The organism is Streptomyces sp. NPDC000229 (assembly GCF_040300825.1).
Classification (GTDB): domain Bacteria; phylum Actinomycetota; class Actinomycetes; order Streptomycetales; family Streptomycetaceae; genus Streptomyces.
Genome location: NZ_JBEPEL010000054.1, coordinates 1 through 49,326, shown reverse-complemented (window position 1 = coordinate 49,326; position 49,326 = coordinate 1). Strand labels below are relative to the sequence as shown.

Annotated in this window: 49 protein-coding genes, 3 pseudogenes and 1 riboswitch; of the genes and pseudogenes, 22 read left to right on the top strand and 30 right to left on the bottom strand. The window is 72.9% G+C overall.

Features of this window, described 5'->3' with window-relative positions; translation table 11 throughout:
* The 4 genes from ABT360_RS23960 to ABT360_RS23945 form a co-directional block, all read left to right on the top strand.
* On the top strand, window positions 1-578 hold a 578-nt coding region (locus ABT360_RS23960; protein ID WP_351820060.1), incomplete at its 5' end, for an Hsp70 family protein.
* Window positions 575-1,261: a nucleotide exchange factor GrpE gene (gene grpE, locus ABT360_RS23955; protein ID WP_351820057.1), complete on the top strand. Its 687-nt coding sequence runs from the start codon at window positions 575-577 to the stop codon at window positions 1,259-1,261. The genes ABT360_RS23960 and grpE, both read left to right, overlap by 4 nt.
* 119 nt (window positions 1,262-1,380) lie before the next feature.
* Window positions 1,381-2,547: an exonuclease SbcCD subunit D gene (locus ABT360_RS23950; protein ID WP_351820054.1), complete on the top strand. Its 1,167-nt coding sequence runs from the start codon at window positions 1,381-1,383 to the stop codon at window positions 2,545-2,547.
* The gene (locus tag ABT360_RS23945) at window positions 2,544-5,801 is read left to right on the top strand and encodes an SMC family ATPase (RefSeq protein WP_351820051.1); all 3,258 of its coding nucleotides are present in this window, start codon (window positions 2,544-2,546) and stop codon (window positions 5,799-5,801) included. Before ABT360_RS23950 ends, ABT360_RS23945 begins: the two co-directional genes overlap by 4 nt.
* Here the strand turns inward: ABT360_RS23945 and ABT360_RS23940 are convergent.
* The gene (locus ABT360_RS23940) at window positions 5,791-6,237 is read right to left on the bottom strand and encodes an Lrp/AsnC family transcriptional regulator (protein ID WP_351820048.1); all 447 of its coding nucleotides are present in this window, start codon (window positions 6,235-6,237) and stop codon (window positions 5,791-5,793) included. The genes ABT360_RS23945 and ABT360_RS23940 overlap by 11 nt on opposite strands.
* Window positions 6,238-6,331: 94 nt before the next feature.
* Between ABT360_RS23940 and ABT360_RS23935 the strand changes: the two genes are divergently transcribed.
* Window positions 6,332-6,826: a rhodanese-like domain-containing protein gene (locus tag ABT360_RS23935; RefSeq protein WP_351820045.1), complete on the top strand. Its 495-nt coding sequence runs from the start codon at window positions 6,332-6,334 to the stop codon at window positions 6,824-6,826.
* A gap of 89 nt (window positions 6,827-6,915) precedes the next feature.
* On the opposite strand, the gene ABT360_RS23930 is transcribed toward ABT360_RS23935, so the two are convergent.
* Window positions 6,916-8,607, bottom strand: coding sequence for a DUF885 domain-containing protein (locus ABT360_RS23930; protein ID WP_351820042.1), 1,692 nt, complete (start codon window positions 8,605-8,607; stop codon window positions 6,916-6,918).
* Between the two features lie 38 nt (window positions 8,608-8,645).
* On the bottom strand, window positions 8,646-9,152 hold the full coding sequence (locus ABT360_RS23925) for an Lrp/AsnC family transcriptional regulator (protein WP_351820039.1): 507 nt from the start codon (window positions 9,150-9,152) through the stop codon (window positions 8,646-8,648).
* Window positions 9,153-9,212: 60 nt separating this feature from the next.
* Between ABT360_RS23925 and ABT360_RS23920 the strand changes: the two genes are divergently transcribed.
* Window positions 9,213-10,427, top strand: a complete 1,215-nt coding sequence (locus ABT360_RS23920) for a trans-sulfuration enzyme family protein (protein WP_351820036.1) — start codon at window positions 9,213-9,215, stop codon at window positions 10,425-10,427.
* On the opposite strand, the gene ABT360_RS23915 is transcribed toward ABT360_RS23920, so the two are convergent.
* The 3 genes from ABT360_RS23915 to ABT360_RS23905 form a co-directional block, all read right to left on the bottom strand.
* The gene (locus ABT360_RS23915; RefSeq protein ID WP_351820033.1) at window positions 10,360-11,760 is read right to left on the bottom strand and encodes a GNAT family N-acetyltransferase; all 1,401 of its coding nucleotides are present in this window, start codon (window positions 11,758-11,760) and stop codon (window positions 10,360-10,362) included. The two genes, ABT360_RS23920 and ABT360_RS23915, sit on opposite strands and share 68 nt — an antisense overlap.
* 117 nt (window positions 11,761-11,877) lie before the next feature.
* Complete coding sequence (locus ABT360_RS23910; protein ID WP_351820030.1) at window positions 11,878-13,434, bottom strand: alkaline phosphatase D family protein; 1,557 nt, start codon at window positions 13,432-13,434, stop codon at window positions 11,878-11,880.
* Between the two features lie 614 nt (window positions 13,435-14,048).
* On the bottom strand, window positions 14,049-14,879 hold the full coding sequence (locus ABT360_RS23905; RefSeq protein WP_351820027.1) for an alpha/beta fold hydrolase: 831 nt from the start codon (window positions 14,877-14,879) through the stop codon (window positions 14,049-14,051).
* A 144-nt stretch (window positions 14,880-15,023) separates the two neighbouring features.
* On the opposite strand from ABT360_RS23905, the gene ABT360_RS23900 reads away from it, so the two are divergent.
* The gene (locus ABT360_RS23900) at window positions 15,024-15,935 is read left to right on the top strand and encodes an RNA polymerase sigma-70 factor (RefSeq protein WP_351820024.1); all 912 of its coding nucleotides are present in this window, start codon (window positions 15,024-15,026) and stop codon (window positions 15,933-15,935) included.
* A gap of 273 nt (window positions 15,936-16,208) precedes the next feature.
* Entirely contained in the window at window positions 16,209-16,955 is a 747-nt protein-coding gene (locus tag ABT360_RS23895) for a GntR family transcriptional regulator (RefSeq protein WP_351820021.1), read from the top strand.
* A 28-nt stretch (window positions 16,956-16,983) separates the two neighbouring features.
* Here the strand turns inward: ABT360_RS23895 and ABT360_RS23890 are convergent, their stop codons facing one another.
* The gene (locus ABT360_RS23890) at window positions 16,984-18,141 is read right to left on the bottom strand and encodes an ROK family transcriptional regulator (protein ID WP_351820018.1); all 1,158 of its coding nucleotides are present in this window, start codon (window positions 18,139-18,141) and stop codon (window positions 16,984-16,986) included.
* A 177-nt stretch (window positions 18,142-18,318) separates the two neighbouring features.
* A pseudogene (locus tag ABT360_RS23885) lies at window positions 18,319-18,630 on the bottom strand (response regulator transcription factor); the annotation flags it as partial.
* 176 nt (window positions 18,631-18,806) lie between these two features.
* Between ABT360_RS23885 and ABT360_RS23880 the strand changes: the two are divergent.
* Both ABT360_RS23880 and ABT360_RS23875 read left to right on the top strand, forming a co-directional pair.
* Entirely contained in the window at window positions 18,807-19,541 is a 735-nt protein-coding gene (locus ABT360_RS23880) for an ABC transporter permease (RefSeq protein ID WP_351820015.1), read from the top strand.
* Window positions 19,542-19,612: 71 nt separating this feature from the next.
* Window positions 19,613-20,050 carry a hypothetical protein gene (locus ABT360_RS23875; RefSeq protein ID WP_351820012.1) on the top strand — a complete coding sequence of 146 codons (438 nt, stop codon included), beginning with the start codon at window positions 19,613-19,615 and terminating at the stop codon, window positions 20,048-20,050.
* On the opposite strand, the gene mug is transcribed toward ABT360_RS23875, so the two are convergent.
* The 3 genes from mug to ABT360_RS23860 all read right to left on the bottom strand — a co-directional run bounded on the left by mug (window position 20,047) and on the right by ABT360_RS23860 (window position 22,721).
* Window positions 20,047-20,598, bottom strand: coding sequence for a G/U mismatch-specific DNA glycosylase (gene mug / locus ABT360_RS23870; RefSeq protein WP_351820009.1), 552 nt, complete (start codon window positions 20,596-20,598; stop codon window positions 20,047-20,049). The two genes, ABT360_RS23875 and mug, sit on opposite strands and share 4 nt — an antisense overlap.
* A gap of 20 nt (window positions 20,599-20,618) precedes the next feature.
* Window positions 20,619-22,052 (bottom strand): adenylosuccinate lyase, encoded by a 1,434-nt coding sequence (gene purB, locus ABT360_RS23865; protein WP_351820006.1) that lies wholly within the window; start codon window positions 22,050-22,052, stop codon window positions 20,619-20,621.
* A gap of 240 nt (window positions 22,053-22,292) precedes the next feature.
* Window positions 22,293-22,721 carry a VOC family protein gene (locus tag ABT360_RS23860; RefSeq protein WP_351820003.1) on the bottom strand — a complete coding sequence of 143 codons (429 nt, stop codon included), beginning with the start codon at window positions 22,719-22,721 and terminating at the stop codon, window positions 22,293-22,295.
* 606 nt (window positions 22,722-23,327) lie between these two features.
* Between ABT360_RS23860 and ABT360_RS23855 the strand changes: the two genes are divergently transcribed.
* Window positions 23,328-24,419, top strand: a complete 1,092-nt coding sequence (locus tag ABT360_RS23855; RefSeq protein WP_351820000.1) for a PP2C family protein-serine/threonine phosphatase — start codon at window positions 23,328-23,330, stop codon at window positions 24,417-24,419.
* Between the two features lie 75 nt (window positions 24,420-24,494).
* On the opposite strand, the pseudogene ABT360_RS23850 reads toward ABT360_RS23855, so the two are convergent.
* From ABT360_RS23850 to ABT360_RS23830, 5 genes and pseudogenes are all read right to left on the bottom strand, one after another.
* Window positions 24,495-25,285: pseudogene (locus ABT360_RS23850) on the bottom strand (SGNH/GDSL hydrolase family protein).
* 37 nt (window positions 25,286-25,322) lie between these two features.
* The gene (locus tag ABT360_RS23845; protein ID WP_351819995.1) at window positions 25,323-26,339 is read right to left on the bottom strand and encodes a hemolysin family protein; all 1,017 of its coding nucleotides are present in this window, start codon (window positions 26,337-26,339) and stop codon (window positions 25,323-25,325) included.
* Window positions 26,336-27,715, bottom strand: a complete 1,380-nt coding sequence (locus ABT360_RS23840; protein ID WP_351819993.1) for a hemolysin family protein — start codon at window positions 27,713-27,715, stop codon at window positions 26,336-26,338. Before ABT360_RS23840 ends, ABT360_RS23845 begins: the two co-directional genes overlap by 4 nt.
* A 150-nt stretch (window positions 27,716-27,865) precedes the next feature.
* Window positions 27,866-28,291 (bottom strand): GNAT family N-acetyltransferase, encoded by a 426-nt coding sequence (locus tag ABT360_RS23835; protein WP_351819990.1) that lies wholly within the window; start codon window positions 28,289-28,291, stop codon window positions 27,866-27,868.
* 328 nt (window positions 28,292-28,619) lie between these two features.
* On the bottom strand, window positions 28,620-29,162 hold the full coding sequence (locus tag ABT360_RS23830) for a GNAT family N-acetyltransferase (RefSeq protein ID WP_351819987.1): 543 nt from the start codon (window positions 29,160-29,162) through the stop codon (window positions 28,620-28,622).
* A gap of 243 nt (window positions 29,163-29,405) precedes the next feature.
* On the opposite strand from ABT360_RS23830, the gene ABT360_RS23825 reads away from it, so the two are divergent.
* Window positions 29,406-29,642, top strand: a complete 237-nt coding sequence (locus ABT360_RS23825; protein ID WP_351819984.1) for a toxin-antitoxin system HicB family antitoxin — start codon at window positions 29,406-29,408, stop codon at window positions 29,640-29,642.
* Between the two features lie 46 nt (window positions 29,643-29,688).
* Entirely contained in the window at window positions 29,689-30,060 is a 372-nt protein-coding gene (locus ABT360_RS23820) for a fic family toxin-antitoxin system, toxin component (protein ID WP_351819982.1), read from the top strand.
* Window positions 30,061-30,354: 294 nt separating this feature from the next.
* On the opposite strand, the gene ABT360_RS23815 is transcribed toward ABT360_RS23820, so the two are convergent.
* The 6 genes from ABT360_RS23815 to bioB are packed head-to-tail and all read right to left on the bottom strand — an operon-like array spanning window position 30,355 to window position 35,395.
* The gene (locus ABT360_RS23815; RefSeq protein ID WP_351819979.1) at window positions 30,355-31,134 is read right to left on the bottom strand and encodes an SDR family NAD(P)-dependent oxidoreductase; all 780 of its coding nucleotides are present in this window, start codon (window positions 31,132-31,134) and stop codon (window positions 30,355-30,357) included.
* A 50-nt stretch (window positions 31,135-31,184) separates the two neighbouring features.
* The gene (locus tag ABT360_RS23810; RefSeq protein ID WP_351819976.1) at window positions 31,185-31,829 is read right to left on the bottom strand and encodes a class I SAM-dependent methyltransferase; all 645 of its coding nucleotides are present in this window, start codon (window positions 31,827-31,829) and stop codon (window positions 31,185-31,187) included.
* A 52-nt stretch (window positions 31,830-31,881) separates the two neighbouring features.
* The gene (locus tag ABT360_RS23805; RefSeq protein WP_351819973.1) at window positions 31,882-32,226 is read right to left on the bottom strand and encodes a VOC family protein; all 345 of its coding nucleotides are present in this window, start codon (window positions 32,224-32,226) and stop codon (window positions 31,882-31,884) included.
* A 2-nt stretch (window positions 32,227-32,228) separates the two neighbouring features.
* Window positions 32,229-32,948 (bottom strand): dethiobiotin synthase, encoded by a 720-nt coding sequence (gene bioD, locus ABT360_RS23800; protein ID WP_351819970.1) that lies wholly within the window; start codon window positions 32,946-32,948, stop codon window positions 32,229-32,231.
* A 1-nt stretch (window position 32,949) separates the two neighbouring features.
* Entirely contained in the window at window positions 32,950-34,239 is a 1,290-nt protein-coding gene (locus ABT360_RS23795; protein ID WP_351819967.1) for an adenosylmethionine--8-amino-7-oxononanoate transaminase, read from the bottom strand.
* Window positions 34,232-35,395 (bottom strand): biotin synthase BioB, encoded by a 1,164-nt coding sequence (bioB, locus tag ABT360_RS23790; RefSeq protein ID WP_351819964.1) that lies wholly within the window; start codon window positions 35,393-35,395, stop codon window positions 34,232-34,234. Before bioB ends, ABT360_RS23795 begins: the two co-directional genes overlap by 8 nt.
* Window positions 35,396-35,538: 143 nt before the next feature.
* On the opposite strand from bioB, the gene ABT360_RS23785 reads away from it, so the two are divergent.
* Window positions 35,539-36,738, top strand: a complete 1,200-nt coding sequence (locus ABT360_RS23785) for an 8-amino-7-oxononanoate synthase (RefSeq protein ID WP_351819961.1) — start codon at window positions 35,539-35,541, stop codon at window positions 36,736-36,738.
* A gap of 22 nt (window positions 36,739-36,760) precedes the next feature.
* On the opposite strand, the gene ABT360_RS23780 is transcribed toward ABT360_RS23785, so the two are convergent.
* The gene (locus tag ABT360_RS23780) at window positions 36,761-36,958 is read right to left on the bottom strand and encodes a DUF397 domain-containing protein (protein ID WP_351819959.1); all 198 of its coding nucleotides are present in this window, start codon (window positions 36,956-36,958) and stop codon (window positions 36,761-36,763) included.
* Window positions 36,959-36,973: 15 nt separating this feature from the next.
* Window positions 36,974-37,843 (bottom strand): helix-turn-helix domain-containing protein, encoded by an 870-nt coding sequence (locus tag ABT360_RS23775; protein ID WP_351819956.1) that lies wholly within the window; start codon window positions 37,841-37,843, stop codon window positions 36,974-36,976.
* A 229-nt stretch (window positions 37,844-38,072) separates the two neighbouring features.
* On the opposite strand from ABT360_RS23775, the gene ABT360_RS23770 reads away from it, so the two are divergent.
* Window positions 38,073-38,504, top strand: coding sequence for an ATP-binding protein (locus ABT360_RS23770; RefSeq protein ID WP_351819953.1), 432 nt, complete (start codon window positions 38,073-38,075; stop codon window positions 38,502-38,504).
* 432 nt (window positions 38,505-38,936) lie between these two features.
* On the opposite strand, the gene ABT360_RS23760 is transcribed toward ABT360_RS23770, so the two are convergent.
* From ABT360_RS23760 to ABT360_RS23745, 4 genes and pseudogenes are all read right to left on the bottom strand, one after another.
* Window positions 38,937-39,473 carry a DUF6328 family protein gene (locus tag ABT360_RS23760; RefSeq protein WP_351819951.1) on the bottom strand — a complete coding sequence of 179 codons (537 nt, stop codon included), beginning with the start codon at window positions 39,471-39,473 and terminating at the stop codon, window positions 38,937-38,939.
* A 52-nt stretch (window positions 39,474-39,525) separates the two neighbouring features.
* The gene (locus ABT360_RS23755) at window positions 39,526-40,002 is read right to left on the bottom strand and encodes a C40 family peptidase (RefSeq protein ID WP_351819948.1); all 477 of its coding nucleotides are present in this window, start codon (window positions 40,000-40,002) and stop codon (window positions 39,526-39,528) included.
* A 4-nt stretch (window positions 40,003-40,006) separates the two neighbouring features.
* A riboswitch (cyclic di-AMP (ydaO/yuaA leader) is annotated at window positions 40,007-40,179 on the bottom strand.
* Window positions 40,180-40,508: 329 nt separating this feature from the next.
* Window positions 40,509-40,856 (bottom strand): annotated as a pseudogene (locus ABT360_RS23750) (hypothetical protein).
* 3 nt (window positions 40,857-40,859) lie between these two features.
* Window positions 40,860-41,468: a ClpP family protease gene (locus ABT360_RS23745; protein WP_351819945.1), complete on the bottom strand. Its 609-nt coding sequence runs from the start codon at window positions 41,466-41,468 to the stop codon at window positions 40,860-40,862.
* Between the two features lie 62 nt (window positions 41,469-41,530).
* On the opposite strand from ABT360_RS23745, the gene ABT360_RS23740 reads away from it, so the two are divergent.
* Complete coding sequence (locus tag ABT360_RS23740) at window positions 41,531-41,821, top strand: type II toxin-antitoxin system Phd/YefM family antitoxin (RefSeq protein ID WP_351819942.1); 291 nt, start codon at window positions 41,531-41,533, stop codon at window positions 41,819-41,821.
* Between the two features lie 61 nt (window positions 41,822-41,882).
* On the opposite strand, the gene ABT360_RS23735 is transcribed toward ABT360_RS23740, so the two are convergent.
* A complete protein-coding gene (locus tag ABT360_RS23735) occupies window positions 41,883-44,051 on the bottom strand; it encodes a VCBS repeat-containing protein (RefSeq protein ID WP_351819939.1) in 2,169 nt (722 codons plus the stop codon).
* Window positions 44,052-44,333: 282 nt separating this feature from the next.
* On the opposite strand from ABT360_RS23735, the gene ABT360_RS23730 reads away from it, so the two are divergent.
* From ABT360_RS23730 to ABT360_RS23705, 6 genes are read left to right on the top strand one after another with little or no spacing between them, the layout of a single operon-like run.
* On the top strand, window positions 44,334-44,636 hold the full coding sequence (locus ABT360_RS23730; protein ID WP_351819936.1) for an urease subunit gamma: 303 nt from the start codon (window positions 44,334-44,336) through the stop codon (window positions 44,634-44,636).
* Between the two features lie 19 nt (window positions 44,637-44,655).
* A complete protein-coding gene (locus ABT360_RS23725) occupies window positions 44,656-44,967 on the top strand; it encodes an urease subunit beta (protein ID WP_351819933.1) in 312 nt (103 codons plus the stop codon).
* Window positions 44,960-46,696: an urease subunit alpha gene (locus ABT360_RS23720; RefSeq protein WP_351819930.1), complete on the top strand. Its 1,737-nt coding sequence runs from the start codon at window positions 44,960-44,962 to the stop codon at window positions 46,694-46,696. The genes ABT360_RS23725 and ABT360_RS23720 overlap by 8 nt, the downstream gene beginning before the upstream one ends.
* 12 nt (window positions 46,697-46,708) lie before the next feature.
* Complete coding sequence (locus ABT360_RS23715; RefSeq protein WP_351819927.1) at window positions 46,709-47,371, top strand: urease accessory protein UreF; 663 nt, start codon at window positions 46,709-46,711, stop codon at window positions 47,369-47,371.
* Window positions 47,372-47,389: 18 nt separating this feature from the next.
* A complete protein-coding gene (gene ureG, locus ABT360_RS23710; RefSeq protein ID WP_351819924.1) occupies window positions 47,390-48,073 on the top strand; it encodes an urease accessory protein UreG in 684 nt (227 codons plus the stop codon).
* A complete protein-coding gene (locus tag ABT360_RS23705; RefSeq protein ID WP_351820063.1) occupies window positions 48,070-48,810 on the top strand; it encodes an urease accessory protein UreD in 741 nt (246 codons plus the stop codon). The genes ureG and ABT360_RS23705 overlap by 4 nt, the downstream gene beginning before the upstream one ends.
* Window positions 48,811-48,819: 9 nt before the next feature.
* Here ABT360_RS23705 and ABT360_RS23700 read toward each other — a convergent pair whose 3' ends face one another.
* Window positions 48,820-49,110, bottom strand: a complete 291-nt coding sequence (locus ABT360_RS23700; RefSeq protein WP_351819921.1) for a DUF4190 domain-containing protein — start codon at window positions 49,108-49,110, stop codon at window positions 48,820-48,822.
* Window positions 49,111-49,326 lie beyond the last annotated feature (216 nt).

Below are 49,326 nucleotides of genomic sequence, written 5' to 3'. Positions count from 1 at the left end.
CCCCGGCCCCGCGCGGCGTCCCGCAGATCGAGGTCTCCTTCGACATCGACGCCAACGGCATCATGCACGTGACCGCGAAGGACCTCGGCACGGGCCGGGAGCAGAAGATGACCGTCACCGGTGGCTCCGCCCTGCCGAAGGACGACATCGACCAGATGGTCCGGGACGCCGAACGCCACGCCGAGGAGGACCGGCGCCGCCGGGAGGCCGCCGAGACGCGCAACCAGGGCGAGCAGCTCGTCTACCAGACGGAGAGGTTCCTCAGGGACAACGAGGACAAGGTCCCGGGTGAGGTGAAGAGCGAGGTCGAGGGCGCCCTCGCCGAGCTGAGGGAGAAGCTGAAGGGCGAGGACACCGCCGAGATCCGCACCGCCACGGAGAAGGCCGCGGCCGTCTCGCAGAAGCTCGGCCAGGCCATGTACGCGGACGCGTCACAGGGCGCCGGCGGTGCGGGTTCCGGCGCCGGGTCCGGCCCCGGTTCCGGTTCCGGGGAGGGCTCGAAGGGCGGCGCCGACGACGAGGTGGTGGACGCCGAGATCGTCGACGACGACCGGCAGCAGCAGGGAGGCGGAGGATGAGGCAGGGTACGCGCAGGCTGACCACGGTGACCGGCCGCACCGGCCCGCCACCGATGATCGCCCCGGCCGCGCCCGGCCCGTCCGCCACCCCCGCCACCCGCCGGGACCCGGACGGCCCGGGGCCCACCCCACCGCGCCCGGACGAACCGGCCCGCCCGGACGGCTCCGGCCACCCCGGCTCTGCCGGCCGTGCACGGCGGGACCAGCGGGAGACGGGAGAAGCGCGCGCACGGCAGTCGCCGCCCCCGGGCGCCGCCGCGCTCGCCGTGGCACTGGAGGAGCGGACGGCCGACCTCCAGCGGCTGAAGGCCGAGTACGACAACTACCGAAGCCGAGTGCACCGCGACCGTCTCGCGGTGCGCGAGGCGGCCGTGGCCAACGTACTGCGCGGGTTCCTGCCCGTGCTGGACGCCGTCGAGGAGGCGGCCGGGCAGGGCGAGCTCACCGGCGGCTTCCAGCGCGTCGCCCTGGCCCTGGACACCGAACTCCGCGCCCTGGGCCTCGCAGCCTTCGGCGCGGTCGGCGACCCGTTCGACCCGCGCGTCCACCAGGCCGTCGCCTACCTCCGCTCCGCACTGGTCGACCGGCCCGTGTGCAGCGAGATCGTCCGCCCCGGATACCGGGTCGGCGACCACCTCCTGCGCCCCGCCGAGGTCACCGTCACCGGTCCCGCCCACCGGTGAAAAAAGAGGTCCGTGACGTGGCAGGTGCCCGGCACCGTTAGCGTGTACGGGGTTCACAACGGTGCCCGTGCGGGTCCTGGGGGCGGAGGAGCGGTACACATGCAGGTCGGAGCGGCATCGTGAGAATGCTGCACACATCGGACTGGCACCTGGGGCGGTCCTTCCACCGGGTGAGCCTGCTCGAGGCACAGTCCGCGTTCCTCGACCACCTCGTGGCGACGGTCCGTGAGCACGACGTCGACGTGGTGCTGGTGGCCGGGGACATCTACGACCGCGCCGTGCCGCCGCTGCCCGCCGTGGAGCTGTTCGACACCGCGCTGCACCGGCTGGCCGAGGCGGGCGTACCCACGGTGATGATCTCCGGCAACCACGACTCGGGCCGCAGGCTCGGCGTCGCGGCCGGGCTCATCGAGCGCGCCGGGATCCACCTGCGGACCGACCCGGCCGGGGTCGGCACCCCGGTCCTGCTCGCCGACGCACACGGCGACGTGGCGTTCTACGGACTGCCCTACCTCGAACCGGCTCTCGTCCGCGACCGGTTGGGCGCCGAGAAGGCCGGGCACGAGGCCGTCCTCACCGCCGCCATGGAACGGGTCCGCACCGACCTCGCCGGCCGCGCGCCCGGCACCCGCTCCGTCGTCCTCGCCCACGCCTTCGTCGCGGGCGGCGCCCCGAGCGACAGCGAACGCGACATCACCGTCGGCGGCGTGGCCGCCGTCCCGGCCGGGGTGTTCGACGGAGTCGACTACGTCGCACTCGGACACCTCCACGGCAGCCAGGCCCTCACCGAGCGGGTCCGCTACTCCGGCTCGCCGCTCGCGTACTCCTTCTCCGAGACCGACCACCGCAAGACCATGTGGCTCGTCGACCTCGAGGGGGACGGGGCGATCCGCGCCGAACGCATCGACTGCCCGGTGCCGCGCCCCCTCGCCCGCGTCCGGGGACGGCTCGACGACCTCCTCGCCGACCCCGCCCTCGCCCGGCACGAGGACTCCTGGGTCGAGGCCACCCTCACCGACCCGGTCCGCCCCGCCGAGCCCATGGCCCGCCTCACCGAGCGCTTCCCCCACACGCTCAGCCTCCTCTTCGCCCCCGAGCGCCCCGGCGACGAGCCCGACGCCTCGTACGCGCAGCGCCTGCGCGACCGCGACGACCAGCAGATCGCCGAGGACTTCGTCGCCCACGTACGCGGCGGGGCGGGCCCCGACGAGCAGGAGCGCGCGGCGCTCCTGGCCGCCTTCGACGACGTACGGGTGGACATGGCACAGCGCGAGGTGGCCGGGTGAGGCTCCACCGGCTCGACATCACCGGCTTCGGCCCGTTCGGCACCACCCAGACCGTCGACTTCGACACCCTGTCCCAGGCCGGTCTCTTCCTGCTGCACGGCCCCACGGGCGCCGGCAAGACCTCCGTCCTCGACGCCGTCTGCTTCGCCCTGTACGGGGCGGTTCCCGGCGCCCGGCAGAGCCCCGGGACCTCGCTGCGCAGCGACCACGCGCCGGTGGGCACGTACACCGAGGTCGTGCTCGACCTGACCGTGGCCGGCCGGCGGCTGGAGATCACCCGGCGGCCCGCCCAGCCGCGCCCCAAGAAGCGGGGCGGCGGCTTCACCACCGAGAAGGCCCAGTCGTGGCTGCGGGAGTACGACGCGCAGAGCGGCACCTGGAAGGGGCTCAGCCGCTCCCACCAGGAGATCGGCGAGGAGGTCACCCAACTGCTCGGCATGAGCCGTGACCAGTTCTGCCAGGTGGTGCTCCTGCCGCAGGGCGACTTCGCACGGTTCCTGCGCGCCGACGCCGAGGCGCGCGGCAAGCTCCTCGGCCGGCTCTTCGACACCCGGCGCTTCGCCGCCGTCGAGGAGCGCCTGGCCGAGCTGCGGCGCACCGCCGAGCAGCAGGTCAAGGACGGCGACGAACGGCTCCTCGCCCTCGCGCACCGAATGGTCCAGGCAGCGGGCGACGCCGCCGGAGGGTGGCCCGCGCCGGAGGGCAAGCCCGGCGACCCGGGGCTCGCCGGCGCCGTCCTCGGCTGGGCGGCCGTGGCCCGGTCGGGTGCCCGCGAAGCGAAGGACGTCGCCGAATCGGCGCTGGCCGCCGCCGAGAGCCGGCGGGCCGCCGCGCGCCGCGCCCTCGACGACGAGCGGGAGCTGGCCGCGCGGCAGCAGCGGTACGAGGACGCCCGGCGGCGCGGCGCCGAGCTGGACGCCCGGCGGCACGAGCGTGACGGGTGGGAGGCCCGGCTGCAGCGGGGCCGCAAGGCCGAGCGGGTGGCCGGCCCGCTGAGCGTGCGCGACGACGCCGAGCGGGAGCACCGCACGGCGCGCCACGCGCACGAGCGGGCCGTGGCCGGCCTGCCGCCGGACCTCGCCGACGCGGGCGCCGAGCACCTGGCCGCGCTGGCGGGGAGGCTGAGGGAGGACCTCGGCGGCCTCGACACCGCCCGCCGGGCGGAGCGGCGCGCCGCTGAGCTGGCCCGCGAGCGCGACGAACTGGACCGGCAGGCCCACGCCGACGAGGTGGCCCTCCAGGACGCGGACGTGTGGCTGGCCGGCTGGGAGACCTCCCGCCGTGCCCTCCAGGACCGCGTCGAGGCCGCCCAGGAGGCCGCGACCCGCGCCGAACACCTCGCGGGCCGTCTGGAACCCGCCCGCCGCCGACTGGCCGCCGCCCGCCGCCGCGACGCGCTGGTACGGGACGTGTCGGCCGCCGCCGCTCGCCTGACGGCCGCGCGGGAGCACGCCAACGCCGCCCACGAGGCGTGGCTGGACCTGCGGGAGCGCCGGCTGCGGGGCATCGCCGCGGAACTCGCGGCCGGTCTCGCCGACGGTGAGCCCTGCGCGGTCTGCGGCTCCGCCGACCACCCGGCCCCCGCCCGCGCCGACGCCGACCACGTCGACCGTACGACGGAGGACGCGGCCTACGACGCCCACACCCGCGCCGACCAGGCCCGCTCGGCCGCCGAACGCGAACTCGCGGTCGTGGAGGAGGCGTTGGCGGCCGCCCGCGCGGAAGCAGCCGGCCTGGGCGCCCCGCGGCGCGGCGGTGCCGTTGCCGGGGCCGACTCCCCGGGCCGGGGTGGAGTGCCCGGCCGGGGTGGCGCGCCCGCGGGTGAGGCACCGGGAGGCGGCGCCGCAGCGGTCGCGGCCCATGCCGACGCGCCCGCGGGCCCCCGCCCGGTGGCGGCAGCGCCGTGCGACGGCGCCTCCGGGGGCGATGCCCTCGGCCGCGACGGAGCGCCTGGCGCGGGCGGACCGGCCGTCGGCGCCGACCAGCCTTCCGTCGCCGAACTCGCCGACGACGTCGCGCGGTTGGAACGCGCGCACGCCGAGGCGCGTGAGATGGCGGGGGGCGCGCACGCGGCGCGGGAGGCGCTCGACCGGGCCGAGGCGGAGTACCGGCGGAGGCTGGACGTGCGGCAGCAGGTCGAGCGCCGGGCCGCCGCGCGGACCTCGCAGCGCGACGCGCTCGACCGGGAGCAGGCGGCCGTGGACGCCGAGCTCGCCCGGGTGCCGGGCGGTGCCGTCGCCGAGCACGCCGCGTCCCTGGAGCACCGGATCGCCCGCCTCACCGAGGCCGCCGACGCCGTACGTACCGTCGAGGACACGGCCCGCCGTCTGAAGGAGGCCGACGACCGGCTGGCCGACGCCGCGTTCCGGGCCGGGTTCGACACCCCGGCCGCCGCGGCCGCCGCGCTGCTCGACGACGTGACCCACCGCGACCTCCAGCGCCGGCTGGACGCCTGGCAGGCGGAGGCCGCGGCGGTGGCCGACCGGCTCGCCGAGCCGGAGACACGGGCCGCGGCCGAGCGCCCGCCCGCCGACCCGGACGGCGCCCATGCCGCCCACGCCGCCGCCGACCGCGCCGCCCGCGACGCGGACTCCGCCCTGGCCGCCCACCGCGAGCGGTGCGCCGAGCTGGACCGGCTGTCCCGGCAGGCCGCCACCGAGGTGCGGCGCCTGGGGCCGCTGCGCGAGGAGTACGACCGGGTGGCCCGGCTGGCCGGGCTGACCGCCGGCACGTCCGCGGACAACGAGCGCAAGATGCGGCTGGAGTCCTACGTGCTCGCGGCCCGGCTCGAACAGGTGGCGGCCGCCGCGACGGCACGCCTGGCGCGCATGTCGGCCGGCCGGTACACGCTCGTCCACTCCGACGCCCGGTCCGGCGGCAAACGGGCGGGCCTCGGCCTGCACGTCGTCGACGCGTGGACGGGCAGCGAGCGCGACACGGCGACGCTCTCCGGCGGGGAGACGTTCTTCGCGTCGCTGGCGCTGGCGCTGGGGCTCGCCGACGTGGTCACGGACGAGGCCGGCGGCGTACGGCTCGACACGCTCTTCATCGACGAGGGGTTCGGCAGCCTCGACGACCAGACCCTCGACGAGGTGCTGGACGTCCTGGACTCGCTGCGCGAGCGGGACCGCAGCGTCGGCATCGTCAGCCACGTCGGTGACTTGCGCCGCCGCATCCCCACCCAGCTGGAGGTCGTCAAGGAGCGCGGTGGTTCCGCGGTGCGGCTGCGCGGCGGGGGAGTGGTCAGCGGCTGATCGAGCGGCGCGGCAGCGGCGACGAGTAGACGACGCTCGTCGTCACCGAGCCCAGCACGGCGACCTTTCCGGAGATCTCCTCCAAGTGCCGCATCGAACGGGCGGCGACCTTCAGCACGAAGCAGTCGTCGCCCGTGACATGGTGCGCCTCCAGGATCTCCGGCGTCGCGTCCAGCAGGTCGTGGAACGGCTTGTAGTTGCCGTTGGGGTAGCGGAGCCGTACGAAGGCGAGGATCGGCAGCCCGAGGCGTTCCTGGTCGACGACCGCGGTGTAACCCGCGATCACGCCCGCCTCCTCCAGCCTGCGGACCCGCTCGGTGACGGCGCTCGCGGACATGGAGACGGTACGGGCCAGTTCGGCGAAGGTGGCCCGGCCCTGGTCCTGGAGGGCAGCGAGGATGCGCCAGTCGGTGGCGTCCGGGGAAAATCCGGTCATGGCCGAGGGATAGCAGGGGAATCCCCGGCTGAACAAGGCAACCTCCGGGAATCGTCACTTCATCGAGATGATCAAGGGCCGTAGATTTCTGGACATGACGACAACTCGGCTCACCAGCGCCCCCGCCGCCAACCCCGTGCTCCGCGTTCCGCCGGCCTCGCCGGCCGCGGCCGCCGCCTACTTCTCGGCGAGCCTCGCCTTCCACGCGGACGTCTCCGACGTGGCCGCCGCCCTCGCCGCCGACGGTGACCCGGGTTTCGTCGTCCTGGACTCCCGGTCGACGGAGTCCTGGGACCAGGGCCACATCCCCGGCGCCGTCCACCTGCCGACGGCGCTGATCCCCGAGCAGGCGGAGCAGCTGCTGGACAAGGCGGTGCCGGTCGTCACGTACTGCTGGGGGCCGGGCTGCAACGGCGCCACGCGCGCGGCCCTCGCCCTCGCGGAACTCGGCTACCAGGTCAAGGAGATGCTCGGCGGCTTCGAGTACTGGGCCCGGGAGGGTTTCGCGTACGAGACGTGGGAGGGCGTCCGCACGCGCGACGCCGACCCGCTGACCGCCCCGATCGACGCGGACGACTGCGGCTGCTGACGGCACGGCGACCTCCGGGGCCGCGCCCCGGGGTCGTCACGGCCGGGCCGGGAGAGGCCCCGGCACCGGCCCGCGGACGCCCGGGCGCCTCACAGCCGGGCCAGTTCGTCCACCAGGTCGTCCAGGCCGAGCGAGCCCTGGGACAGCGCGGCCATGTGCCACTTCTTCGCGTCGAACGCGTCGCCGTGCGCCTGGCGGGCCTTCTCCCGGCCCAGCAGCCAGGCGCGCTCGCCGAGTTTGTAGCCGATGGCCTGCCCGGGCATCGACAGGTAGCGGGTCAGCTCGCTCTCGACGAACGCCGGCGGGCGGCTGGTGTGGCGCTGGAAGAACTCCTGCGCCAGTTCCGGCGTCCACCGCTCACCCGGGTGGAACGGCGAATCCGCCGGGATCCGCAGGCCCAGGTGCATACCGATGTCCACGATCACCCGGCAGGCCCGCATCATCTGGCAGTCCAGGTAGCCCAGGCGCCGCTCCGCGTCGGGCAGGAACCCCAGCTCGTCCATGAGCCGCTCCGCGTACAGCGCCCAGCCCTCCGCGTTGGCGCTCACCAGGCCGATGGTCGCCTGGTAGCGGGACAACTGGTCGGCGACGTGCACCCACTGCGCGATCTGGAGGTGGTGGCCCGGCACGCCCTCGTGGTACCAGGTCGACACCAGGTCGTACACCGGGAACCGCGTCTCGCCGTCGACCGGCAGCCAGGTGCGGCCGGGGCGGGAGAAGTCCTCGGACGGACCGGTGTAGTACGGGGCCGCCGCCCCGCCCGGCGGGGCGATCCGCGACTCCACCTTCCGTACCCGCTCGGCGAGTTCGAAGTGCGTGCCGTCCAGGGCCTCGATCGCCTCGTCCATCAGGCGCTGGAGCCAGGCCCGTACCTCCTCGACCCCCTCGATGTGCGTACCGTGCTGGTCGAGGTGGGCGAGCGCCTCCCAGGGCCCGGCGCCCGGCAGGATCTTCTCCGCCTCGGCCTTCATCTCGGCGAGCAGCCGGTGGTATTCGCCCCAGCCGTACGCGTACGCCTCGTCGAGGTCGCAGTCGCTGCCGTTGAAGTAGCGCGACCAGCGGGCGTACCGCTCGCGGCCCACCGTGTCGGGGGCGCCCTTCACCGCCGGGGCGTACACGTCGCGCATCCAGTCCCGCAGCGAGGCCAGGGACCGGGTCGCGCCGCCCGCCGCCGCGTCCAGCTCCGGGCGCAGCCCGGCCGGCGCGGCCGCCACGAACTCCTCGAACCAGCCGCGTCCCGCCCCGTCGTTGCCCGTCCACTCGGTGAGCTGCTCCACGAAGGTCGCCGTGGCGCGCGGCCCGCCCAGCAGGCCCCGCTCCAGGCCCAGTTCGAGGGACTCGCGGTAACCGGCGATCGCGGCCGGCACGGCCCGCAGCCGTTCGGCGACGGCCGCCCAGTCGTCGTCGGTCCCGGTGGGCATCACGGTGAACACGATGCGCACACTGTGCGCGGGCGAGCGCATGTTGCTGACCGTGCACAGCCCCTCGCCGGCGTCGTGAACGGCCAGTTCGGCGGTGAGACGCTCGCGCAGGAGCCGTCCGCAGCGCCGCTCGGCGTCGCTGCGGGCACCGGGCAGGCGCTCGGCCTCGTCGAGCCGGGCGAGCGTGTCACGGGCCAGCTGGGCGATCTCTTCCTGACCGGCGGGTGAGAAGTCCGGGAGGAGTCCGGCGCTCTTCTGGACGCCCAGGTAGGTACCGGTGATCGGGTCGAGTTCGATGAGCGCGTCGACATAGGCGTCGGCGACCATGCGGGGAAGCGCGCTGCTGGAGGTCTCTGGCATGAGGCCATCCTGGTATGCCACGGGCCTCGTCGTCACCCTCATCCGTCCTGGTCGGCTGACAAATGAGCGGGCGCGCCGGGCGGCAGCAGCGGCCCGCACTCCCACTGCTGGAAGATCAGCCGGGTCTCCACGCGGGCGACCTCCCGTTGCGAGGTGAACTCGTCCAGTACGAGTCGTTGCAGGTCGGAGGGGTCCGCCACCGCCACGTGCACCAGATAGTCATCAGGACCGGTCAGATGGAACAGGGCCCGCGACTCCGGCAGGGCGCGGATGCGCTCGACGAACGGGCCGATCAACTCGCGTCGGTGCGGGCGCACCTGCACCAGGAGCAGCGCTTCCAGGCCGCGGCCGATTTTGGCCGGATCGAGTCGCAGCCGGTTCCCGAGGATCACGCCCGTACGCCGCAGCCGTGCCACCCGATCCAGGCAGGTGGAGGGGGCGACCCCGACATCGGCGGCGAGCTCGCGGTACGTGGTCCGGGCGTCGTTCTGCAAAAGGCGAAGTATGTGCAGATCGACCGTGTCCAGAACGACAGAATCGGTCATTCGTCGAACGTAACACGGAGCTTTGCCTCTACCTCCGGGTATCTGTTCACAGTGCGGTCCATGGATGCCCTGTCTCACGACGCCTCGCCCGCCCTCCCCACCCCGAGGGCGCTGGCCACCGAAGCCGTGCACGCCGGCCGCGACGACCTCGCCGCCATGGGCCTGCACGCCGTGCCGATCGATCTGTCCACCACGTACCCGTCCCACGACGCGAGAGCCGAGGCGGAACGGATCGACGCGTTCGCCATCACCGGCGCCCGCCCGGACGGACCGCCCGTCTACGCCCGGCTGGACAACCCCACGACCGCCCGTTTCGAGACCGCGCTCGCCCGGCTGGAGGGCACCGAGAGCGCCGTCGCGTTCGCCAGCGGCATGGCCGCCCTGACCGCGGTCCTCCTCGTCCGGGCGAGCATGGGCCTCAAGCACGTGGTGGCGGTCCGCCCCCTGTACGGGTGCAGCGACCACCTCCTCACCGCCGGGCTCCTCGGCACGGAGGTGACCTGGACCGACGTGGCCGGCATCGCGGACGCCATCCGCCCCGACACCGGTCTGGTGATGGTCGAGACCCCCGCGAACCCCACGCTCGCCGAGGTCGACATCCGGGCCGTGGCCGACGCCTGCGGTTCGGTACCGCTGCTGGTCGACTCCACCTTCGCCACCCCGGTCCTCCAGCGCCCCGTGGAGCACGGGGCGCGCATCGTCCTGCACAGCGCCACCAAGTACCTCGGCGGGCACGGGGACGTCCTGGCGGGTGTGGTGGCCTGCGACGAGGAGTTCGCCGGCAAGCTGCGCCAGGTGCGGTTCGCCACCGGAGGGGTCCTGCACCCGTTGGCGGGCTACCTTCTGCTGCGCGGGCTGTCCACGCTGCCGGTGCGGATGCGGGCCGCCGCCACGACCGCCGCCGATCTGGCGTGCCGGCTGGCCGCCGATCCCCGGATCGCCCGGGTGTACTACCCGGAGATCGGCGGGGCCATGGTCGCCTTCGAGGTGTACGGGAATCCGCACGACGTGATCGCCGGAGTCCGGCTGATCACGCCGGCGGTCAGCCTCGGCAGCGTCGACACCCTGATCCAGCACCCGGCCTCCATCAGCCACCGGATCGTGGACGAGGACGACCGCCGCTCGGCGGGCGTCAGCGACCGGCTGCTGCGGATGTCAGTCGGCCTGGAGGACGTCGAGGACCTGTGGCGGGACCTGACGGAGGCGCTCAGTGCTCGGCCCGGCCGGCCTGCCGCTGAGGACGGGGTCCGGGAACGCCGTTCAGCCGTGCGGTGATCACCAGGGTGCCCTCCTCGATCTGGTAGTCCAGCGGCAGGTTCAGCCCGCGCATCGCCGCGACCATGCCCGTGTTGGACGACTGCGTCACCGCGTACACGCTCTCGCAGCCCGCTTCGAGCGCCAGCCCGACCAGGCGGTTCAGCAGCTCGGAGCCGATGCCGCGGCGCTGCCAGTCGTCCTCCACGAGCAGGGCCACCTCGGTCTCGTCGCCGTCCCACAGCAGGTGGCCGAGGGCGACGAGCCGGCCGGAGGCCGTCTCCACGGCGAGGGTGCGGCCGAACCGGGGGCTGAGGAGATGGTTGAGGTAGCTGCGGGCGTCCCCGACGGGGCCGTGGTAGCGCAGGCTCAGGGTGCGCACGGAGCAGCGGTCGTGCATGGCCCGGGCCGCCTCCAGGTCGCCCCGGTCGGCGCGGCGGACCGTGATCTCGTTGCCCTCCGGGAGCGTCAGCACGTCCTGGCTGCGGGGGATGCGCGGCCCCAGGCGGGCATCCAGCTCCACAAGGGCACGGGCGCGGGCGAACTCGGTGGGAGTGAACGGCAGGTACGGCCGCTCGATGCTGATGGCTCCGCCGCCCGGGTCGCGCAGCCGCATCACGGTGTCACCGTCCTCCAGCGCGCCTTCCACCGGGGCCGTCGCACCGGTGGGGCGGCCGGTCGGCGAGACGGCCGGCAGCGAGTGGATGGTGCACCGGCCGAGCAACTGCCGGAGGGCCAGCGGGAGTTCGGCGGCGTCGAGTGCCGTACGGGTGGCCAGGCCCAGTACCCGCGCCGGGGTGTCGACCAGGTCGTGTGCGTCGGCGCGCTCGGTCCAGGTGGCCTTGCCGCCCGCCGCGGCCACCTCCCGGGTCAGCGTCGCCGCCTGGAGGGAGGCGGGAGCCCGCAGCAGGAACTCGTCGACCGTGCCGTCGGCCAGCGGATGTGTCTGCAGGGTCAGGATGTCGACGTGGAGGTGTGCCAGTGCCGTGCACAGCGCGGCGAGACTGCCCGGCTCGTCGCGCACCGTGGTCCGCATGCGCCACAGCACCGTCTCCGTCGTCGCCTCCCGGCGGGCTGCGGCCGTCACCGGGCCGCCCCCGGTATGGCCACCGGCGGGGGTGGCGGTCGGCGGGGCATGGCTGTGGCGCCGTGCCCACCAGGTGTGGAACGCCGCCGTGGCGACCAGGACCACCGCCGACACGGCGAGGAGGTACGGGCCGTCGGGGCCGTGCACGATGGTGTTCGCGATCGCGTCCGCGACGGCCACGGCGGTGAACAGGGCGGCCAGTTCGACGAGGTCCCGCCGCCAGTGGTGGTGGCGGCGGGGGTTCTTCGCAGCGGTCACATCAGTCATGGCATCACTGTGACCCCGTGGTGTTGCGCGATCACGAACGCTTTGTGACTGATGGGTTAAGCGTGCATCTGGCCGGTTAGGTCCGGTTTTCAATAGTTTGGGATTCAGTGTCGGCCGTCACTGGCCGATCCGCCCCGGCTGGAGGGTCTTGGTGAAGAGCGTCGCCCCACCGGTCGCCCGCAGCCGTACGGTCAGTTCGCCGCTGTCGCCGTCGATGTCCACCTCGCCGAAGTACTGTGGCGACTCCATCGGCGAGACGTTCCCGCGCTCCGGCGCCCGGACGAAGACCCGGTCCGGGCCGAACGTACCGTCCAGGGCGTTCGCCGGGAAGCCGCCCGCCGCCAGCGGACCCGAGACGAACTCCCAGAACGGCGCGAAATCCGTGAACGCCGCCCGCTCCGGCGCGTAGTGCTGGGCGGAGGTGTAGTGCACGTCCGCCGTGAGCCACACGGTCCCGGTGATCCTCCGGTGCTTGACGAACCGGAGGAGTTCGGCGATCTGGAGCTCCCGGCCCAGCGGCGCGCCCGGGTCGCCCTGCGCGACCGCCTCGATGTCCGTGGCACCGTCCGGGACGACGAGCCCGAGCGGCATGTCCGCCGCGAGCACCTTCCACACCGCGCGCGAGCGGCTCAGCTCCCGCTTCAGCCAGGCGAGTTGACCGGCGCCGAGGATACCGGTGCTGTCGTCCGGCTGACGGCCCGGCGAGTTGGCGTTGCGGTACGTCCGCATGTCCAGCACGAACACGTCCAGCAGCGGCCCGTACCGCACCACCCGGTGCATCCGGCCCGTGTGGAGGGTGGACACCGGGAAGTACTCGCCGAACGCCCGCAGCGACCGGGCGGCGAGGACGTCGACGTCCTTCTCGGTGTAGCGCGGGTCGTCCAGGATCTGGCCCGGGTACCAGTTGTTGCGCACCTCGTGGTCGTCCCACTGCACGACGGAGGGCACCTGGGCGTTGAAGGCGCGGACGCCCGGGTCCAGCAGGTTGTAGCGGAAGACCCCCCGGTACTCGTCGAGCGTTTCGGCGACCTTCGCCTTCTCCTCGGTCATCACATTGCGCCAGACCCGCCCGTCCGGAAGCGGCACCCGGGCCTGGAGGGGCCCGTCGGCGTAGACGGTGTCCCCGCTACACAGGAAGAAGTCCGGGTCCAGACGGCGCATCTCCTCGTACGCGTAGAAACCGCCGATGTCCGGGTTGATGCCCCACCCCTGCCCGGCGATGTCGCCCGACCACAGGAACCGCACCCCGTCCCGGCGCCGGGCGGGCGCGGTGCGGAAGGTGCCGAGGACCGGCTCACCACCGCGCCGGGGGTCGTCCGGGTCCACGAGCGTGACGCGGTAGTGGACCTGCTCGCCCGGGGGCAGGCCGCGCAGCACCGTGGTGCCGGTGAAGTCCGTGCCGGGACCCAGCAACGGGCCGGCGTGGCGGCGGACGTGCCGGAACGATTCGGTGGCCGAGGTCTCCACGACCATCCGGGCCGGGCGGTCCGACCGTACCCACACCAGGCCGGACGACGCCGTGACGTCGCCCGTCTGCACCCCCCACGCGGCCGCCGGCCGTCCGGACCGGGCGAACGCGGGGGCGGCGGCGCCCACGGACAGTGCCACCGACGCGGCCAGCGAACCCCGCAGGACGGTACGGCGGGCGGGGGACGGGCTCGGACTCTGCGACATCGATACGCCTCCGGGGACGGGACATGGGGCCGCCCCATGCCTAACGCCCGGCGGCGGCGCGCACACGAACCCCGCGTGAACACCCTCCCTCGGGCGCCTGCCATCAGGCCTGCACCCGGGCTGCCCCGGGCGGCGTCGGATGGGCGTACGCCAGGACCATCCCCGTTGTCCGGCCGCGCCCTCCCGCCCTGGTCGGTGAGCGGAGGACGGGGGGCCGCGCCGGCCTCGGCGGCCCGCTCCCGGAACGAGGCCTCCGGCGCCCCGGGCCCCGGCGCCCCGGCGCATGACGCCCCGGACGACGGGCCCGGCGTCGGGGTGGTGCGGCGGAGCGCGTCGCGGGTCTGCCGCCAGGATCGGTCGGGGCGTTCGGCCGTGCGGACGCCGGTGCGTACACCACGGCCGTCGTCACGGGCGTCGGGTCCGTCTGCTGGTACACGGGCGTCCAGCGGACCGGCGCCGAGCGCGCCACCCGTTCTCCGGGCCCGTCCCGGGGCCGGCGGCGATGGCCGCGCCGCCGCCCGCCCCGGGCTCGTACGGGCTCGTACGGGATTGCCCGGGGCATCGGCGGCGCGCTGGTGGGCGCGGGTGTCCTCCGGCGGCGTACCGCGGGCGCCTCAGCGGCTGCCGTCCAGGAGCACGCGCGCGACGAGGGCGGGGTCGTCGCTCATCGGCACGTGTCCGCATCCGGGCAGGCGCACCAGCCGCGCCGCGGGGACGGCCCGTTTGGCGCGGACGCCCTGGCGGCGCAGCAGCAGCCGGTCGCGGGTGCCCCACGCGATGGTGACGGGCAGCCCGGGGACGTCGTCCTGGAACAGCACCTGGCGCCCGGCGGCCAGCGTCCGGCGGAAGCCGGTGGCCCCGCGCAGCGCCAGCGTCTCGGCGACCACGGCCTCCGGTGAACGCCGCCCGGGCCGCGCGTAGATCGTGCTGGTCAGCGCGGCCCGCCCGGCGGGCGACCGGGACAGCCACTCGATCATCGACAGGGGCATGGACTCCGCCCCCTGGCGCATGGCGAGGAGCGTGCCGAAGGCGTACCGGCGCTCGCTCTCCGTCCAGAAGCCGGCGGGTGAGAGCGCCGTGACCGACCGGGCGAGCTTGCCGCGGCCCATTTCCAGGGCCAGCAGTCCGCCCAGCGAGTTGCCCGCCACGTGCGGCCGGTCGAGGTCCAGCGCCTCGCACAGCGCGCCGAGCACCGGTACGACCGTGGCCAGGTCGTAGGCGAAGTCGTCGGGCAGCGCGGGCGAGGCGCCGAAGCCGGGCAGGTCGACGGCGATCACCTCGCGCTCGGCGGCCAGGATCTCCAGCACCGGCTGCCAGGCCTGCCAGTGGTGCCCTATGCCGTGGAGCAGCAGCAGCGGCTCCCCGTCGCCCATCCGCTCGGACTCCACGGACACCGTGCCGGACCCGCGCGGGGACTCGACCGAGAAGGACACCTGTGCGGCCATGCTGCTTCTCCCTGTCCCCGTCCCTGCCCTCTGCACGCCCACGTCCCTGTCTTAGACGTGGTGTCAGCAACAATTACCGTGCGGTAGTCCCGAGTTCAAGGGGCCGGGCCGTGTTCCGCGTGTCCCGTGCCGCATGATGGGTCGGTGGCAACCGACGCAGACACAGAACCCGGCACCGAAGCCGATGACGTCACCGGTGTGTTCGAGGCGTACCGGCCCGTCCTGACCGGAGTGGCCTACCGGATGCTCGGCCGCGTCGCCGACGCGGAGGACGTGGTCCAGGAGGCCTGGCTCCGCTGGTCGGCCGCCGAGCGCTCGGACGTCCGCGAGCCCCGCGCCTACCTCGTACGCGTCACGACCCGGCTCGCCATCGACCGGCTCCGCCAGGTGCAGGCGCGTCGCGAGGCGTACGTCGGCCCCTGGCTGCCCGAACCGGTCGTCACCGACTTCGGGCCGACCGTCCCCGACACGGCCGAGCGCGCCGTGCTCGTCGACTCGGTCTCGCTCGCGGTCCTGGTGGTCCTCGAATCCCTCTCGCCGCTGGAGCGGGCGGTGTTCGTGCTGCGCGAGGCCTTCGGCTTCCCGTACGCGGAGATCGCGGCCACCCTCGACCGCTCGGAGGCGGCCGTGCGGCAGCTCGCGGGACGTGCCCGCCGTCACGTCGACGAGGGCCGGCCCCGTTACGACGTCGACCCCGCCGTGCGCCGCGACCTGACGGAGCGTTTCCTCGCCGCGGCGGCCGGGGGAGACCTGGACGGGCTGCTCGCCGTGCTCGCCCCCGACGTGCGGCTCGTCGGGGACAGCGGCGGCAAGGCCAAGGCGCCGCTGCGCGTCATGCGGACCGCCGACAAGGTCGGCCGGTTCCTCTGCGCGGTCGCCAAGGATGTGGCCATGTACACCGAGTTCCGGACCGTCGAGGTCAACGGCGGGCCCGCGATGCTCGTCCTCGTCGACGGAAAGCCCGACTCGCTGTTCCAGGTGGATGTCGTCGACGACCGGATCCAGTGCGTCTATGTCGTGAGAAACCCTGAGAAGCTGGTTTCGCTGATGCCATGACCCGGCACCCTCAGGAGCCGCCAGGCCCCGTGTCCTACCCGGACGCGGGGCCTTTCGCCGTGCGCCTCGCCGGGCCAGTACGGAGGGCCGTACGGACAGGAGTGTGAGGCCGAGAACACTCAGCGGCAGGACTCCACCCCGCTGCGTAACCGGCCGACGATTGGTCTTGACCAAGGGTGGGTGCCGCCTTATGGTCGCAAGGGTTAGTGCAGGAACCTTTAATAAACAAGGCACGGAAAGCCGCCGGGAGTCCGGCGATTGCGGAGGATCAGGGTGGGGACCACGCAGCTGGAATCGGTGCCGGAGCCCAAGTACTGGCACCTCAAGACCGTGATCGGCGAAGCACTGGACACGGATTTCTCGGTGGGGGAGATCCTGCCCAACGAGCGTGAACTGGCCGCTCGTTTCGGCGTTGCCCGTGCCACGCTCCGTCAGGCGCTCGAACAGCTGGAGCTCGAGGGCCGGCTGCAGCGCCGCCGCGGCGTCGGTACCACCGTCGCCCCGCCCCGCATGGGAGTGGACGTCTCCACCACGCAGGCCCAGTGGCCCGGGGCCGGTGAGGAGGCCTGGCAGCCCGTCGACTGCGTCCTCGCCGCCCCGCCCGCCGCCGTGGCCCGCCTCCTCGACCTCGACCGGGGCGCCGACGAGCCGGTGCACACCGTACGCCGCCTCCGTGTGACGCACGGTCAGGCCGTCGCCGCGGAGCAGCTGTACGTCCCGGCCGGCTCCGTACCGGACCTCACCGCCATCGACGCCCCGTCCGGCGCGGCCCGCGCCCGCAGCGTCCTGCGTGAACTGCAGCGGCTCACCCTGGAGGGGCAGGACCGCGCCGTGGAGCTGGGCTCCGCCCGCGCGGACGACGCCAAGGAGCTCGACCGGCTGCCCGGCGCCCCGGTCCTCCTCGTCACCACCCGGTACCTGTCGGACGGCCGCACCGCCGCGGTCTCCGTCGCCACCTACCGCGCCGACACCTGCCGGCTCACCTTCGGCGACGCCGGGGACTTCGGCATCGCCTCCTGACCCCTCACCACCGTGCCCGGCCCGTCGCTCAGCGGCGGGCCGTCACCGTCCCCTCGACCGCGAACAACTGCTCCTCCACATGGTCGAGGGCCAGCCGCAGCGCACCCGTCGCCACCGCCGCCTCGCCCAGCAGCGACAGCGCCACCCGCGGCGGCCGCAGACAGAACCGCGCCAGCTCGTCCCGCAGCGGCTGGAGCACACCGTCCAGGCCGGCCGCCCAGCCGCCGACCACCACCAGCTCCGGATCGAGCGCCAGCACCAGCGCGGCCACGTCGTGCACCAGCCGCTGGACGAACCGGTCCACCGCCGCCCGGGCCCGTGCGTCGCCGTCCCGCGCCAGCGCGAAGACCTCCGCCACCGCCTGCTCGTCCAGCGGGTGCAGCGGCTCGTCCGTGGTCGACAGCAGCGTCTCCGGCGTCGCCCCCTGCCCCAGCAGGTGCAATGCGCCGATCTCCCCGGCTGCCCCACCGAACCCCCGATGCAGCCGTCCGCCGATCAGTGACCCGGCCCCGGGACTCAGCCCCGCGAGGACGAAGACGATGTCGTCCGAGTCGGTCGCCGCGCCCTTCCACTGCTCGGCCACCGCCGCCGCGTTCGCGTCGTTCTCGACCAGCACCGGGCACCGGAACGACCGCCGCAGCCGCTCGCCGAGCGCCAGCCCCGTCCAGCCGGGCAGCGCCGTGCCGAGCCGTACCGTGCCGTCCGCCTCCACGATCCCCGGCGTCCCGACCCCCACGGCCCGTAGACTGCCGCGCGCCACACCGGTGCGGCGCAGCACGTCGGCGACCACCGCCCGCACCCGTTCCAGCCGCTCGTCCGCCGACGCCGTCTCCGACACCTCCCGGGAACCGGCGCCGATGATCCGCCCGTCCAGCCCCGACATCAGCGCGGCCACCCGGCGCGGACCGATCTCGACACCCATCAGATGCCCGGCCTCGGCCCGGAACCGGAACCGCCGTGCCGGCCGCCCCTGGCGCCTGGCCTCGCCCTCCTCGGGCGCCACCTCGACCACCAGGCCGTTGACGATGAGCCCTTCGACCACGCCCTCGACGGTGGGGCGGGACAGGCCCGTGATCCGGGTCAGGTCGGTGAGCGTGCGGGCGTCGCCGCCCCGCAGCGCATGGAGTACCACCGCGGAGTTGATCCGCCGCAGCAGCGACGGATCTCCGCCGGTCAGCTGCCCCACAGTGTGTCCTCCCAGCTCGCACGCGTGTCTGCCGGATGGTACTCAATGGCCCGGCCGCGCTGTCGGCCCCCTCGCCCCTGGGCCACCGATCGCCGAGCCGGAGGTGGACGCACGGCTCAGGCGGACGACGGTTCAGGCGGACGCACGGTTCGGACGCACGGTTCGGACGGACGCGGCTCAGGCCGGCGTGACGAACCCCGACTCGTACGCCGCGATGACCGCCTGCGTACGGTCACGCGCCCCCAGCTTGGCGAGCACCGAGCTGACATGGGTCTTGACCGTCTCCGCGCCGACGACGAGCTCGGCGGCGATCTCCGCGTTCGACAGGCCGCCAGCCATCAGCCGCAGCACCACCGATTCCCGTTCCGTCAGCGCGGCCCGCGCCGTGCTGTTGCCGTACGTGGCGGCGAGCGACCGCACCGCCGCGGGGAAGAGCAGCGACTCGCCCTCGGCGACCAGCCGCACCGCGTGCACGATCTCCGACGGCCGGTGGACCGTCGACGGCGCGAGGGCCGAGGACGTCGGCGCGCTCGCCGCCCGCGAGGGCATCCCCGTACAGGAACTCTCCGACGACCGTGTCTCGCTGGAGCAGGCGTACCTCAACTGACCGGCGCGGCGACGGAGTTCACCGGAACCACCACGACCAGCGGCCGGGAGGCCCGACCATGCCCACCACCGCCGTCCTCCACTCCGAGTGGCTCAAAATCAGGACCATGCGCTCGCTCGCGGCGGCGCTGATCGCCGTGTTCGCCGCCACCGCGGGAATCACCATCCTGGTGAACGCCCTCACCGGTGCCGACGCAGCGGGACGGACCGGCGACGACCCGCTGTTCGCCGCCTTCTTCGGCCTCATCTTCGGCCAGATCGCCGCCAACGCCTTCGGCACGCCGGCCGTCTCCTCCGAGTACGCGAACGGCGCCCTGCGGATCTCGCTCGCCGCCGTCCCGGACCGGACGCGCTTCCACGCCGCCGAGGCGGCCGTCGTCGGCGCCCTGACCCTGCTGGTGGGGGTGGCCACCGGCTTCGTCACCTTCCTGGGCGGGCAGGCGTTCCTGGGGGAGCGGGCCCTGGGGCTCGGCGACCCCGGCGCGGTGCGCGCGTGTGTCGGCAGTGGCACCTACCTGGCGCTGATGGCGCTGTTCGCGGCGGGGCTGACGGCCGTGCTGCGCAGCGGCACCGCCGTACTGAGCGTGCTGGTCCCGTTCGTCCTGATCGTGTCGTTCGTGGTCGGTGACGTCGCGGCGGGCGTGGCGGAGTACCTCCCGGACCAGGCGGGGCAGTTGGTGGTACGCCAGGACTCCGGCGGCATCGGTCCCTGGACCGGGCTCGTGGTGACGGCGGCGTGGGCGGCGGCCGCCCTGCCGGCCGGCTGGTCCGCCGTACGCCGGAGGGACGCCTGAGGGGCGCCTGAGGGACGCCGACGGGGCCTGACGCAACGCCAATTGTCAGTGCCGGGGGCTTTACTGGAGCCATGACCACCGCACGGCACCTGGCGACCATCGATCAGCTGCGCTCCCTGCCCTTCCCGGCGGAGTCCGGCAGAACGGCCCTGGGCTACAGCGGCGTTGGTTACCACATCGTCGAGCTCACCACGAGCGAGGACTTCTGGGACGACGACGGCACCCGGCGCGAGATCGTCGAGGACCAGTATGAGGCGGAGCGTGACGCGCTCGCCACGCTGCTCACCGCCCGCTGGGGGGAACCGCAGGTGTTCAGCCTGTGGTCGGTGTTCGACCGGAGCATGGCCGGAGAGGAGATACCGGACCCGTGGGGCGGTCTGAGCCAGTCCGTGCCCGACGTCCACCTCTGGCGGGTGGAGGAGCACTGGATAGCCCTGGGTGTCTCGCAATGGGACAAGGAGCTGCCGTTCCAGCTGGTCGCCGCCGTCACGGAGACGGACCCGCCCTAGGACCGGGCGGAATCCTCCCGCGCGGCCTCGCGCAGCCGGGCGAATTCCTCCGCCATCGTCTCCAGCGTCCAGTGCGCGTTGAGCCCGCTGGGGTTGGGCAGCGCCCAGATCCGGGTGTCACCGATCACCCGCTCCTGCGGACCCATCCGCGCCTTGGGGTCCTGGAACGCCGTGCGGTACGCGGTGATCCCGGCCACCGCCAGCCAGCGCGGCCGCAGCCGCTCCACCTTGAGGGCCAGCAGCCGGCCGCCCTCACGGAACTCCTCGTCGCTCAGCTCGTCGGCCCGCGCGCTGGCCCGCGTGACGACGTTGGTGATGCCGAGCCCGTAGTCGAGGAGCTCCTCCTGCTCGGACGGCCGCAACTGCCTCGGGGTGAAGCCGGAGCGGTGCAGCACGGGCCAGAAGCGGTTGCCGGGCCGGGCGAAGTGGTGACCGGTCGCGGCCGACATCAGGCCCGGGTTGATGCCGCAGAAGAGCACGGACAGGCCGCCCGCGATCACATCGGGGACGATGCGGTCGCGAGCGGCCTCGAGTTCCTGGGGTGTCATACGGGTCGTGTGCCCAGCGATCAGAGAATCGCACCCGGCACGTAACCGGCGGCCTCGGGGTGCTGCTTGGCGATCTCCTCGATCCGGGCGACCACCACACCCACCTGGTCGGCGGCGGCACCCGTGAACGACAGCTTGTCCGCCATCGCCGCGTCCAGCTGCGCCCGGTCCAGCGGGATGCGGTCGTCGGCGGCGAGCTTGTCGAGGAGCTCGTTGCGCTCGGCGCCCTGCTCGCGCATGGCCAGCGCCGACGCCACCGCGTTCTCCTTGATGGCCTCGTGCGCGACCTCGCGGCCCACCCCGGCCCGCACCGACGCCATCAGCACCTTGGTGGTGGCGAGGAACGGCAGGTAGCGGTCCAGCTCGCGGGCGACGACCGCCGGGAACGCGCCGAACTCGTCGAGCACGGTCAGGAACGTCTCCAGCAGTCCGTCGAGCGCGAAGAACGCGTCGGGCAGCGCCACCCGGCGGACCACCGAGCAGGACACGTCGCCCTCGTTCCACTGGTCGCCCGCGAGCTCGCCGGTCATCGACGCGTAGCCACGCAGGATGACCATCAGGCCGTTCACGCGCTCGCAGGAGCGGGTGTTCATCTTGTGCGGCATCGCCGAGGAGCCGACCTGGCCGGGCTTGAAGCCCTCGGTGACCAGCTCGTGCCCGGCCATCAGCCGGATGGTCTTCGCCAGCGACGAGGGCGCGGCGGCCAGCTGCACCAGCGCCGTGACGACCTCGTAGTCCAAAGAGCGCGGGTAGACCTGGCCGACCGAGGTGAAGGCGTTGGCGAAGCCCAGGTGCCCGGCGATCCGCTGCTCCAGCTCCGCGAGCTTCGCGGCGTCCCCGCCCAGCAGGTCCAGCATGTCCTGCGCCGTGCCGACCGGGCCCTTGATGCCGCGCAGCGGGTAGCGGCCCAGCAGCTCCTCCAGCCGCGCGTACGCCACCAGCAGCTCGTCCGCCGCGGTCGCGAAGCGCTTGCCGAGCGTCGTGGCCTGGGCGGCGACATTGTGCGAGCGCCCTGCCATGACCAGCTCGCCGTACTCGCCCGCCAGCTTGCCCAGCCGGGCCAGCACCGCCACGGTGCGGTCGCGCATCAGCTCCAGCGAGAGCCGGATCTGCAGCTGTTCGACGTTCTCGGTGAGGTCGCGCGAGGTCATGCCCTTGTGGACCTGCTCGTGGCCCGCCAGCGCGTTGAACTCCTCGATCCGCGCCTTCACGTCATGGCGCGTGACCTTCTCGCGCTCCGAGATCGACACCAGGTCGACCTGGTCGAGCACCCGCTCGTAGTCGGCGAGCGCGGCCTCCGGCACCTCGATCCCGAGGTCCTTCTGCGCACGCAGCACGGCGAGCCACAGCCGGCGCTCCAGCTTCACCTTCTGCTCGGGGGACCAGAGGACGGCGAGCTCCGCGGAGGCGTAGCGGCCGGCCAGGACATTGGGGATGCGGGGCTTGGCAGTCACGTGACCAGAGCTTACCTGGCGACTGCGGCGGCTCGTGAGCGCCCACACAGTCCATAAGGTCCAGGTCAGAGGCGCTCAGGCCGCCGTGCCGCGCCCAGGGTGTGACACGCGTCCGAGACGGGAAAGCCCCGGGCCGGTGGTTCCTGCGCTGCCGGGTCCTTGATCCGAAACCGTTCCGATCAAGGAGGGAGCCGAACCCGTGCGAGACCGCACCCTGGGCGCCGAGCACGTCGCGCCCCCTCAGTCGATACAGAACTCGTTGCCCTCGATGTCCAGCATCGGGATGCACGAATCAGTGCCGTCATACAGCGTCTGCACGTGTACGGCGCCGAGCGGGACCAGTCGGGCGCATTCGGCCTCGAGCGCGGCGAGGCGCTCTTCACCCACGAGTCCGGTGCCGACCCGCACGTCAAGATGCACCCGGTTCTTGGCGGCCTTCCCTTCGGGGACGCGCTGGAAGTACAGCCGCGGGCCCACACCTGAGGGATCAACGCAGGCGAACCAGGAATCCCGCTGCTCAGGCGGTTGCGCGCGCTTGAAGTCGTCCCACGTGGCAAACCCCTCCGGTGGAGGCGGTACGACGTACCCCAGCACCTCGCACCAGAAACGAGCGAGGCGCTCGGGTTCCGCGCAGTCGAAGGTGACTTGGAACTTCTTGATCGACGTCATCGGTCCACCATATGGGGGCGTGCTCTTCATCGAAATCCCGGGTTGGGTGCGACTCGGGCCGACGTCGGAAAGCCGGCGGCTCGCCGCGCGAAGGTCGCGCGTCGAGGGCGCAATGCGCCGGGTTCACGAACCGCTCGACCCGGGTTCACGGCCGCCGACATCGGATGCCGGATGATGTCTGTCCCGCCACAACCGCATCACGCCGGCGTCCGGACAGCGGCCATCGTGCCGGCTGCCATCGTGCCGCCCAGGCCGGAACTCGACGATGCCCGGCCGCCATCCGTGGACGTCGGTCCAGGTTCGCGCCCTTCCGTGCTGCCGGAACCACCTGAGACACCATCAGGACCGCCTGAGCAGGGGGCGATGAGACATGAGACGGCTCGCTCATGCCACCGAAGATCGATCGAGCAGCTCGGGGGAGTGGCGAGCCGGGTGCTCGAACGGCCGGTCGTCGGTCCGCTCCGGTGGGAAGGACCGCGGTTCCGGCATGCGGGTGACACGTGCTCTCGTACCGTCGGGGCACAGGCCGGCGAGCCGGTCCGGGCAGGTGGTCGGCTGTGCTGCGTCAGCGCGCTATGCATACATTACGTAGATATTCTATGGAGTGTGATCGCGTCTGGACGGCTGCGGCTCCGTCGGCGCCCCGGCCCGGGAAGATTTGTGCGGCTGTCGCCGGTCATCCTGACCGTCGTCATCGCCGGCCTGGCGTACACCACTCCGCCGGAAATGGCTTTCAGCCGCCTCCTGCCCGCGGCGCCCGCCCTGGCCGCCGCCATGTGGCCGGTGCTCCCCACCGTCCTGCTCGGGACGGTCTGCCTCTGTCTGATGATCGGCCTGAGCCTCGTCTTCCCCGATCTGGGGACGTGGTGGACGGCCGCGGGAATCGTCGCGGTCACCGTGGCCGCCGCGTACGGAAGCCATGTCCGGCTCCAGCGGGAGCGCACCCTCTTCCAGGTACGGCTCGTCGCCGACGCGGCACAGCAGGTGGTGCTGAGCCCCATGCCCCGCCGCTTCGGCATCATCGAGATCGAGTCGCTGTACCTCGCGGCCGCGGCGGAGGCCCGCATCGGCGGGGACTTCTACGAGGTGGTCGACACGCCATACGGGGTCAGGCTGCTCATCGGCGACGTGCGAGGCAAGGGCCTGCCGGCGGTGGGGGCGGCCGCGGCGATCGTCAACGCCTTCCGGGAGGCGGCCTACGACGAGACCGACATGGTCGACGTCGCACGCAGACTGGACGCCAGCAGCACCCGCTACAACGCCGCCTTTCCCCCCGAGGGGCCGATGGAGCGCTTCGCCACCGCCCTGCTCGCCGAGATCCCGCACGACGGCAGACGCATCGACATCCTCAACTGCGGACACCCCCCGCCGCTGCTCCTGAACCGCAGGAAAGTCCGTGTCCTCGAGTCCGCCACCCCGTCGCCACTGCTCAGCCTCGCCGAGCTCATCGGCGATCACTACACCGTCGACACCTTCGACTTCGCCCCCGGCGACCTGCTGCTCCTCTACACCGACGGGATCGCCGAGGCCCGCGCCCACGACGGCGAGTTCTTCCCGCTGGCAGCCTGGATGCGCCGACAGCCCCCGACACCGCCCCGCGAACTGCTCACGGCTCTTCACCGCGACCTCCTCCGCTACAGCAGAGGACGCCTTGACGACGACATCGCCGCCCTCGCCGTACGCCTGTGTGAGCCCTGAGCTACGGGGTCCCAGTGAGCGGCCCGCACCACGCACCCTCCATGGCGCCCGCTCAAGCTTGCCGCGAACGCGTCGCTACGAGTACGACGACTCGTCGTCGAGGAGGTACGGCAGCAGCTCCGGCCGCTTGGCCGGGCGACCGTCACCGGAGGACCGGCCGGTCAGCCGCCGCGCTATCCACGGTCCCAGATGCTGCCGGGCGAACCGGACGTCGCCGATCCGCCGGGCCGACCAGGCGGTCGGCACCGCCGGCGGCAGCGGGGCCCGCCAGTCCTCCTCCGGGTCCAGGCCGAGCGCCTGCCACACGGCCTCGGCCACCCGCCGGTGGCCCTCCGTGGTCAGGTGCAGCCGGTCCAGGTCCCACAGCCGTGGGTCGCCCATCACCTCGGCGCCGTACAGGTCGACCACCAGGGCGCCGTGCCGGGCGGCCAGTTCGTCGACGTAGCGGAAGAGCTCTTCCATGCGCGGCCGGAACCGCTGCATGACGGGGCCGTTCCGACCGGGGCTGCGCATCAGCACCAGCCGCCCGCAGGAGGAGGCCAGCCGCTCCACGGCCGCCTCCAGCCGTCCGCGCACCCGGCCCAGGTCGCACTTCGGGCGCAGCGTGTCGTTGAGCCCGCCGACCAGGGTGACGATGTCCGCCTTCATGGCCGCCGCGAGGTCCACCTGCTCGTCGACGATCTGGCCGATCAGCTTGCCGCGCACGGCGAGGTTGGCGTACCGGAACCCGGGTGTGCGGGCCGCGAGGCGGGCCGCCAGCAGATCCGCCCAACCCCGGTAGGAGCCGTCGGGCAACAGGTCCGACATGCCCTCGGTGAAGCTGTCGCCGACCGCGACAAAACTGTTGTAGTGGCATTCATCTCCATGGCGGAGTGATCGTACCGCGCGGTAGGTGGCGCCGGTCTACCCGGCCGGGCGCCTCACCAGCTTGCGCAGGACGTCCTCCATCGTGACCATGCCGGCCAGCTTGCCGTCGTCGTCGAGCACCGCCGCCAGGTGCGTACGGCTGCGCCGCATGGCCGTCAGCACGTCGTCCAGCGGTGTGGCCGCCCGCACCCGGGCGATCGGCCGCATCGCCGACACGGGGAACGGCAGCTCGCGCGGCGTCACGTCCAGCGCGTCCTTCACATGCAGGTAACCGAGGATCCGGCGGGTCGAGTCGACCACCGGGAAGCGGGAGAAGCCCGACTCGGCGGCCAGCGCCTCCAGCTCCTCGGGCGTGGTGCCGACCCTCGCGTACACCACCCGCTCCACCGGCATCACGACGTCGCGCACCGGGCGGCGCCCGAGCTCCAGGGCGTCGTGCAGCCGCTCGGCCGCCCGGTCGTCCAGGAGTCCCGCGTCACCGGCGTCCTTCACCATCCGCGCCAGCTCGTCGTCCGAGAACGTCGCCGACACCTCGTCCCGCGTCTCCACCCGCATCAGCTTCAGCAGGGTGTTGGCGAACGCGTTGATCGTGAAGATCACCGGCTTCAGCGTCCGCGCCACCGCCACCAGCGGCGGACCCAGCAGCAGCGCCGTCCGCGTCGGCTCCGCCAGCGCGATGTTCTTCGGCACCATCTCGCCGAGCAGCATGTGCAGGTACGTGGCCAGGGACAGTGCGATCACGAACGAGATCGGGTGCACCAGCCCGTGCGGTACGCCGACGGCGTCGAACACCGGCTCCAGCAGGTGGGCGATGGCCGGCTCGGCGACGACACCGAGCACCAGGGTGGACAGGGTGATGCCCAGCTGGGCCGCCGCCAGCAGCGCCGAGACGTGCTCCAGGCCCCAGATGACGCTGCGCGCCCGCCGGTTCCCGGCCTCGGCCTCGGGCTCGATCTGGCTGCGGCGTACGGAGATCATGGCGAACTCCGCACCCACGAAGAACGCGTTGACCACCAGGGTGAGGAAACCGATCAACAACTGGATCGCGGTCATCGGCTCGCCTCCCCGCCCTTGTGCGCCCCGGGCCCGTCGGTGCCCGATTCGTGCCCGTCCCCGTCCGGCCCGCCCACCGGGGCGTGCAGCAGCACCCGCGCGGCACGGCGCCCGGAGGCGTCGACCACGTCGAGCAGCCAGCCACCCAGGGCGACGCTGTCACCGACCTCCGGGATACGGCCCAGCTCGGTCGCGACGAGCCCGGCGAGGGTCTCGTACGGACCGTCCGGCATGCGCAGGCCGATCGTCTCCAGCTGGTCGGTCCGGGCGGCGCCGTCCGCGGACCACAGGGCCCGCCCGTCGGCGTCCTCGCCCGCCGGCGCCAGATCCGGCGTCTCGTGCGGGTCGTGCTCGTCGCGCACCTCGCCGACGACCTCCTCGACGATGTCCTCCAGCGTCACGACGCCGGCGGTGCCGCCGTACTCGTCTATGACGACGGCCATCGTCGTCTTGCCGGACAGCCGGTCCAGCAGTCGGTCCACGGTCAGCGACTCCGGTACGAGCAGGGGTTCGCGGAGGATCTCCGCGACCGGCTTGCGCCGCCGCTGCTCGGCCGGGACGGTCAGGACGTCCTTGATGTGCGCGATGCCGATGACCGAGTCCAGGCTGTTCCGGTAGACGGGGAAGCGGGACAGGCCGGTGGCGCGGGTCGCGTTGGCGACGTCCTCGGCGGTGGCCTGCGCCTCCAGGGCGGTGACCTGGACGCGCGGGGTCATGACGTTCTCCGCGGTCAGCTCGGCCAGGTTCAGGGTGCGGACGAACAGCTCGGCCGTGTCCTGCTCCAGGGCACCCTCGCGTGCGGAGTGGCGGGCCAGGGCCACCAGCTCCTGCGGGCTGCGCGCGGAGGCCAGCTCCTCGGCCGGCTCCATGCCGAACCGCCGCACGATGCGGTTGGCCGTGTTGTTGAGGTGGCTGATCAGCGGCCTGAACGCCGCGGTGAAGATCCGCTGCGGGGTCGCGACCACCTTGGCGACGCCCAGCGGCGACGAGATGGCCCAGTTCTTCGGAACGAGTTCCCCGACGACCATCAGGACGACCGTCGACAGGGCCGTACCGATGACCAGCGCCACCGAGGACGCCACGGACGCCGAGAGGCCGATGTCCTGGATCGGGCCGCGGATGAGCCTGGCGATGGACGGCTCGGACAGCATGCCGACGATCAGGTTGGTGACGGTGATGCCGAGCTGCGCGCCGGAGAGCTGGAAGGTGAGGGAGCGTACGGCCTTGAGGGCGCCGAGCGCCCCGCGCTCACCCCGCTCGACGGCCCGTTCGAGCTCCCCGCGCTCCACGGTCGTCAGCGAGAACTCGGCCGCGACGAACGCGCCACACGCGACGGAAAGCATGAGCGCCAGCAGGAGCAGGAGCACTTCGGTCATCGGTTCACCTCCGTTCCATGATCGGCCACGGAGGGGAAGGACGCGCGATCTCGGCTACGGCAACTACTGGGAGGGTCGCCCATGGGCGGACGCTCACACCTTTCGATCGATGGTGATTGGTCCACCCATGGTAAAGGATCAGCAAAGGGGTCAGCCGTCGAGGGGCTTGACCCAGCGACTCCACTCGGGCTGCGGGGCGTAGCCCGCCGCCCGCCAGGCGCGGTGGGCGAGGTCGTTGCGGTCGAGGACCATGGCGTCGACGCGCCGCCCGCCGAGGCGTACGAACCTCTCCTCGGCCGCCGCGAGCAGCGCCGCGCCGATGCCCTGGCGTCGGCGGTCCGGGTGGACGGCGAGCCGGTAGAGGTGACAGCGCCACCCGTCGAAGCCGGCGATCACCGTCCCGGCGAGCTCTCCGGCCTGCTCGGCGAGGATCAGCGCCTCGGGGTCCCGGGCCACCAGCCGCTCGACGCCTTCCTGGTCGTCGCTGATGCTGGCACCCTCGGCCGCGATCTTCCAGAAGGCGAGGACGGCGTCGACGTCGGCCGGCGAGGCGGCCCGTATGCGGAGATCATTCATGGCCCCATCATCGGACCCCCACTCGGCCGGCAGGGAGCCGCCCCGGTCGTGCTGCCCGCGCCGTGCCCGGCCGTCGTCGTCAGGGCCTGGACTGGCGCAACGCCCCGCCGCTCACGCAGTGCCGACTCGTACCGGGCCGGCCACGGGCCTGCCAACTCCTCGATCCCCTCGCCGAGGTGTGCACGGGAGACGCCACAGAAGGCAAGAGGGGGCAAGGCCGCCCGGGCAACCACTCCTTCAGCCTCGAAGAACCCGTGCGACCGCTGTCATGCCACGGCCGTGGAAGCCGGCCTCGCGGACCGAACCGAGGCCGTCGCACCGTCGCAGGTCAGGCTTTCGCAGGAGTGCTCGCCACCGCCCCCGGCGGGCGCATCATGAAGACGTCGATCGAGTCCTGGGCTTCCACGACGAATCCGTGGCGCTCGTAGAGCCGACGGGCAGCACCGCCTTGCAAGACGTTCAAGCCCACGGTCATGCCCTGCGCGTCCGTTCGCTCCAGTACCGCGCGCAACACAGCGGATCCGATCCCTCGGCCCTGATGGTGCGGAGCAAGGTAGAAGTGCTCCAGCCACTGCCTGCCTTCGGCGGGCCGAACCGTGACGCATCCCGCGAGTTCACGGTCGATCATGATGATCGACGTGTGCTCTGGGGAGAAGGAGTCCCGCAGCCGCTGCCGTACCCGGTGCTCGTCGTAGCGCCCAAGGCGTTCCAGGTCCGCACGCATGACAGTGGCCCGCAACTCCGCGATCACCTCGATGTCCGCTGCCACCGCGGAACGCAGCACCCAACCCGCGGGGGGCGTCGGCGTGGTCCGCGCAGGCACTGCCATGTCCGGGCGCGTACCGGCGCTCCCCATCACCCCAGCATCCATGGCCGGAGTATCTCAGTCCGCCTGATCTGAACAGGCACATGGGCCTCTCGGCCCGCACCACCCCACTCCACCCCAGCTGCCGGTTCCCTGGCCCGATCCTGCAACCCCGGTTCAGCCAGGCCGGTGCCCAGCCAGTCGTGGTGGAGGCGGTGTTCCGGCAGAGACGGTACGACTGCGGCGGAACGCGGAGTCGGCCGGAAACCGGCCTTGCTGGTGCTAGCGCAACCGCGCTAGCGTGATGCTGTGGCGAAGACCCAGCTGAACGTACGCGTCGAAGAGTCCACCGCCGAGGCCGCCCGCCGCCGGGCGCAGCAGCGGGGTGTCAGCGTGAACCGGTACATCGAGGAGCTCGTCCGGCAGGACGCGGGCGAGGCGGGCCGCACCTTCGTGGAGGCCGCGGCCGATTTCATGAAGCAGTACGAGGCCGTCTTCGCCGAGGAGTTCGGCACCCCGGACCGCCGTACGCCCGAGAAGCGATGACGTACGCGGCGGGGAAGCGCGCGACCGGGGCGGGCGCGCTGCTCGTATGAATCTCTCGATCGACCTCGCCTGGCTCCTCATGGTCGCCGAGCAGGCGACGCCGGGCGACCCCCAGGTCACCGACTGGGGCGCACTCGTCGCCGCCGTGAGCCGGCACGACGCGGACGTATTCGGTGTCCCCGTCTACGGTGACCCGTACGCCCGGGCCGCCGCCCTCCTGCAACTGCTGCTGCACGTGCCCGCGCTGGAGCACTCCAACGCCATGTACGCCTCCGCCGTCGCATACGGATACCTCGTCGCCTCCGGGCTCAAGGTGGCCACGTCCCCCGAGAAGGTCAGGGACTTGGCCCGGCTGGTCAAGGCGGGCGACGCGGGCGTCCACGCCATCGCCGCCGAGCTGCGCCGGTGGAGCCGGTGACCCCTCTCGTCCGGGATCATCGGTAGCCCTCCGTGCACCCGGGCGCGCCGTTTCGTCGCGGAGGAGCGCCGAGAGGCGAGCGCCGACCAGGTGTTCCGGTACGCCGGTTCCGGCGGCCGTGGCGGCACGTCTCGTGCCCCGTCCAGTACGGCGACCGGCCCGTTCACGAACCGGCCCCCGCAGCGCGTCGACCGTGGCGAAAAGTTCCTCCTGCCCGTTCGGCACGGGGCGTCACCTCCAGGAACAACCACCCTGGTCGAAACGCACGCCGCGCCGAACGCGGGACGCACACGGTCAGTGCACGGACAGGCCGCCGTCCACGAAGAGCGCGTGCCCGGTGACGTACGCGGAGGCGGCGCTCGCCAGGAACACCGCCGCCCCCGCGAAGTCGTCCGCCACACCGTTGCGCCCCACCATCGTGCGCGCGGCCAGCGCCGCGACCGTCTCCGGGTCCGCCTGGAGCCGTGCGTTGAGCGGGGTCAGCACGAAGCCCGGCACCAGTGTGTTGCACGTGACGCCGAACGCCGACCACGCCTCGGCCTGCGAACGGGCCAGCGACTCCAGGCCGCCCTTCGAGACCCCGTACGCGCCGCTCTGCACGAACGCCCGATGCGCCTGCTGCGACGTGACATGGATGATCCGCCCGAAGCCCCGCTCCGCCATGCCCGGGCCGAAACGCTCGCCCAGCAGGAAGGGCGCCTCCAGGTTCACCGCCATCGTGGCGTCCCAGACGTCCTCGCCCACCTCGCCCATCGGCGGCCGCAGGTTGATCCCGGCGCTGTTGACGAGGATGTCGGGTTCCCCGTACACCCGGGCCGCCTTCTCGGCGGCCGCCCGCACCCCGCCCCGGCTGGAGAGGTCGCCGCTCACCCATGCGGCCCGGCACCCGTCGGCGACCAGCTCGTCGACCGTGGCCGCCAGCTCCGCCTCCCGGCGCGCGACGATCACCACGCTCGCTCCCGCCCGGGCGAGGGCACCCGCGATCCCCTTGCCGATCCCGGAGCTGCCTCCCGTCACCAAGGCGACCCGGCCGTCCAGCGAAAACAGGTGCGAGAGGTAGGCATGCGACGTCATCCCCGCACCCTAATGCGCGCGGCCAGAGCCCTTCGCCCCCGGGTGAACGCTCAGGCCGGCCGCCGCGCGACCCCGAGGACACAGCACGACGTCGGCATCCAAGGACCCTTCTCCGGGATCCGGAGCCGGCGGTACGAGCCGATCTCGAACCCGGCCGCCTCGATCGCGGCCAGCGGGTCCCGTGCCGTGTGACAGCCCCCGAAAAGCAGCGGCCACACGGTGCGGTCCAGTGCCCGCTGAGCCGTCGCGGCGGCCCGCCCCCGGGCCACCTCGTGCTCGAAGAACCGCAGTTCGCCGCCCGGCCGCAGCACCCTCCGCAGCTCTCCGAGCGCCCGCGGCAGGTCCCGTACCGAACACAGCACCAGCGACGCGACCGCCGCGTCGAACGCCTCGCTCTTCACCGGCAGCGCCTCCGCCGCGCCCGGCACCACGTCCACCGGCACGTCCGCGCGCAGCCCCGCGCCGGCGGCCAGCTGCCGCAGCCGCCGTTCCGGCTCGATCGCGACGACCTCCGACACGGCACCCGGGTAGTGCGCGAAGTTCAGCCCGTTGCCCGCGCCGACCTCGATGACCCGGCCGGAGAGCCCGGCCAGCAGCTCTTCCCGGTGCGCGGCGACGCCGCCCTTCGCGTCCATGGCGACGCTCACGCGTGCGTAGAAGCGGGCGAACAGCGGGTGGTGGACGGTGTCCCGCATCGCGGACCTCCTGGGAGAGGGGCCAGGACCAGACACCGTCAGTGTCCCCCCGTCAGCCGCTCACGAAGCAGAACTCGTTGCCCTCGGGGTCCCGCAGCACCTGGAAGTCGCCCTGGTCGTCCGTCACGATGCCGCCGACCCGCACCGCGCCGAGCCGCACCGCCTCGGCCGCGGCGGTGTCCACGGCGCCCGCCTCCAGGTCCAGATGGAGCCGGTTCTTGGCGGCCTTGCCCTCCGGTACGCGCTGGAAGGCGATCCGGACGAAGCCCGGAGGCTCCACGTACGACCAGTCCGGGCTCCGGTCCACCGGCTCGCCGCCCAGCAGCGCGGCCCAGAAGCGGACCAGCGCCGCCGGGTCGGCACAGTCGAACACGATCTCGCTGACGACAGCTCGCATGATCAGGAGCGTACGGCCGCGGCGAACGCCTCCGCATCCCAGGTGCCGCCGAGCGCCGGGGCGAGCCACTGTGCGGCCCGCGCACGGAAGGCGTCCACCGGCAGCGCCGCCGCGCCCGCGGGCACCGCGCCCAGCAGCGGCGCGCCCGCCACCTTCGGAAGGTCCGTGACGTTGCAGCGCTCCGCGAGGCCCGGCTCGTCGGGCCAGCTGCCGACCACCACGCCCGCCTGCACCAGCCCGCGCGCCCGCAGCGCCTCGGCGGTGAGCGTCACCATGTTCAGCGTGCCGAGCCCGGCGGGCGCCACCACCAGTACCGGCGCGCCCAGCAGCCGGGCCGCGTCCGCGAGGGTGCCGCCCTCCTCGTCGTACCGCACGAGCAGCCCGCCCGCTCCCTCGACCAGCACCAGGTCGTGCTCGTCCGCCAGCTTGCCCGCGGCGTAGGCCACCTCGTCCGGCCCGACCGGTGCCATCCCGGCCCGTCGCGCGGCCGTGTCCGGCGCCAACGGCTCGGGGAACCGGGCCAGTTCGACCGGTGTGACCCCGTCCCCGGCGAGCCGTACGACCTCGTCCGCGTCGCCCCGCTCGCCCGGCGCCACCCCGGTCTGCGCGGGCTTGAGCACGGCCACCGACCGTCCGGCCGCCCGTGCCACCGAGGCGAGGGCCGCCGTGACGACCGTCTTGCCGATCTCCGTGCCCGTACCGCTGACCACCAGTACCGTCATCTCAACCCTCCCGTGCCGCCGCGAGCACCCCGCGGCAGATCCGTGCCACGTCCTCGTCACCCGTGACGTACGGCGGCATCACGTACAACAGGTCCCGGAACGGCCGCAGCCACACGCCCTCGCGCACCGCCGCCGCCGTCGCGGCCGCCATGTCGACGGGGTGGTCCAGCTGGACGACGCCGATGGCACCGAGCACGCGCACCTCGCGCACCCCCGGCAGCCCGGCGGCCGGCGCCAGGCCGTCCCGCAGCCCCGTCTCGATCCGCTTGACCTCCTGCTTCCAGTCCTGGCCGAGCAGCAGGTCGATCGAGGCGCACGCCACAGCCGTGGCGAGGGGGTTGCCCATGAACGTCGGCCCGTGCGCCAGCACCGGCACCTCGCCCCGCGAGATGCCGTCCGCCACACGGGTGCTGCACAGCGTCGCGGCCAGCGACAGGTAGCCGCCGGTCAGCGCCTTGCCCAGGCACATCACATCCGGCGCCACGCCCGCGTGCTCCGCCGCGAACAGGGTGCCCGTCCGCCCGAAGCCGGTCGCGATCTCGTCGAACACCAGCAGCACGTCGTGCGCGTCGCACGCCTCCCGGAGCACCCGCAGATACGCCGGGTCGTGGAACCGCATCCCGCCCGCGCCCTGCACCACCGGCTCGACGATCACCGCCGCCAGCTCGTCAGCGTGCCGCGCGATCGCCTCCCGCAGCTCCTTGGCGTACGACTCCTCGTACGCGACCGGCGGCGGCCCGGCGAAGACCTGCCGCGGCAGCGCCCCGGACCACAGTTCGTGCATCCCGCCCTGGGGGTCGCACACCGACATCGGCTGCCAGGTGTCCCCGTGGTAGCCGCCGCGCCAGGTCATCATCCGCTGCTTGGCCGGGCGGCCCACCGAGCGCCAGTACTGCAGGCACATCTTGATCGCGACCTCGACGGACACCGAGCCCGAGTCGCAGAGGAAGACGTGCCGCAGCGGTTCCGGTGTGATCTCGACCAGCCGGGTGGCCAGCCGCACGGCGGGCTCATGGGTGAGCCCGCCGAACATCACGTGGCTCATCCGGTCCAGCTGGCCGCGCACCGCCTCGTTGAGGACCGGGTGGTTGTAGCCGTGGACGGCGGACCACCACGACGACATGCCGTCGACCAGTTCGTCCCGCCCGTGCGCCGGTTCGGCGAGCCGCAGGCGGACCCCGGAGGCGGATTCCACGACGAGCGGGTCCGTACGGCCGGGCATGGGGCCGTACGGGTGCCACACGTGGGCCCGGTCGAGGGCGATCAGCTCGGCGGCGTCGAACTCACGCATTGGGGGCGAGGTCGGTTCCGGCGCCCCGGCGGCGTACGGCGACCAGGTCGGTACGGGCCTGCTCGGCCGTCGCGGCGGGTGCGGGCTCCTCCGAACCGCACACCGAGCCGGAGCCGCAGCCGCCGCCACCGGTTCCGCAGGAGGTGGCGTCCGCGCGGTGCTCGGGCAGCGTCGTGGTGTCCGTGCCCTCCACCTCGAAACCGGCGTCCGCGATCATCTCCAGGTCCGCCTTGCCGGCCTGGCCCTCACTGGTGAGGTAGTCGCCCAGGAAGATCGAGTTGGCCAGGTGCAGGGCCAGCGGCTGGAGCGTACGCAGGTGCACCTCGCGCCCGCCCGCCAGCCGGACCTCCACGTCCGGGCAGACGAACCGGACCATCGCCAGGATGCGCAGCGCCCGCTGCGGGGTCAGGTTCCACTCCTTGGCCAGCGGCGTGCCCTCGAAGGGGATGAGGAAGTTCACCGGCACGGAGTCCGGGTCCAGCTCGCGCAGCGCGTAGACGACGTCGACCAGGTCCTCGTCGCTCTCGCCCATGCCCGCGATCAGCCCGGAACAGGCCGACAGGCCCGCCGCGTGCGCCTTTTGTACGGTGTCGACCCGGTCCGCGTAGGTGTGCGTGGTCGTGATTTCCCCGTACGTCCCCTCGGACGTATTGAGGTTGTGGTTGTACGCGTCGGCCCCCGCCGACCGCAGCCGTTCCGCCTGGCCGTCCGACAGCAGCCCGAGGCACGCGCACACCTCGACGCCCTCGTTCTCCTCCTTGATCGCCTCGATGGTCTTCGAGACGCGGTCCACGTCCCGGTCCGTGGGACCGCGGCCGCTGGCGACCAGGCAGACCCGCTTGGCGCCGCCCGCGACGCCCGCGGCGGCCGCCTTGGACGCCTCCTCCGGCTTCAGCCAGGTGTACTTGAGGATCTCCGCCTTCGAGCCGAGCCGCTGCGAGCAGTACGAGCAGTCCTCGGGGCACAGGCCGGACTTGAGGTTGACCAGGTAGTTGAGCTTCACCCGCCGTCCGAACCACTGACGGCGTACCTTCCCGGCCGCGGCCACCACATCGAGCAGCTCGTCGTCCGAGGTCGCCAGCACGGCGAGCGCTTCTTCGCGGGTCGGCAGCTCGCGCCGAAGCCCCTTGTCCACCAGCGTGTTCAGCAGGTCCATGACGCAGATCCTGGCCTACGGCACGGCCCGGGGCCAAGGAGGAACTCCACAGGAGAGCGGGTTTCGAGTGTGTGTATAACCACACTCCGGGAGCACCCGACCACTATTAGGGTCTGTTCGCTGTCTACAAAAGGGAACCGGACATGCCCCAGGCTCCGCTCGACCGGCCGCTCGCCCCGCCCCTGGCCCCGCCCCATGGCTCGCCCTTCGACTGGATCGACACCGAGGCGCGCCGCCGCGCCGACGCCGGCCTCGTCCGCACGCTCCGCCCGCGACCGGCCGTGCCGGACCTCCTGGACCTCGCGAGCAACGACTACCTCGGCCTCACCCACCACCCGGACATCACCGCGGCGGCCGCCGACGCCGCCCGCCGCTGGGGCGCGGGCGCCACCGGTTCGCGGCTGGTGACCGGCACCACCGAACTCCATGCCGAGCTGGAGCGGGAGCTGGCCGCGTTCTGCGGTTTCGAGGCGGCGCTGGTGTTCTCCTCCGGGTACGCGGCCAACCTCGCCGCCCTGACCGCGCTGAGCGCCCGCGGCTCGCTGATCGTCTCGGACGCGGGCAACCACGCCTCGATCGTGGACGGCTGCCGGCTCTCACGCGCCGAGACGGCGGTCGTCCCGCACGCCGACCCCGACGCGGTCGCCAAGACCCTGGACGCCCACGCGGGGCGCCAGGCGCTCGTGGTCACGGACTCGGTCTTCTCCGTCGACGGAGACGCGGCGCCGCTGGCCGGATTCGCGGCGGCGTGCCGGGCGCACGGCGCGGCGCTGGTGGTCGACGACGCGCATGGCCTCGGCGTGCTGGGCGAGGGCGGGCGCGGCGCGCTGGACGCGGCCGGTCTCGCGGGCGCCCCGGACGTCGTCGCCACGCTCACCCTCTCCAAGTCCCTGGGCAGCCAGGGCGGAGCGGTCCTGGGGCCGGCGCGGGTGATCGACCACCTGGTCAACGCCGCTCGCACGTTCATCTTCGACACGGGCCTCGCCCCGGCCGCCGCGGGTGCCGCGCTGGCGAGCCTCGGGCTGCTGCGCGCCGAGCCGGGGCTGGCCGGCCGGGCGCGTGCGGTGGCGGCCACCCTGCACGCCCGGCTGACCGCCGCCGGACTGACCGCCGTGCGGCCGGACGCCGCCGTCGTCTCCGTACGCGCGCCGTCGCCGGAGCAGGCGGTGAAGTGGGCGGCCGACTGCCGGGCCGAGGGTCTCGCCGTGGGGTGCTTCCGGCCGCCGTCGGTGCCGGACGGCATTTCGCGGCTCCGCCTCACCGCCCGTGCCGACTTGACGGAACGTCAGGTGGAAGAGGCGGTCGCGACGATCCTCCGTACGGCACCCGTCCCGGTCGGCTGACCTCCTTCAGGACTTCAGGACTTCAGGACTTCAGGGCGGAGACGAAGGAGGCCCAGGCCGTCGCGGAGAACCGCAGCGGCGGCCTTGCGGTGTTCTTGGAGTCGCGTACGGCCAGCTGCGCGGGGCCGAGGCGGGCGGCCTCGACGCAGTTGTTCATGCCGACGCTGCGGCTGCTGCGCCGCCAGCGCAGGCCGTCGTGGTGTGCGAGGTAAGCAGACATGGGGGGTGCCTCTCCCTACGCGCCGTCACCGATCCCGGCGATGAGGTCCGATGTGTCCTCGGGCGACAGGGCGAGCGCCTGCATGGTGCGGAAGGCGGCGCCGTACGCCTCGAGGTCTTCCGTGCGTTCGAGATAGAGGCTACTCGTCAAGTGGTCAAGAGCAACCACATCCAGATCAGAAATGTTCGGAAAGGAGAAGATAACGAAAGGGCCGGAGAGCCCGACGTACCCACCCGTGGAGAACGGCAGCACCTGAAGCCGCACATGAGGCAACCGCGCCCACTCCAGCAACCGCCGTAACTGCTCCCTCATCACCCGCGGCCCACCCACCTGCCGCCGCAGCACCGCCTCGTCGAGCACCGCCTCCAGCCGTAGCGGAGGATCGGCGCGCAGTACCTCCTGCCGCGCGATCCGCACCCGCACCAGCGAGTCGACCGTCGCCGCGGGAACCCCGTCCAGCGCCGCACGCGTCACCGCCCGTGCGTACTCCTCGGTCTGCAACAGGCCCGGCACCACCGAGGTCTCCAGCGTGCGCGCCGTGCACGCCTGTGCCTCCAGGCTGATGAAGTCCTGGTACGGAGGCGGGAGCACGCCCCGGTACGCATGCCACCATCCCGCCCCGCCACCGTCCGCGGCCGCTCCCGCCAGTGCCTCCAGCAGGGCCCGCAACCGCGGGTCGTGAACGCCGTAGGCGTCGAGCAGCCGTGCGACGTCCGCCGCCGTCACCCCGCTCGCACCCGTCTCGATCCGGCTCACCTTCGACTGGTGCCAGCCCACCAGCCGTGCCGCCTCGCGGCTGGTGAGGCCGGCGGCCAGGCGCAGTCCGCGCAGCTCCTCACCGAGCTTGCGCCGACGCACCGCCGGGCCGTGCCGAGCGCCTCGCATGACCGCCTCCTCCCGCAGCCGGGCCAACCCCTCAGTCTGCCGCCCAAATCCGGTCTCGCGTCGCAGGGTTCACCGCTTCGAGCGACAGATATATGCATATCTTGGGGGATCGCCCCCAACAGGGGCGACATAAGTGGCAGTCTGGCGCGAAGCACAATCCGAGGCCGTCCTCACAAAACATCCGGTACGTGTCGGAGTCCGGCCCCGGTGGGAAAGGGACAGCGTCGCCATGGCAGACCATCAGGAAGCATCCGTCACTCTGCCGAGCGATCCCGCCTCGGTCTCCACCGCCCGGAGATATGTGGCGGACGTCCTCGCGGAATGGGGCCTCCCCACCGAGGCCGAAACGGCCGACACGGTACGGCTGATCGTCTCGGAACTCGCCACCAACGCCGTCCAGCACACCTTCGGCCAGTCGCCGACGTTCACCGTCGACGTACGGCTGGAGCGCGACGAGCGGCTGCGCATCGGAGTCACCGACAGTCACCCGCGCTGGCCGCAACGGCTGCCCGCCGCGGTCCAGCAGGACAACGGCCGCGGAATGGTCATCATCCGCTGGCTCACCGCGGAGTGCGGTGGCCGCCTCTCGGTCACCCCGACCCCGGAAGGCGGCAAGACCGTCTGGATCGCCCTCCCCTGGACGGTCCCGGTCCAGACTTGACCCTGCCCCGCCGCCGGCCAGGACGCGGCCGTCCGCCTGAGGGCGTCCGCCGGGGCCCGGCCTCTGCTCCCGGCCGCACCAGCCCCGCCGTGCACCCGCGCCCCGCCCTCCGGGACCTCACCCGCCGAGCCCGGTCTCGCGCCCGCACCTGAGGACCGCCGCCGCCGTCCGGGACCTGACGCCCAGGGCATGACCGCCCGCCCCCGCCGCCGGGCCCACCGCCCCGCCCTCGACGCCGGGACCGTCCGTTCCGCCGCCTGTGCCCGGCGCCCGGCCCGGAGATCGTCCGTTCCGCCCCCTGCTCCCGTCGAGTCCCAGCACGCCCGTGCGCGGTCGTCCTCGCCCTCGTGGGGTTCCCGGCCGTCGCGCTGGTGGTCGACCGGCTGGGGCGATGGCTGCGACGGCCGCGTACCGCCAGGGCCGTGCAGGGCGTCACCGGCGGCGGACTCGCCGCCCTGTGTGTGTCTCTGCTGGTCGCTCCGGTGGCCGGGCGCTGAGTCGACGCCGTACGAGGCGGGGGAGGAACCCCCACAGGCCCGCGCAGACCAGCAGGGTGAAGCCGCCCGCCGCCAGGCCCTCGGGGCGGCCGTGCACCACATCCACGACCAGCGACACGGAACAGGTCAGCGCCAGGGCGAGGACACCGAGCCCGATCTTCGCCAGCCGGGACGAGACGGCCACGATGCGGATCTTGGCGCCCTGCTGGAAGAGCGTGCGGTGCAGCGCGGCCGGGGCGGTGAGCAGGACCGTCGCCACGACCGAGAGCAGCAGCGTCACGACGTACATGCCCCGCTGGTAGGAGTCGAGCAAGCCGAAGCGGGGCATGAACGCCAGGGTCAGAAGGAAGGCGAACAGGATCTGCACGCCGGTCTGGGTGACGCGCAGTTCCTGGAGCAGCTCGGCGAAATTGCGGTCGGCGCGCTCCAGGGGCGTCTCGTTGCGCGCGGTGCGGGGGCTCTCGCCGGACATTTCCGACGAGTACCCCCGCACCACGGCTCATGCACGCGGGGTCACGGGAGGATCAGCGGACCCGTCCGTACCAGACCGACTTCGACCAGATCTTGTCCAGCTTCACCACCGACCCCGACTTCGGTGAGTGCCAGATCTTGTTGTTACCCGCGTAGATACCCACGTGGTAGACGTTGCTTCCCCGATGGAAGAAGACCAGGTCGCCCTTCTGCCGGCTGGAGGCGGAGATGTGGCGGGTCTTGTTGTACTGCTGCTGTGCCGTGCGCGGCAGTGTCTTGCCGGCCTTCTTGTACGAGTACAGCGTCAGGCCGGAGCAGTCGAACCGGGACGGGCCCGCCGCTCCGTACTTGTACGGTGCGCCCTTCTTGGACGCGGCGATGTTCAGCGCCTTCGTCGAGTACGCCGGGGCGGCCTGGGCATCCGACACGGCGCCGGGCGCCAGCATCGGGCCACCGACGGCGGCGAGGGTGAGTGCCGAGACGGCACCCGCCCGGGACAGCAGAGACGGGACATGAATCTGCGCGGTCATTGCGCAACCCTTCGTCAGCCGCCTGTGAAGGATGACCTGTCGGGTTCGGACTGGCGAAGTTGCCCGGCCGCTGACGCGGCTTCACCCCAAGGGCGACCGATGGGACGTACATCGTTCGGTCACCCGTACTGCTCGGGTCCTCCACTCCTGCCGATCCACTCCTGTCGACCAGTCATCCGGAACGGCGGCAGGACTCGGCGTCCGCCCGGACCGCCCCGCCGCGGCGGCGGGGGCTTGTCGTCGTGAGGGATCTTGACCCATGTCGAGGGGAAATTCCGAGTCGAAACGGCCGTTTGTGAGGCTCCTCACGACTGATCCGTTCGGGTGGACAGGGTGGATTTGGTGCCCGGCGGCGAGACATCGACGATCCCCGCACCAGCGGCGGAAGGTGATATTCCGCCAGATGTGTACACCTGCTGCGCAACTCGGGTCGTACGAAATTCGTCCGGTTGCGTACGCTGAACGAGGGACCGGTTCTCGTACTCCTGAGCCCATTCGGGGGAGAGCTACGTCGGCCCCACGCCTCGATTCTGAGGCACCGTCACGCGTCCCGCGCGCCGTTCGCCGTCAAGCACCCGCAATGCTCGCGCCAGCGTATGGGCATGCACGTCGCTCTCGCCGCGCTCGTGCATCGACGTCAGGGCGTCGCGCAGCGCCGTCGCACGTCCGACGAGGGCCTGTGCCGCGCGCAGGGCGCTGTAGGTGTGGGTGGCGCGCGCCGGGTTGATCCGCCCCAGGAGGTCGACGACCTCGAGTCAACTGTCGACGAACGCGCATTCGGCTCGGGTCAGGGCGGGGAGCGGCGGGGGCTCGGACGGCGGCCCGATCGGCTCGGGCGGCTCGGGTGACGGCATCGGTCACCGCCTGCGGTTGGCGACGACATGGTCGACCAGGCCGTACGCCACGGCGGCGGCCGCGTCGAAGACCGTGTCGCGCTCCAGGTCGGCGTCGATCCGGTCGCGGCTCTGGCCGGTGTGGCGGGCGAGCATGCCGGCGAGCTGGTCGCGCAGCCGCAGCAACTCCCGCGCGTGGATGTCCAGGTCCGACGGCTGCCCGCGCAAGGGCTCCTCCGTCGCGGGCTGCTGGACCAGCACGCGCGCACCCGGCAGGGCCATCCGCTTGCCGGGGGCTCCGGCGGCGAGCAGGACGGCGGCGGTGGACGCGGCCTGGCCGATGCAGGTCGTCTCCACGTCGCACCGGACGGCCTGCATCGTGTCGTAGATGGCCGACGCGGCGCTGAGGGGCCCGCCGGGGGAGTTGATGTAGAGCGAGATGTCCCGGTCGGGCGCGGCGTGTTCCAGGTACAGGAACTGCGCGATGACGTCGTTGGCGGCGGTCTCGTCGATCGGGGTTCCCAGGAAGACGATCCTCTCCTCCAGGAGCTTGGAGTACGGGTCGAGCGTGCGGCTCCCGGCGCTGGTGCGTTCGGTGAACTCGGGCAGGACGTAACGCGCGGTACGGATCATGACCGTGCCCCCTTGATCTCTGCAAAAAATGTACAGGATGTACAGGCCGTTATGATGGGAGCATGGCCTACGAGATTCCGGTGACGCAAGCCCGGGCAGAGCTCGCCGATCTGATCAACCGCGTCGTCTACGGCGGTGAACGCGTGGTCGTGACCCGCCACGGCAAACCGCTCGTGGCGTTGGTGTCGGCCGCTGACCTGGAACGACTCGAAGTGGAGCAGGCGGCGGAGGAGCAGGTGGTACGTACCCTCTCCACCGTCCGCGACGTCCCGTCCTCCGCTCCGGGCGAACAGGGCCGCTTCGGCATCGCCGCCGAGCACCGCCCGGGCGGTCCGCAGCTGCCGGGCCACTGACGAAAGCAGCGGGGGGAGCCGCCGTGGCTCCCCCCGCTGCGGTGGGTCATCCCGCTGTCGGTCAGTACAGCGACCGGTAGTTCTGCCAGCCCGTGGCGATGGTCAGGGTCGCCCCGAAGGAGCCCTTGCCATCGCCCTTGTTGCGCAGCAGCTTGCCGTTGGTGTCGCGTGACAACAGGTCGGGCAGCCCGTCACCGCTGATGTCGCCGACCCCGATGATCTCGGAGCGCCCGGCGCCCCAGTCCTGGAACAGCAGCTGCCGCGGCTTGAACGTGCCCTGCCCCGTGCCGCTGTACCGCCACAGCTCACCGGACGAATCGCGCGCGAGCAGGTCACCGTGCCCGTCGCCGTCGACGTCGCCCGCGCCGATCAGGCGGTACCCCGTCCAGCCGGTGCCGACGCGTACCGCCGGGTCCAGACCGCCGGCCGCGTTCGCCTTGTACAGGAAGAGGTAGCCGGTCGTGGTCTGCCTCGCCAGCAGGTCCGGCAGGCCGTCGCCGGTGAAGTCACCGGGCGCGGCGAAGTGGTCGAAACCATTCCAGCCCGTACCGATCTGCACGTGCGGGGCCGCGGCGGAGGACGGGGCGAAGTCGCCCTCGCACTTTCCGCCGCTCCGCCACAGCTTGCCGTCCGTGGTCCGCAGCAGCATGTCGTCGCAGCCGTCGCCGTCGATGTCGCCGAACGGGATGAAGCGGGTCGCCGGGTCCCAGGGCGAGCTCGACCAGTCCCCGCCGGCGGCGCCGATGCGGTGTGCGGCCAGCTTGCCGCCCTCGGTCATGGAGTAGTACTCGCCCAGGCCGTCACCGTTGGCGTCGCGGTGGGCGGTGCGCCCGCCGAGGACCTGCGTGGTGCCGCGGCTGACGACCTTCGGGCCGGTGCCGTCGCCCAGGTCGGTGCTCAGCTCCCAGTGGTGCGGCCGGCTCACGGCGGGCCTGCCGTCGGCGCCGAGGCCGTCCCAGCTGGCGCGGATCGCGGCGCCGTCGCGGTCGGTGCCCGCGATCTCCCGCACCGTGTTGCCGTAGGCGTCACGGAAGGTCAGCTTCCAGGACGCCACCGGGCGACTCAGCCGCCACAGCCCGGTCCACGGCGACGGGGAGGCCGCGCGCAGGTCGACCGACGCCGACGTGTGCGTGCCCAGGACCGCGAGCGGCGAGCGCGGCACGGTCACCGCGGGGACCCGGATACGGCGCGCCTCGTCGACGTACGCGACGTGTCCGCCGAACCTGTCGACCGTCCACTCGCCGATGGACGGCCGCTGTGCGAGCACCGTCTCGGGCGCGGGCTGACCGGCTCCCTGGTGGAAGTCCTTCAGCACCAGCCGGGTTGCGTCCGGATCGGCGTCGTCCTTCCAGACCACGAAGCCGTCGCCCAGCTGTGCCGCCACCGGCACCGGTATGCCGCGCCCCTCCGTGCGGTCCCACACCCCGGCGCGGCGCTCGGCGTAGCACCCCCAGTACAGCCAGCGGCCGACCGCCTGGAGGTCGTTCGGCACGCATGCGGAGCCGATGTTGATGTCGGCCGACTCCGTCTTCTGGCGCAGGTCGTACGACCTGACCGTGCCCGTCGTGGTCCCGGGCTTCCACAGCGTGTCACCCCAGACGGCGGCCGTGCTCCCCGGCACGGAGTGGGATGCCGTCCCGGTCTCGGCCGCGTCGAAGGTGTCGACGAGCAACCCTGGCCCGTCGGCGTTCCTGACGACGATGTACGGACCGGACGCGCCCACCACGTCGTCGTACGGGACGTACGAGGTGACGTGGATCTGTTCGGCGGGCACCTTCCCGCCGTTGGCCTCGTGGTAGGCGACCGGGTGGTCGAGTGGGGTCCGGTATCCCACGCGTCCGTCTCCGAGCGCCCACAGGCGGGAATCGAACTCGGCGCACGAGTATTCGCCGCCCGCGCCCTCGCACGGATAGTCCATGTAGAAGTCGCCCTGCACCAGCCGCCGGGGGCCGGGCTCCGGGCCGCCCGAGGTCGGCAGGTCGTACTCGTACAGGCCGCGTGTCGTTCCGGTGTCCGCCCAGCCCACCACGGTGAGCCGGCCGCCGCCCAGGGCGATTCCCTCCGGGCTCCCGGTGCCGCTGAGTGTTCCGAACGTGATGACGGCCTCGCCCCCGTCCGTCGCGGCGGGTGCCGCCGCGACGGACGGGGCTGGAACGAGCCCGCCCACCGCCAGTGCGACGACGGCGAACCCGACGGTTCTCGCCGTACGTCGTCTCCTGCGGATGGTCATGTCATGCCCCCCTCTGGTTACGTGATCGCCTGAATCCTAGGGCCGGCCCGCCGACGACCGGTCCGTATAAGACCCGGGGCGGGACCGGGGGAGCCCACGAGGTCCGCGGGGCCCCGATGACCATGGGCCGGCAAAGGGGCAGTTAACCTGCCGGAAAAACTTCTGCCCGAGATTGAAATATCTCTGCGCCACACTCGTTCCCGCAGGTCAACAGAGTGTTGAAGCCGGATAGGGTCCCGCTGCGCCCGGGATCACATCGGGCGGGAGACAGTGAGGTGAAACGTGCAACTGACCCCGCACGAGCAGGAACGCCTGCTCATCCATGTCGCCGCCGACGTGGCGGAGAAGCGCAGGGCACGCGGCGTGCGGCTCAACCACCCCGAGGCCGTCGCCCTCATCACCTCCCACATCCTGGAGGGCGCCCGCGACGGCCGCACCGTCGCCGAACTCATGGTGTCGGGCCGCAAGGTGCTCAGCCGTGACGACGTCATGGACGGCATCCCCGAGATGATCCACGACGTCCAGGTCGAGGCCACCTTCCCCGACGGCACCAAGCTCGTCACCGTCCACGACCCGATCCTCTGACGGGACAGGAGCGCCGCCGATGATCCCCGGAGAGATCCTTTACGCGGACGAGCCCGTGCCCCTCAACGAGGGCCGCCCCGTCACCCGCCTCACCGTCCTCAACGCCGCCGACCGGCCCGTCCAGGTCGGCTCCCACTACCACTTCGCCGAGGCCAACCCGGGCCTCGACTTCGACCGTTCGGCCGCGCACGGCCTGCGGCTCAACATCGCCGCCGGGACCGCCGTACGCTTCGAGCCCGGCATCCCCGTCGACGTCGAACTCGTACCGCTCGCCGGGCTGCGTGTCGTCCCCGGCCTGCGCGGACAGACCGGAGGCCCCCTCGATGCCTGAGCCCAGCCGCGCCCTGCTCGACCGGGCCGTCTACGCCGACCTTTTCGGCCCCACCACCGGTGACCGCATCCGGCTCGCCGACACCGACCTGCTCGTCGAGATCGAGGAGGACCGCTCCGGCGGCCCCGGACGCGCGGGCGACGAGGCGGTGTTCGGCGGCGGCAAGGTGATCCGCGAATCCATGGGCCAGTCCCGTACGACCCGCGCCGAGGGCGCTCCCGACACCGTCATCACCGGCGCCGTCATCATCGACCACTGGGGCATCGTCAAGGCGGACATCGGCATCCGCGACGGCCGGATCACCGGCATCGGCAAGGCCGGCAACCCCGACACGATGGACGGCGTCCACCCCGACCTGGTCATCGGCCCGGAGACCGAGGTCATCGCCGGCAACGGCAAAATCGTCACCGCCGGTGCCATCGACGCGCACATCCACTTCATCTCCCCGACCATCGTCGAGCAGGCCCTCACCTCCGGCATCACCACCCTCGTCGGCGGCGGCACCGGACCCGCCGAAGGCACCAAGGCCACCACCATCACGCCCGGTCCCTGGCACCTCGCCCGGATGTTCCAGGCGCTGGAGACGTACCCCGTCAACATCGGCCTGCTCGGCAAGGGCAACACCGTCTCGCGGGAGGCGATGCACTCCCAACTGCGCGGCGGTGCCCTCGGGTTCAAGATCCACGAGGACTGGGGGGCCACCCCGGCCGCCATCGACGCGTGCCTGAGGGTCTGCGAGGAGACCGGCGCCCAGCTCGCCATCCACACCGACACGTTGAACGAGGCCGGGTTCGTCGGCGACACCCTCGCCGCCATCGCGGGCCGCACCATCCACGCGTACCACACCGAGGGCGCGGGCGGCGGTCACGCCCCCGACATCATCACCGTCGTCTCCGAGCCGTACGTCCTGCCCAGCTCCACCAACCCCACCCGGCCGCACACCGTCAACACGCTCGACGAACACCTCGACATGCTGATGGTCTGCCACCACCTCAACCCGGCCGTCCCCGAGGACCTGGCCTTCGCCGAGTCCCGCATCCGGCCCTCCACCATCGCGGCCGAGGACATCCTCCACGACCTGGGCGCCATCTCGATCATCTCCTCCGACTCCCAGGCCATGGGCCGCGTCGGCGAAGTGATCCTCCGGACCTGGCAGACCGCACACGTGATGAAGAAGCGCCGGGGCGCACTGCCGGGCGACGGCCGCGCCGACAACCACCGCGCGCGTCGCTATGTCGCCAAGTACACGATCAACCCGGCCGTCGCCCAGGGCCTCGACCAGGAGATCGGCTCCGTCGAGACGGGCAAGCTCGCCGACCTCGTGCTGTGGGAGCCGGCCTTCTTCGGCGTCAAGCCGCAGACGGTGATCAAGGGCGGGCAGATCGCGTACGCGCAGATGGGCGACGCCAACGCCTCCATCCCCACGCCCCAGCCGGTCATGCCCCGCCCCATGTTCGGCGCGCTCGGCACGGCGGCCGCGGCCGGGTCCTTCAACTTCGTCACCCGGTCCGCCCTCGACGACGGGCTGCCCGAACGGCTGGGCCTCACCAAGGAGTTCACGGCGATCACCAGCACCCGGGGCGTCACCAAGGCCGACATGCGCGAGAACGACGCCCTGCCGCGCGTCGAGGTCGACGCCGACACCTTCACGGTGACGATCGACGGCGAGCCGGTCGACCCCGCGCCGGCCGCCGAACTGCCCATGGCCCAGCGCTACTTCCTCTTCTGAGGACACTTCTCGATGACACGCGCCGCACTTCTCGTCCTCGCCGACGGCCGGTTCCCCGCCGGTGGTCACGCCCACTCGGGCGGCGCCGAACCGGCCGTCAGGGCGGGACGCATCCGGGACGCCCGCGACCTGGAGGCCTTCTGCCGGGGCCGCCTGCACACCGGCGGGCTCACCTCCGCCGCCCTGGCCGCCGCGGCCGCCCTCGGCCACGACCCGGCCGCGCTCGACGAGGCCGCCGACGCCCGTACCCCCTCGCCCGCGCTGCGCGCCACCGCCCGCAAGCTCGGCCGCCAGATGCTGCGGGCCGCCCGCGCCACCTGGCCCAGTGCCGAACTGGACGCGCTCGCCCGGGCGTTCCCACGCGGCACGCACCAGCCGGTCGTCCTCGGCCTGGCCGCCCGAGCGGCGGGCCTCGCCCCCGAGGACGCCGCGCACTGCGTCGCGTACGAGACGGTCAGCGGCCCCGCCACGGCCGCCGTGCGCCTGCTGAGCCTCGACCCCTTCCAGGCCACCGCCGTCCTCGCCCGCCTCGCGCCCGACATGGACCGGGTGGCCGAGCGGGCCGCACAGGCCGCCCGTGCCGGCATCGACGCGCTGCCCGCCGCCTCCGCCCCGCTGCTCGACATCACGGCCGAGCAGCACGCGACCTGGCCCGTACGCCTTTTCGCCTCGTAACACCGATTGGAGCTCCCCGTGCACCTCGACCACACCCACCACGGCCCCGCCGCCGTCAGCGCCGACGCCCACCGCCCCGACGGCACCCGCCGCGCGCTGCGCATCGGCCTGGGCGGTCCCGTCGGCTCCGGCAAGACCGCCACCGTCGCCGCCCTGTGCCGGGAACTGCGCGACCAGCTGTCCCTCGCGGTCGTCACCAACGACATCTACACCCGCGAGGACGCCGAGTTCCTGCTGCGCAACGCCGTCCTGCCACCGGAGCGCATCCAGGCCGTGGAGACCGGCGCCTGCCCCCACACCGCGATCCGCGACGACATCTCCGCCAACCTCGAAGCCGTCGAGGACCTGGAGGACGCGGTCGGCCCGCTCGACCTCATCCTCGTCGAGTCCGGCGGTGACAACCTGACCGCCACCTTCTCCAAGGGCCTCGTCGACGCCCAGATCTTCGTGATCGACGTCGCGGGCGGTGACGACATCCCCCGCAAGGGCGGCCCCGGCGTCACCACGGCCGACCTGCTCGTGATCAACAAGACCGACCTCGCCCCCTACGTCGGCTCCGACCTGGAGCGGATGGCCCGCGACGCCAAGGAGCAGCGCGGCGACCTGCCCGTCGCCTTCACCTCCCTGACCGGCGAGGAGGGCGTCGGGCCCATCGCCGCATGGGTGCGCGCACAGCTCGCCGCCTGGAACTCCCGCGGATGAGCGTCCACGCCACCGCGCGGATCGTGGCCACCCCCGAGGGGCTGTCCGTGCTGGCGAGTGACGGGCCGCTCGCCCTGCGCCGCACCCGCGCCACCGGCCCGTACACCCGGGTCACCGTCGTCGGCGCGATGACCGCGCCGCTCGGCGGCGACCGGCTGGCCGTCGAGGCGGAGGTACGGGACGGGGCACGGCTCACCGTCGACTCGGCGGCCGCCACGGTCGCCCTGCCGGGCCGGGACGCCGGCCACGCGTGCTACGACGTGCGCCTGACCGTCGGGGAAGGAGCGGAACTGCGCTGGCTGCCGGAGCAGCTCGTCTCCGCGCACGGCTCCGACCTCCGGATGCGTACGACGGTCGACCTGGCGGCCGGCGCCCGGCTGGTGCTGCGTGAGGAGCAGGTCCTCGGCCGTCACGCCGAGGAGCCCGGCACCCTCACCACCCGCCTCACCGTCCGCCGCGCCGGACGCCCGTTGCTGGACCAGGAACTGGCCTACGGTCCGGGGGCGCCCGGCGGCTGGGACGGGGGAGCGGTGCTGGGAGGGCACCGGGCCGTCGGTCAACTTCTCGTGGTGGACCCGGACTTCGACGGGAAGCCCGCCGAGTCCCGGCTCATCGGGGACACCGCCGCGCTCACACCGCTCGCCGGGCCCGCCGCCCTGGTGACGGCGGTCGCCCAGGACGCCCTGAGCCTGCGGCGCGTCCTGGACGAAACGCTGACGGTGCTGGCGCCCCGGTGACGGCTCGCGTCAGGCGCCGACGTACCAGCTGAAGCCGCCCGAGGAAGCGGCGACGGCCAGCAGGATGCCGAAGATCACCAGGTCGACGATGCCGAGGACGATCGCTGCCTTCGCCATGCCCGCGCCGTTCTTGACCGGCGCCTGCTTGAGGCCGACCGCACCGAAGATGATGGCCAGCGGCCCGAGGATGACATTGAGGAACAGGACGCCGATGATGCCGCAGACGAGCCCGGCGATGGCGAGACCGTTCGTACGGGACTGCGCCTGCCCGTGCGTACCGCTGGTGCCGTAACCGGCCATGACAACTCTCCCTGCTCGGGGTGGACTTGTGAACGTCCGTGTTGCCCGATGTGCCGGTCCCATGCCCGCCGCGTGAGAACTCCGTGCCGGTCGGTCTGCTCCGCTCCGCGCCGGCCGCCTCCGGGGCGCCGGTCCTCGCGCCGACTCGCCTCCGCGCCGGCCGCCTCTGGGGCGCCGGTCTTCGCGCCGGGGAGCCCGACTGTCGCCGCCGGCCTC

Excerpts from the sequence above, each read along its gene's own strand:
- ABT360_RS23810 (WP_351819976.1), bottom strand. The coding sequence starts at position 31,829 with ATGCGGGACACCGTCCACCACCCGCTGTTCGCCCGCTTCTACGCACGC.
- ABT360_RS23925 (WP_351820039.1), bottom strand. The coding sequence starts at position 9,152 with ATGACCGATTCTGTCGTTCTGGACACGGTCGATCTGCACATACTTCGC.
- ABT360_RS23785 (WP_351819961.1), top strand. The coding sequence starts at position 35,539 with ATGCCCCAGGCTCCGCTCGACCGGCCGCTCGCCCCGCCCCTGGCCCCG.
- ABT360_RS23740 (WP_351819942.1), top strand. The coding sequence starts at position 41,531 with ATGGCCTACGAGATTCCGGTGACGCAAGCCCGGGCAGAGCTCGCCGAT.
- ABT360_RS23780 (WP_351819959.1), bottom strand. The coding sequence starts at position 36,958 with ATGTCTGCTTACCTCGCACACCACGACGGCCTGCGCTGGCGGCGCAGC.
- ABT360_RS23910 (WP_351820030.1), bottom strand. The coding sequence starts at position 13,434 with ATGTCGCAGAGTCCGAGCCCGTCCCCCGCCCGCCGTACCGTCCTGCGG.
- ABT360_RS23835 (WP_351819990.1), bottom strand. The coding sequence starts at position 28,291 with ATGAATGATCTCCGCATACGGGCCGCCTCGCCGGCCGACGTCGACGCC.
- ABT360_RS23745 (WP_351819945.1), bottom strand. The coding sequence starts at position 41,468 with ATGATCCGTACCGCGCGTTACGTCCTGCCCGAGTTCACCGAACGCACC.
- grpE (WP_351820057.1), top strand. The coding sequence starts at position 575 with ATGAGGCAGGGTACGCGCAGGCTGACCACGGTGACCGGCCGCACCGGC.
- ABT360_RS23930 (WP_351820042.1), bottom strand. The coding sequence starts at position 8,607 with ATGCCAGAGACCTCCAGCAGCGCGCTTCCCCGCATGGTCGCCGACGCC.
- ABT360_RS23940 (WP_351820048.1), bottom strand. The coding sequence starts at position 6,237 with ATGACCGGATTTTCCCCGGACGCCACCGACTGGCGCATCCTCGCTGCC.
- ABT360_RS23735 (WP_351819939.1), bottom strand. The coding sequence starts at position 44,051 with ATGACCATCCGCAGGAGACGACGTACGGCGAGAACCGTCGGGTTCGCC.
- ABT360_RS23760 (WP_351819951.1), bottom strand. The coding sequence starts at position 39,473 with ATGTCCGGCGAGAGCCCCCGCACCGCGCGCAACGAGACGCCCCTGGAG.
- ABT360_RS23805 (WP_351819973.1), bottom strand. The coding sequence starts at position 32,226 with ATGCGAGCTGTCGTCAGCGAGATCGTGTTCGACTGTGCCGACCCGGCG.
- ABT360_RS23775 (WP_351819956.1), bottom strand. The coding sequence starts at position 37,843 with ATGCGAGGCGCTCGGCACGGCCCGGCGGTGCGTCGGCGCAAGCTCGGT.
- ABT360_RS23920 (WP_351820036.1), top strand. The coding sequence starts at position 9,213 with ATGGATGCCCTGTCTCACGACGCCTCGCCCGCCCTCCCCACCCCGAGG.
- ABT360_RS23935 (WP_351820045.1), top strand. The coding sequence starts at position 6,332 with ATGACGACAACTCGGCTCACCAGCGCCCCCGCCGCCAACCCCGTGCTC.
- ABT360_RS23715 (WP_351819927.1), top strand. The coding sequence starts at position 46,709 with ATGACACGCGCCGCACTTCTCGTCCTCGCCGACGGCCGGTTCCCCGCC.
- ABT360_RS23830 (WP_351819987.1), bottom strand. The coding sequence starts at position 29,162 with ATGGATGCTGGGGTGATGGGGAGCGCCGGTACGCGCCCGGACATGGCA.
- ABT360_RS23755 (WP_351819948.1), bottom strand. The coding sequence starts at position 40,002 with ATGACCGCGCAGATTCATGTCCCGTCTCTGCTGTCCCGGGCGGGTGCC.
- ABT360_RS23700 (WP_351819921.1), bottom strand. The coding sequence starts at position 49,110 with ATGGCCGGTTACGGCACCAGCGGTACGCACGGGCAGGCGCAGTCCCGT.
- ABT360_RS23880 (WP_351820015.1), top strand. The coding sequence starts at position 18,807 with ATGCCCACCACCGCCGTCCTCCACTCCGAGTGGCTCAAAATCAGGACC.
- mug (WP_351820009.1), bottom strand. The coding sequence starts at position 20,598 with ATGACACCCCAGGAACTCGAGGCCGCTCGCGACCGCATCGTCCCCGAT.
- ABT360_RS23820 (WP_351819982.1), top strand. The coding sequence starts at position 29,689 with ATGAATCTCTCGATCGACCTCGCCTGGCTCCTCATGGTCGCCGAGCAG.
- ABT360_RS23705 (WP_351820063.1), top strand. The coding sequence starts at position 48,070 with ATGAGCGTCCACGCCACCGCGCGGATCGTGGCCACCCCCGAGGGGCTG.
- ABT360_RS23795 (WP_351819967.1), bottom strand. The coding sequence starts at position 34,239 with ATGCGTGAGTTCGACGCCGCCGAGCTGATCGCCCTCGACCGGGCCCAC.
- ABT360_RS23840 (WP_351819993.1), bottom strand. The coding sequence starts at position 27,715 with ATGACCGAAGTGCTCCTGCTCCTGCTGGCGCTCATGCTTTCCGTCGCG.
- bioB (WP_351819964.1), bottom strand. The coding sequence starts at position 35,395 with ATGGACCTGCTGAACACGCTGGTGGACAAGGGGCTTCGGCGCGAGCTG.
- ABT360_RS23875 (WP_351820012.1), top strand. The coding sequence starts at position 19,613 with ATGACCACCGCACGGCACCTGGCGACCATCGATCAGCTGCGCTCCCTG.
- ABT360_RS23845 (WP_351819995.1), bottom strand. The coding sequence starts at position 26,339 with ATGACCGCGATCCAGTTGTTGATCGGTTTCCTCACCCTGGTGGTCAAC.
- ABT360_RS23905 (WP_351820027.1), bottom strand. The coding sequence starts at position 14,879 with ATGGCCGCACAGGTGTCCTTCTCGGTCGAGTCCCCGCGCGGGTCCGGC.
- ABT360_RS23860 (WP_351820003.1), bottom strand. The coding sequence starts at position 22,721 with ATGACGTCGATCAAGAAGTTCCAAGTCACCTTCGACTGCGCGGAACCC.
- bioD (WP_351819970.1), bottom strand. The coding sequence starts at position 32,948 with ATGACGGTACTGGTGGTCAGCGGTACGGGCACGGAGATCGGCAAGACG.
- ABT360_RS23815 (WP_351819979.1), bottom strand. The coding sequence starts at position 31,134 with ATGACGTCGCATGCCTACCTCTCGCACCTGTTTTCGCTGGACGGCCGG.
- ABT360_RS23725 (WP_351819933.1), top strand. The coding sequence starts at position 44,656 with ATGATCCCCGGAGAGATCCTTTACGCGGACGAGCCCGTGCCCCTCAAC.
- ABT360_RS23770 (WP_351819953.1), top strand. The coding sequence starts at position 38,073 with ATGGCAGACCATCAGGAAGCATCCGTCACTCTGCCGAGCGATCCCGCC.
- ABT360_RS23915 (WP_351820033.1), bottom strand. The coding sequence starts at position 11,760 with ATGACTGATGTGACCGCTGCGAAGAACCCCCGCCGCCACCACCACTGG.
- ABT360_RS23720 (WP_351819930.1), top strand. The coding sequence starts at position 44,960 with ATGCCTGAGCCCAGCCGCGCCCTGCTCGACCGGGCCGTCTACGCCGAC.